Genomic DNA, 55764 nt, shown 5'->3' with positions numbered 1-55764 from the left:
GGCCCTGGTGGTCGGATTGACGGGCGCCATCCTGTCGTTCTCGCCGCTCATCCTCACCTACTGGCAGGAGACGGAACTCGTCTCCATGATCGGCCGCCATACCGAACCGATGACGGGCACCCCGGTCACGGTCGATCAGGCGGCGCAGGCCGGCCTTGCAGCCTTCCCCGGCATGCAGATCGCCTTCATCGCCTATCCCGGCAACGAGTATGCCAGCGACCGCCATTTCAGCGTGACGGTGCGCGGCCAGACCGAGCTGACGCAGAAGCTGCTCAGCGTCGCCCTGGTCGACGCCGAGACCGGACAACTGACCGAGACTGCGGAGATGCCGTGGTACATCACCGCCGTACTGCTCTCCGGCCCGTTCCATTTCGGCGACTACGGCGGTCTGCCGCTGCAAATCATCTGGGCGCTCTTCACCATCATAACGGGCGTCGTGACCGTCGCCGGCTTCGTCGTCTGGGTGAAACGGCCGCGGACGCGCACCGCGACGTCCGAGGCAGGCGTGCAGGATGCGTCGGACTCCCGGATGGGGAGCAAGGCATGAGCGGCGTCTGGCGCTTCCCCGTGATCCTTGCCGCGCTTTCCCTGCTCGGGCTCGCCTCCGCCATCGTCGGCGACGGCCTCTGGCACTGGGTCTGCTGGATCGGCCTTTCCGTGCCGCTCGTCGTCTGCACGGTCAAGCTCTGGCGGCAATGGCCCCCGCGCGTTCCATCGCCGTCGCGGGCAGGAGGGCGCTAGGGTCACTCCGCCTCGGCCGGCCCGGTCCGGACCATCACCAGGGTATCGGTCCCGGACTCCGGAGCCCATACCTCACCGGGCCGGCCCAGGATCTGACGCACATTGGCTTCCGGCCGGGGATGCCGCTGCACATCGAAGTTCTGTGTCTCTGGATCGAAGCGCACCAGCGCATTGCCGCCGAAGTCGCTGAGCCAGATCTTGTCGTGTTCATCGACATAGACGGCATAGGCCAAGGGGTTCTCACCCGGAAGCTTCCAGCTGCTCCAGCTGTTCCCGGCCGGATCGTAGACGCTGACCTGCCCGCTGTTCCACTCGCTGACCCAGATCTTGCCTCGGCTATCCGACCAGACGCGTCGGGCACCCTGTTCGTCGGTCGGCGGTTCGATGACCGTAGCCTCACCCGTCTTGGTATCGATCCGCGCGATGTGGCTCCCCGCGAGAGAGGCATAGTAGATTTCACCGTCCGGCGTCGCCGTGATGCCATAGGGTCCCCGCCCTTCGGGCGCCTGGAAGACCTCGATGTCGCCGCTCGCGGGAACGAGCCGCCCGTAGATGCCGTTCTGCCCGGTGAACCATAGCACTCCGTCGCCGTCGAATGCCGCGGTATTCAGGTTTGCATTGGCGGTGCCGGCAGGCAGCGGATACCGCGTCACCTTTTTGGTGGCGGGATCGACCCGGACGATCGCATTCAGCCCGCCGTCGGTGATCCAAGGTGCCCCGTCCGGACCGACGATGACGCCATGGGGCGCCGAACCGCTGCCCAGCGGGATCTGCTCGACCTTGCCCGTTGCCGGATCGAGCCATCCCAATGCTCCGTGCCTTTGCGCCGTATACCAGACCCCACCATCGGGCGCCGGCGCCACGTCGTGGGGCCTGGAACCCGCAGGCAGTTGATATTCCTTCATGGGAAGGTCGGCGGAAGCATGCCCGATGCCGGTGAACAGCATCGCGGCGGCAACGGCGGTCAGTATCTTTCGCATCGAAAGCTCCTGGTCCAATTGACTGCCCCATCGCAGATAGGGCGGTCCCCAAGTGCATCCAACAAGTATACTGCTACACGCCGAGCGGACGCCTTACGCCGTCCCAGATACAGGGCGCGCCGAGATGGAAGGCATGCGCGGCAACATGCCGGCGATGTGAATGGCGTCAGGGTACTTCGGCACCGAATCGCCGGCGGTAGTCCCCCGGTGAAAGCCCCGTTATCTTGCTGAACACCTTGCGGTATGCGCCGGGATCTTCGTAGCCGACGTCCCAGGCGATCCGCTCGACCGTCTGCCGGGTGAATTCCAGCATCTCGCGCGCCTTACCGATGCGCAGGTGCTGGCAGTACTCGGTCGGCTTCAACCCTGTCGCCTTGCGGAAGCGGCGCAGGAAGGTCCTTTCCTCCAGCCCGGCCATCGCCGCCATCGTTCCGAGCGTCGCGTCGCGGGCGCCGTGCGCCTGAAGCCAGTGCTGGACCTTCAGCACGGCATCGTCGCCGTGATGCAGCTTCGGCGAAAAACTGCTGTAGAAGCGCTGCTCGCGGCCCGGCGGATCTATCAGCAGGAAACGGGCCGTCTCGATCATGACGGCGGGACCGAGCAGACGGTCCACCAGCCTCAAGCCCAGGTCGGTCCAGGCCATGACGCCGCCTGCGGTGATGATATCGCCGTCGTCGACGATCAGCTTTTCCGCATCGACCCTTATGCCCGGGAAACGCCCGGCAAGCGCGTCTGCCTGCGACCAGTGCGTGGTCACCGTCCGGCCTTCCAGCAGGCCGGTTTCGGCAAGCAGGTATGCGCCGATGCAGACGGATGCCAGCGTCGACCCGCCCGCATGACGCTCGGTCAGCCAGAGCGCCAGACGGGCGGTTACCGCGGGCTCCGGCAGGCCGCTCAGACTCGGCGGCGCCACGATGAAGCGCGGTCTGTCCCCTCCCCCATCGGCCGACTGTGGGTGCGTATCGAAGACCCGCTCGATGCTCATGGCTTCAGCAGCCGGCTGCCAGTGACTGATCCTGATCGACGGCGCTCCCGCCGGCATCCGAGCCGCTGCCATACGGTTCGCGACCTGGAACAGGTCGGTCAGCCCATGGATGGCGGCGAGTTGCGCGCCGGGATAAATCAGGAGGCCGATCTCGGCAGGTCTGTCGTCGCGCTGCATCATCGACCGTTTGTCAGTTTTAACCCGAGGAATGTCGGTTCCGCCAATCGGCACCATGCCCCGATGGGCCTATGGTGTCCAGCGGAAGGCCAAGGCCTCCACCACCCTATGCAAGAGGATCAAGGGATATGACCAAGAAAGCGCTGATCGTCGTCGACATCCAGAACGACTATTTTCCCGGCGGCAAGTGGCCGCTGGCCGGAGCCGAAACTGCCGCAGACAATGCAGCCAGGATCATCGGCGCGGCGCGGACGGCGGGCGACCTCGTGATACACGTCCGCCACGAGTTCGCCAGCGCGGACGCCCCGTTCTTCATCGCTGGTTCAGAAGGTGCGCAGATACACCCGAAGGTGCTGAACCGGCCCGGCGAACCGGTCGTGCTCAAGCATTTCGTCAATTCGTTCCGCGAAACCGAGCTTAAGCAACTGCTCGACGACAAAGGCATCGAGGAACTCGTGGTCGTCGGCAGCATGAGCCACATGTGCATCGACGGCATTACCCGGGCGGCCAGCGATTTCGGCTACAAAGTCACGGTCGTCCACGACGCCTGCGCTTCCCGCGATATCGAATTCGGGGGCGTCCTCGTGCCGGCGGCCCATGTCCATGCGGCCTTCATGGCGGCACTCGGCTTCGCCTATGCGACCATAGTCTCCACCGGCGATCATCTCGCCGCCACCGAGGAAAAATCGAGCGCCGCCTGACGCGGAGGCGCAGCTCGGCGCCGGTCGAGACTTCGGCGCAGGCTGGTCCGGCGGGCCAACCAGCCTGCGTCAATTCTCCGACCCGACACCATGGCTATCGATTAGCATTTCTTAAGCCGTTGAAGCTACCGCCTAACTATTTCCTGCTATCATTAGATGTTCTCTTCGTGATTATACCAACACAGACCAGCCTTGGGACTTCACCAAAACCCAGCTCTATCATAACATGAAATTTAGTTAATCATTTTAACTGGATTTTCGGAGCGAAAAACTCGACTCGGTGAGGATTGAAGCAAGGGGCAAAACATCCTAATCGACCCGGTCGGGCCATGACCAGTCGCATCCGACGATCCCGCCAGTCGACGTTCAGGGGATAACAATGACAGCACAAGCTGCCTCCACCATTGGGATCGAACGCACTCCATCCAACCTGGGACAGCGGTTTCGGGCACGGCGCAGCACCTATATCCGTCAGATGATCGATGCCGTTCATGCAGAAAGGGGATCCTGCCGGATCATAGACCTTGGCGGCACGGAACATTATTGGCGCCTGTTCGAACCGGCTTATCTGCATTCTAAAAATGTCAGCATCGTTCTGGTCAACCCGCTGCCGACAGGCACGACATCGGGCATCTTCACCTATCTCCAAGCCGACGCCTGCAATGTCACCCAGGCAGCCGACAACAGCTACGACATAGTCCATACGAATTCCACTGTGGAACATGTTGGCGACTGGTCCCGCATGAAAGCATTCGCCGGCGAAGTAAGGCGCCTTGCTCCACGATACTACGTTCAGACACCATATTTCTGGTTCCCTTACGAACCCCACTTCCGTCTTCCGTTCTTTCACTGGCTGCCGCGTTCCACGCGTGTTCATCTCCAGCACCAGTTCACGCTCGGTCACCGTCAGCGGCGCGAGACGATAGACGAAGCCATGCAGTCGATCGAAGAAGTCAGGCTGCTCGACATGGCTCAGTTCAAGTGTCTTTTTCCCTGTGCGCAGATGATCAGGGAGCGATTGTTCCCCTTTACGAAATCGCTGATCGCCTTGAAGAACTCGCCTCCCGCCTAGACTGCGAAGGATAGCCGCTTGACGCTGAACCGCCGCAGATTGATCGGCTACCTGGGGGCGCATGCCGGTCTTGCCGCTGCGGCGGCGCTCCCGGCGCCATTCGCTATTCCGCCTGCGCGTGCCGACGACGGGCTGCGCCCGATCAGGTCGGCCGCTCTCGAAGGAGGGCGGCGCTTCGGTGCGGCGGTCGCGACGCCCCGCCTTGCCGACGACCTATCCTTCCGCAACCTGGTACTGCGGGAGTGCGACATCATCGTCCCGGAATGGGAAATGAAATGGTACTCGGTAGAGAAGCAGCCCGGGCTTTACGATTATGGGGCTTGCGATGACCTTGCCGCCTTCGCCGCCGTCAATGGCAAGGACCTTCGGGGGACCACGCTGATCTGGCACCTGGGCTTGCCCGATTGGGTCAAGTCCCGGCTGAAGGAAACCGGCGGCTGGGATCTGGCGCTCACTTACATGACTTCCGTCATGAACCGGTTCAGCGGCATCAAGTCTTGGGACGTGGTCAACGAAGCGGTCGAACCGTTCGACGGAAGGGAAGACGGGCTGCGGCAGTCGCCCTGGCTCGACGCCTTCGGACCGGACTACGTCGCCGAAGGCTTCAAGAGGGCGGCCGAGATCGCGCCCCGTGCCCAACTCGTCTACAACGATTATGGAATGGAACATGACGCCCCCTGGAATCACAATCGCAGGAAAGCCATCCTTCAGCTGATCGATCGTGTTAGGAAGGCCGGCGGCAGGATCGACGCGCTGGGCCTGCAAGCACATCTGCGCTTGGGCGATCCCTGGGACCCGAAAGGCTTCGGTTCCTTCTTGAGACAGGTCGAGGCTGTCGGCATACGTCCCATCGTCACCGAACTGGACGTCCGCGCGGACCGCATGCTGGGGGACGACAAGGCCGTGGACGGCAAGGTGGCCGACATGTACACCTCGTTCCTGGAAACGGTTTTCGGCAACTCCCGGTGCGACACGGTCATCACCTGGGGGCTGAGCGACAACTACTCGTTCCACCGGCGGCGTAACCGACAGGACAGGCCCTTGCCGTTCGACGAGAACTACCAACCGAAGAAAGCCGCCGAGGCACTCGTTCGGGCACTCCTGGGAGCGAAATGACAGTCAGCATGTTGCCTCCGATCCAGTCCTATCCCGATCCCGCCATCAAGGTGCTCCACCCCAGCTTCGCCAAATATCACCAGCGACTGGCCGCGGTCGAGCGGCTGGCGACGGGCTTCCGCTGGTGCGAGGGACCCGTCTGGTTTGGCGACGGCCGCTACCTGCTCTGGAGCGATATCCCGAACGAGCGGATCATGAAGTGGGAAGAGGAAACCGGGACCGTCAGCATCTTCCGCAAGCCGTCCAACTTCGCCAACGGCAACACGCGCGACCGCCAGGGCCGGCTGGTTTCCTGCGAGCATGGCGGCCGGCGCATCACCCGGACCGAATACGACGGCGCCATCACCGTGCTGATGGACCGCTTCGACGGCAAGCGGCTCAATTCGCCCAACGACGTGGTGGTCAAGTCGGACGGCTCGATCTGGTTCAGCGATCCACCCTTCGGCATCATGTCCGACTACGAAGGCCACAGGGCCGAACCGGAACTGCCCAGCAACCTTTATCGCCTCGATCCCGCGACCGGAAAAGCCACTGTCATGGACGGGGAAATCGCCGGACCGAACGGCCTCGCATTCTCGCCCGACGAGAAACAGCTCTACGTCGTCGAAAGCCGCGCTTCGCCGCGTAAGATCCTCTCCTACGACGTGGTGGAGGACGGCACCCGCATCGCCAACCGCCGCGTGCTGATCGACGCCGGTCCAGGCACGCCCGACGGCTTCCGCTGCGACGAAGACGGCAACCTCTGGTGCGGCTGGGGCATGGGCGATCCCGACCTCGACGGCGTCATGGTGTTTTCGCCGGAGGGCGAACCGATAGGCCGGATAGCGCTGCCGGAACGCTGCTCCAACCTGTGTTTCGGCGGCATCAAGCGGAACCGGCTGTTCATGGCGTCCAGCCAGTCGCTTTACTCGCTCTACACCAATGCCCGCGGTGCTGTCGGCTGGTAACGGAAACTCCAATCCAGCGTCGATGTCACAGATTTATCTTAGGAGGTAGATCACTGTAGCGACTTACAAAAACCACCACTATCGGTGAGTATCTGGCCACGAACCACCCATATCGAGAGTGTTATGGCCAACATCGCCGAGTACATTCCGTCTCGAAGCAGCGGAAAGCCCATCACCTTCAGCTACTCCGGCCCGTCCGCGCCGCCATGCTCTCGCGACGATACCAAGGTCCGTGGATTTCGGCTGATCTTCATCTGGCTAGCCGCGATTCTGTTCAGTTGGATACTGGCCGGATCCGTCATTTATGGCTTGTTCCTGACAGTATCATCTCTGCTATCCTGAATTGCCTCTTTTCCATAACGATAAAAGCCGGTCACACTGACGACCGGCTGCGGGTATAATGCCAAAAGATTACCTGGGGAGGTAACATGCTGACGCTGGGTTCGAAGGCGAAGTACGGCAATCATGACTGCATAGTCGTAGGCCGGACCATCGAGGCGCATTCCCGCTACGACGTGCTGTTTACCGCATCTCGCCGGGTGGAACTGAACGTGCCGGAAAAGGACCTGAAGCCCGCCGGGGAGGAAGTCGCGCAGCCGGCCGGCCTCAAGATCGTGGAACCTTTCAAGCAGCACTCCTGAACCAGCGGATCGCGTCGCGCGCCCGAGCCTTGATCCGGCGTCCTGCCCGCACGACCGCTTGCCAGGCGGGAAGCGCGCGGAGCCGGGCGAGCCAGCCCGTGACCAGGCGGTAGCACAAGGCGAACCAGCGGATGGTCAGCAGCTTGTCGCGGCTGATTCGGAACAGGCGCTCGACCACGACGATCTTCGCGACCTCGGCGCCCGCGAGGATGGCGGCGCCCTGGATCGGATGACCGATCGCCATGACGTAGAACCCCAGCGGCTTCAGCGGCTCCAGGATCACCACCGGAATTCCCAGCAGGATCAAGCTGGGATACGGTCCGAGCGATGCGATCCAGCGGCCGGTTCGGACCAGGACCGGTTGCCGCCCCAGCCAGTTCAGCAAGGGCTTGAGGACGCCCAGGAAGACGGCGTCGATTACGAAATAGATGACGGCGACGGCCGACACGACCGGCGAGAGGATACGCCGGACCAGTGTGCGGAAACCTTGGCTCAACTCGGTTCTTCCCCTATGTCCTTCTTGCCCAATCCGACCTCCACATACAGCTTCTTCACCGCGACATAGGCGACCACGGTCAGCGGCGTCGCGAAGATGACGCCCAAGATGCCGAACAGCAGGCCGAAAGCGACGACGGCGAACAGCGCCAGCGCTGGGGCAAGCGACACCATCTCGCTTTGGATGATGGGCATGATGACGTTGCCCTCGATCTGCTGGATAACGATGTAAAGCACCAATACATAGAGCACCGTCGTCATATCGACGGTCGAGGCCGCCAGGAGCGCCGGGATCGCCGTGGCGACCGCACCGACCAGCGGCACGAACTCGCCCAGTCCCGCCAGTAGTCCAAGCGCCAGCGCGGACGGCACCCCGAGCAGCCAGAGCCCCAGGCTGACCATCGTCCCGACCATCACCATCGCCAGGAACTGCCCCTTGAGCCACTTGCCCAAGGCATCGCCCATCTTGTCGAGCGTATCGCGCGTCCTGTCCTCCGCCTCCCGCGGCACCAGCATGACCACCCCATCGCGGTAGAGGTTCGGCTGGGCCGCCAGGTAGACGCCGCCGGCCACAAGCAGCAATACGTTCCCAAGTCCACCGACGACGGTCATCAGCAGAGAACTCGCTTCCCGAACCACACCACCGGAAACGCTGGAGGGATCGAACTGCTCGACGGTCTCCAGGACGCCCCTGCCCCATGACGATCCTTGAAGGAATTGCCTGACGCTTTCCCAGGCCTGCGGCACCACCTGGACCAGTTGATCGACCTGCTCCGACACTTGGGCGCCGAACATCCAGGCGCACAGCCCAAGCACGACGATGCTCCCCAGCACCACGGCCGCGAGAGCCCAGCCATCGGATAAAGGCGTCCGTTCCGCCAGCCAGTCGGCGGAACGGCGCAGCATGACCGCCAGCAGGACGGCTCCGAAGACCAGCAGCATGACGTCCACGATCTGCCAAGCCAGCAGGGCGATCGTCACGACGATAAGGGCGACCAGCAGCAAGCGGGCAAAGCGCCCCGCGGACAGATCGGATGTACTAGGCATGGTCGTCAAACTCCGGAAGCGCCGGCAGGAATGCACAGACTTCCGGCAACGCATCGCCGCAGCGAATGTTTCCGACGCCGCTCTCCCGGCCTCCCAGCCAATGCAATAATTTCAATTCCCGGCGTAACGTTTTCCGCTGACGCCTGTTGTCCTGATTGCCGTCACGATGGCAGCCTGAAAGCAAATTCGAGGATATCACCATGAGCGACGACCGGACCGAAGGCTCTTTGAAAAAGATGAAGGGCGATGTGAAGGAAGGAGCCGGCAACCTCACCGGTGACAGCAAGCTCAAGTCGGAAGGCAAGGCAGACAAGGCCGAGGGCAAGATCCAGAACGCCATTGGCGCGATCAAGGAAGCCGTCACAGGCAAAAAGGAACCCTGAGTTCCTACCTTGCTATCGACTACAAGCGAGAGCGCGGTCCATTGGGACCGCGCTTTTTCTTTGACCCCTCCGGATGCCCGGCAGTGGTCGAAACAGCGCGGATCAAGCCGTTGAAGCGCCTTTGAATTTCGTTTAAGGTAGAGGGTAAGCAGCGGGGATCAGAATTCCCCGCCGCCCACTCTGTGATTAGAACCGCAGGACGAACAGGACCTTGGTCCCGAACGCCTTAAGCCTGATCCAGAGAGTGAAACGATGTTTGCTCATCGTTCTACTCCCTCAGTAGCGGAGGCGGCCGGGACATTCCCGGTCGCTGTCCGCACTTTCTCCATAGGGAATGCGGCTGTACCGCGCCACGCGTGGAATTGACGCGCTTTACCGTCCGGTGATTGCGAACCCAGTCCGTGCCGGCCGTCCTTCCAGGTTCAGCATCGCTTCGGCCGGAGCCATCCGGCTCACCACCTTGCCCCGGCGCAGCACGAACAGGCGAGTCGCCTTCAATCGTACCGCCTCAACCACGCCACTCGCCTGAAGCACTACGAGATCGGCGTTGCACCCTGGCACCAACCCATAGCCTTCCAGTCCCATCAGCTTTGCTGCATTCGTCGTCACAGCTTCGAAGCACGCGTGCATGCCGTCGATCGACGTCATCTGCGCCACGTGGACGCCCATGCCGGCGACCTCCAGCATGTCGCCGGAGCCCAGCGAGTACCACGGGTCCATCACGCAGTCATGCCCGAACGCGACGGTCAGCCCCGCCGCCATTAGCTCCGGCACCCGCGTCATGCCGCGTCGTTTCGGATAGGTGTCGTGCCGTCCCTGGATCGTGATGTTGATCAGCGGGTTGGAGATCGCGCCCAATCCGGCCTCCGCCATCAGCGGGATCAGCTTGCTGACATAGTAGTTGTCCATCGAATGCATCGACGTCAGGTGCGAGCCGACCGCCCTGCCCTGCAATCCGACTCTCTGAGTCTCGAACGCCAGCGTCTCGATATGGCGCGACATTGGGTCATCCGTTTCGTCGCAATGCAGATCGATCCGAAGCCCCCGCTCCGCCGCGATCTCACAGAGCATCCGCACCGATGCCGCTCCGTCGGCCATGGTCCACTCGAAATGCGGGATGCCGCCGACGACGTCGACGCCCATGTCCAGCGCCCGAGTCAGAAGCTCCGGCGCGCCCGGATAGCGCAGATAGCCGTCCTGCGGAAAGGCCACCAGTTGCAGGTCGAGATATGGCGCTACCCGCCGCTTGACCTCCAGCAGAGCTTCCACAGCCAGCAGCCTGGGGTCGCAGATATCGACATGGGTGCGGATCGCCAGCAACCCGCGCCCGACCGCCCAGTCGCAGTATTCGAGCGCCCGCTCGATCAGCGCTTCCTGGGTCAGCAGGGGCTTCAACTCGCCCCAGAGTGCGATGCCCTCCAGCAGCGTCCCCGACCGGTTGACCCTGGGCAACCCATAGCTCAGCGTCGCATCCATATGGAAATGCGGATCGACGAAGGGCGGCGTCACCAGACGGCCGGTTGCATCGATCTCCTCGGGTGCGCTCGCCTGGAGCCCTTGCTCCAATGCCGCGATTCGTCCGCCCTCGATCCCGATATCGATCCCGACGCGCCCGTCGGGCAGATTGGCGTTCCGTATGATCAGGTCCATCAATGCCGCTCCCCTTTCCTGAATGGGATCATCAACGCGCGCGGATAGGCCGCGCGCCGGGACATCAGCACCAGGGCCAGGATACTCAGCACATAAGGCAACATCAGAAACACCTGATAAGGCAGGGCCGGGCCAACGATCTGCTGCAATCTCAATTGCAGGGCGTCGAATGCCGCGAACAGCACCGCACCCAGCAACGCCTTGCCCGGCCGCCACGAGGCGAACACGACAAGGGCGATGCAGATCCAGCCCCGGCCATTGATCATGTTGAAGAAGAACGCGTTAAAGGCGGACAGCGTCAGGAATGCCCCGCCCACCGCCATCAGCGCGCTGCCGCAGACGACCGCCCCCATCCGGACCGCCGTCACGCTGATCCCCTGTGCCTCAGCCGCGGCGGGGTTCTCGCCGACCATCCTGACCCCCAGACCCAGCGGCGTCCGGTACAGCACCCAGGCCACCAGCCCGACCGCCGCCAGTGCCGCATAGGTCAGCGGCGTCTGGTTGAACAGCGCCTGTCCGATCACCGGGATTTCCGACAGCACCGGAACCGCCCAAGGCTGGAACGGCTCGATCGTCGGCGGGCTGGAAACCTGAGGCAGCACCATACGGTAGACGTAATAGGACAGGCTGGTCCCCAGCAGCGTGACGCCGATCCCGGTGACGTGCTGCGACAGTCCCAGGGGCACCGTCAGCAGCGCATGCAGCAGTCCCAGCATGCCGCCCGCCAAGGCTGCGACCATCACGCCGGTCCACAGGTCGCCGCCCTGGTAGACGGTCATCCAGCCGGCCATGGCGCCCAGCGTCATGATGCCTTCGATGCCCAGGTTCAGCACCCCGGCCCGCTCGCAGACCAGTTCCCCCAGCGTGCCCAGGATATAGGGCGTCGCGATCCGCAGAGTGGCCGTCCAGAACGCCGCCGATGCCAGCAGGTCGAGAATGTCAGTCATGTTCCCTCCCGCCCCTCATCCGGCCCGGACCCCGGACAGGCGCACCCGGTACCGCACCAGGAAGCCCGCGACCAGGATGCACAGCAGGCTGACCGCCACCAGGACGTCGGCGATGTAGTTCGGTACCGGCACGCTTCTGCTCATGGCGTCGGCTCCGACGAAGATCCCGGCGACGAACACCGAAGCCGCCACCACCGCCAGCGGATGAAGCTGGGCCAGCATCGCCACGACGATACCGCTGTAGCCGAAGCCCGGAGACAGGTCCAACGTCAGGTATCCGCGCAGCCCGGCGATCTCGGCGGCTCCCGCCAGCCCGGCCAGTCCGCCCGACAGCAAGGCCACCCGCAGCATCACGCCGTTCACGGCAATCCCGGCAAACCCGGCCGCGCGCGGATTGGCGCCGACCGCCTTGATTTCGTAGCCCCACACCGTTCGGGTGTTCATCACCCAGAGCACGACGGATGCCGCCATCGCCAGCACGAGTCCCCAGTGAAGCCGCGAGCGCTCCACCAGCTTCGGCAACTCCGCCTCCGGCAGCACCGGCGCGCTCTGCGGCCAGCCCATACCCATCGGGTCCTTCAACGGTCCTTCCAGCATCATGGAAACGAACAGCAGCACGATGAAATTGAGCAGTAGCGTCGTCACGACCTCGTCGACGCCGAACCGCGTCTTCAGCACGGTCGGGCCGACCAGCAGCAAGGACCCCGCCAGCGCTCCGCCGATCAGGACGATCGGCAGCAGCGCCCAGGCGGGAAGCTCCAGCGGTCCGCTCCCCAGCAGCACGGCGACCAGGGCGCCCGCGTAGAGTTGCCCTTCGGCCCCGATGTTCCAAAGCTTCGCCCGGAACGCCACCGCCACCGCAAGACCCGTCAGCATCAGCGGGGTAGCCCGCGTCAGCGTCTCGGCCAGGGCGAATTGCGAGCCCAGCGCGCCCTGGTACAGCAGTCCGTAGGCCTGCACCACTCCCGTTCCCGTCCAGGCGATCAGCACGGCGCACAGCGCCAGCGCCGCGACCACGGCCCCGACGGGAGCCAGCACGCGGACCGCGACCGAGACATGCTCGCGCGGTTCAAGCCACATCGGGCAACTCCTCCCAATGTCCGGCCATGGCTAATCCCAATTGACATATCGTTACGGCGGCGCGCGGCATCGGCGGCGACAGGCGTCCCCGATGGATCACCGCGACCTGATCGGCCAGGGCCAGCAACTCGTCCAGATCCTCCGAAATCAGCAGCACTCCCGCTCCGGCCTTGCGAGCCGCCAGCAATTGTTCATGGACATAGGCGACGGCGCCGACATCCAGCCCGCGCGTCGGTTGGTTGGCCAGGATCAGTCCCGGCTTGTAGCTGAGCGTCCGGCCCAGGATCAGCTTCTGCATATTGCCGCCGGACAGCAGCCGCGACACCGCGTCCGGTCCCGGACAGCGCACGTCGTAGTCCTTGATGACCTCTCGCGCCCGCGCTCTGGCGGCATCCCGCCTCAGGAACCCGAGGCGCGAGAATTCCGGCAGCCGGACCCGTTCGGCGATCAGGTTCTCCCAGACCGCCATGTCGCCGACCAGCCCGGTCGCGTGACGGTCCTCCGGAATGCGCGCCACGCCGCGCTTGACCATCTCCAGCGGTCCCGCCACCACGACCGGCTTGCCGAAGACCTCCAGCCGCCCATCGTCCGGCACGCCCAGGCCGCTGACCAGATCCGCCAGCGCCGCCTGCCCATTGCCGGAAACGCCGGCGATGCCGACGATCTGATGCCGCCGAACGACAAGGTCGGCCCGGTCCAGCATGCCGCGCGCCGCCCGCACGGTAACCCCGGCCAAAGTCAGCACCGGCTCCGCCGGCTCCATCGGCTCGACGGCGGGAGCCTTCAGCGTCCGGCCGATCATCAGCTCCGCCAGCTCGCTTCGGTCCGTCTCCGCCGTGCGGCGGATCGCCACCAGCTTGCCTCCGCGCAGCACGCCGACGGTATCGCTGGCGGCCATCACCTCGTTCATCTTGTGACTGATGAAGATGACGCCCAGCCCTTCCGCCGTCAGCAGTTTCAGCGTCGAGAACAGCCGTTCACTTTCCTGCGGCGTCAGGACGGCCGTCGGCTCGTCCAGAATCAGGATGCGGGCATCGCGGTAGAGCGCCTTCAGGATCTCGACCCGCTGGCGCTCCCCCACCGACAGGCTGCCCACAGGCGCCGCGGGATCGACCGTCAGGCCGAACCGCTCCGCCAGCGCCGACAGCTTGGCGGCCGCGGCGCCGCGATCCGACCGGAAACGCCACAGCGGCTCCGTCCCCAGGATCACGTTGTCCAGCACCGACAGGTTGTCGGCCAGGGTGAAGTGCTGATGCACCATGCAGATGCCAGCGGCCAGCGCCGCCTTGGGCGATCCGCCCGGCAGCGGCTTGCCGAACGCCTCGATGCTCCCCTCATCGGCCACGTAATGGCCGAACAGGATGTTCATCAGCGTCGTCTTGCCGGCACCGTTCTCCCCCAGCAGCGCCATGACCTCGCCGCGCCGAAGCTCCAGCGAGATATCGTCGTTGGCGACCAGAGCGCCGAAGCGCTTGGTCACCCCTGCCAATCTCAGTACGACCTCGTGCATGAAGCCCCCTTAACTCCTGGGCTTCATCACATCGACGACTTCGGCTCACTGTCGTTGACGTCGACGCGGAACAGGCCGTCGCGGATTTCCTGCTCACGCTCCTTGACCTTGGCCAACACAGCCTCGGGGATCTTCTTCTCGAAGGTCCCCAGCGGCGACAGGCTCGACCCGCCGAACTTCATGGTGCTGAACTGGCCGTAGTCCTCGGCGCTGAACTTGTTCTCGCGAACCGCCGCGATGGCGCGGAAGATGGTCGGCTCCATATGCCACAGGGCGCTCGCGACCACCGTCTCGGGGTATTGCGCCTGGGTGTCGATCACGTTGCCGATCGCCAGCTTGCCGCGCTCCTTGGCGGCGTCCGACACGCCGAAGCGCTCGGCATACATGATGTCGGCACCACGGTCGATCATCGCGAAGGCCGCTTCCTTGGCCTTGGGCGGATCGAACCACGAGCCGATGAAGCTGACCATGAACTTGATCTGCGGGTTGGTCTCGCGGGCGCCCTGCATGAAGGCGTTCATCAGCCGGTTCACTTCCGGAATCGGATATCCGCCGACCATGCCGATGATGCCCGACTTCGACATGCCGCCGGCGATCAACCCGGTCAGGTAGGCCGGCTCCTGGATGAAGTTGTCGAACACCGACAGGTTCGACCCCGCCGGCCCGAAGCTCGACCCCATCAGAAAAGCCGTCTTGGGGTAATCCTTGGCGACCGCGCGCACCGGCCGCTCAACCGCGAAAGACTCGCCAACGATAAGCTGCTGGCCGGCCTCGGCATACTGGCGCATCACCCGCTCGTAGTCGGTGGCCGCCACCGATTCGGCCCAGACATACTCGATCTCGCCCCGAGACTCGGCTTCCTTCAACGCTTTGTGGATGCGTCCGACCCACTGCTGCTCGATCGGAACGGTATAGACGCTGGCGACCTTGATCTTGGTCTTGTCCTGGGCGAAGCCAGCAGTGGCTCCACCCGTCAGCGCCAAGGCACCCGCCACGATCCCGGTCGCCGCCAGCAAAACCCGCCGCCCGATCCTGCGTCCTGAAAACCCGCTCATCCCGTCAGCCCCTCTATCCGGTATTTTCTTTGTCATCTCAGCCCGGTAGCAACCCTCATGCCACGGACCAGGACGTGACGCCACGGCCCCTCTCCGTCCGAGAGGAGCATAGCTTTGCGGCGTCTGTCCAGATCCTGCCTAATACCTGGGCATGGGCGGCATTTATCGAGAAATGCGGGCCGGCCGCAATGTCGCAACCGGATGAGTCCCCGATCCTAACCTATTTTTCACTACGGCTGCCTGATGCTCAACCGGAGCGTGGATACATGGAAATCGGGTTGCGGCGATGGGTTGGCGTTGGCTTCGGGACCGGACGGACTGGGTATCGGCAGGCATTGCGCTGGTGCTTCTGCTGACCGCTCAAGCTACGATACCGTTGCCGGCCTCGGCAGCTCCGGTCAAGCCAACCATGTGGGTGGAGCCCGCTACTCCGGAGCGGACGCCGCTCGGCACCGCCCAAGCCTCCGGCGCCGTGATCTGGGCGCATGGCCTTTCGATGCATGACGAGGACTCGCGTTCTCCCACCCCGCCTTATGTCAAGGCGCTGGGCGAACAGGGCTGGGACACCTTCCGGCTGAACCGCCTGCGCGAGGCGGAGAGCCTGTCGGGCACGGCGTCCCGGCTAGCCAGAGCCGCGCGCGACCTGCGCGCCCAGGGCTACCAGCGGATCGGCGTCGCCGGCCAGAGCTTCGGCGCCTTCGCGGCGCTGGCCGCCGTTGCGGAAGATGGCGTAGCGGACGCCGTGATCGCCACGGCGCCCGCCGCCTATGGCAGCTTCTCCGAGTCGTTCGAAACATGGCGGGCCAATGCTACCGAGCTTTACCGCCTGCTCGGGCAAATCGGCGACACTCCGGTCATGCTGGTCTTCTTCCACGGCGACTCCTACGATCCCGGCGGCCGGGCCGATGCCTCCCGCGCCATCCTGGCTGCCGCCGAACGGCGGTCACGCGACCTCATCATCGACCAGCCCGCCGACCTGATCGGCCATTCGGCAGCGGCGAGCGGCCTCTTTGCCCGCCGTTTCGCCTCCTGCATCGGCCGGTTCATTGCCGGTTCCATCCGCACGGATGCTGACGAGGAGACTTGCGAATCTCCCTGGGGACGGCGTCCCGCTGCCGACCGAAAACCGGTCCGCGTCGGCGCCACCCTGGCGGCGGCAAGCCCTGCCGCCAGCTTCGACCTGAAAGGCTCCTGGTACGGCTTCTACCGGAACGGCCGGGAAGTGACGCTGCGCATCGACAGCGTCACGAGAGAGGCTGAGGGTGAGCGCGTCTCCGCGACCTACCTGCTGGGCGCCGGCCTTGTCCCGGAAGAACGCGCCGAGTCCTCCCGCCGAAACGGCCGTTTCACCAAGGGCGAGCTCGTGTTCGACGAGCCGGACTTGAACCAGCTCCGCTACCGGCTGCGTCCGGACGGCGCGCTGGCCGGTTCATGGCACTCGCGCGACGGCGCAGCCGCACTCGACACCGTGCTGCGCCGCCTGCCGTAACGCGGCCCCATCCTTTCCGCTTTTCCACCCCTTGGGATGGTGTAATCGGTTATCAATGAAGTCGGATAACGAGAAACGCACACCACTCGAGGAAGCGGAACCATGAAGGCCAGAGCCGCCGTCCTGCATGAAATCGGGCTTCTCCGCCCCTATGCCGACAGCAAGCCCCTGCATATCGAGGAAGTCGAGCTGGCGCCTCCCGGCCGCGACGAGTTGCTGGTCCGGATCAAGGCCGCCGGCCTCTGCCACTCCGACCTGTCCGTCATCAACGGCGACCGGCCCCGCCCGATGCCGATGGCGATCGGCCATGAAGCGGCGGGCATCGTCGAGCAGGTCGGCGAAGGTACCCAAGGCTTCGAGCCGGGCGACCATGTCGCCCTCGTCTTCGTGCCGAGCTGCGGCCGCTGCGGCCCCTGCTCCGAAGGCAGGCCCGCCTTGTGCGAACCGGGTGCCGCGGCCAACGCGGCCGGCACCCTGCTGGGCGGCGGCATGCGGATCACCGGACCGCATGGCAAGCCGGTCCATCACCATGTCGGCGTTTCCGCCTTCGCCGAATACGCCGTGGTGTCCGCTCGCTCCGCCGTGAAGATCGACCCCGACATCCCGTTCGACGAGGCGGCGCTGTTCGGCTGTGCCGTGCTGACGGGAGTCGGCGCCGTCGTCAATACCGCCAAGGTCTTCGCCGGAGCCAGCGTCGCCGTGATCGGCTTGGGCGGCGTCGGCCTCAACGCGATGCTCGGCTGCATCATGGCGGGTGCCGACCGAGTGGTCGCCATCGACATGATCGACCGCAAGCTCGACCTTGCCCGGCAACTGGGCGCCACCGATGTCTTCAACGCCGGCGCTCCGGATGTCGAAGCCGCCATCAAGCAGGCGACCGGCGGCGGAGTCGATTATGCCTTCGAGATGGCCGGTTCGGCCCCGGCGCTGGAAATGGCCTACCGGATCACAAAACGCGGCGGGACCACCGTTTCATCCGGGCTGGCGAACCCGTCCAAGATGATGTCGATCCCGGCCGTGACCCTGGTGGCGGAGGAGCGGACGCTGAAGGGCAGCTATCTCGGCGGCGGCATCCCCAGCCGGGACATCCCGCGCTACATCCGCCTGTTCAAGAAAGGCAAGCTGCCGGTCGATGCCCTGATGAGCGACCACATCAAGCTGGACGAGATCAACGAGGCGTTCGACAAGCTGGCGGACGGAACCGCCGTGCGCCAGCTCATCATGTTCTAGCTGATCCGGATATCGATCGGTCGTGTTTTCCTCTTTCGATTTACTGCAATTTCAACCGATAACAGGCGGCGCGTGGTCCTGTTTGCGGGGGCACCTTCCCGTAATACAGAGGACAGACCCGTGTACTATCACGACAAGCGCTTACAGTATCCGGTCCGTGTCGAAACTCCCGACCCATTGTTCGCGCGGCAGCTACAACAAGCCATCGGCGGCATCGAAGGAGAAATCCGCGTCTGTCTTCAGTACTTCTTCCAGGCATGGGGTGCACGCGGTCCGACGACCAAGTATCGTGACATGCTTCTTCATACCGCGACTAAGAAATCGGCCATATCGAGATGCTGGCGACTGCCGTCGCCCTGAACCTGGAGGAAGCGCCGCTGTCGCTCCAGGAAACCGCGGCGGCAGCCAACCCTGTCGTCAATGCAGTGATGGGCGGCGAGCGTCCGCGCCACATGGTGGAGGGCATGCTTCATAAGCACCTGCTCTCCACCGGTCTGGCGGCATTCCCCGGCAACTCCGACGGCGTTCCGTTCGACTGCTCGCACGTCTACGCCAGCGGCAACCTTGCCGGCGACATGTTCGCTAACGTCACCGCCGAGGCAACCGGCAGGACGCTGGCGGTCCGGCTCTACAACGCCGCGCACGATCCCGGCATGAAGGACATGCTGAGCTTCCTGATCGCCCGCGACACCATGCACCAGCAGCAGTGGCTGGCCGTGATCGAGGAACTGGGCGGCACCGCGGCACTGCCGATCCCCAACAGCTTCGACCAGAGCCTGGAGAAGCAGGAATTCAGCTACGCCTTCTTCGGCACCGACAAGGACGGCAATCCTCCCCCCGCCGGCCGTTACAGCGCCGGTCCGTCGATGGACGGCAAGGGACAGTTCACGGCGGTGCAGGCAACTCCGATGGGAGACGAGCCGGTACTCGGCCCGGCGCGGGACGGTTCCGGCGCGCAGAAGGAGCAGATGTAAACTCGGAACGTCACGGCCCGGCGCCTCCCCGGGTCGTGACACCTCCACCGCCATGGCCTAAACTCCTGCCACACCTCATTCGACGAGGTAGTTTTAAGGAATATGGGGAGATGGCGGTGGGAATGGTGCCCGTCTCTATGCCGGCACTGAAGCCCGGCGCCGTTATCCATGGCCCGAAGGCCATGACCGATACGCTGCTGGGCGATTTCGCGCGTGAAATCCAGAGCAGAGGCTTCAAGGTCGCCGGCCTGATCCAGCGCAACGGCGATGCGGGCGATGACTGCGCTTGCGTCATGGACCTGATCGATCTCGGAAGCGGCGAGGCGATCCGCATCTCGCAGGATCTCGGCGCCGGATCGAATTCCTGCCGGGTCGATCCGGGCGGAATCGCCGAGGCTGGTTCCCGCTTGCGCGCCTCGCTGTCCGGCAAGCCCGACCTCGTCGTCGTCAACAAGTTCGGCGGGTTGGAAAAAGGCGGCGGCGGCCTGTCGGACGAGCTTCTTTTGGCCATGTCGGAAGGCCTGCCGGTGCTCACGTCGGTTGCCGGACGGCTGATCGACGAGTGGATGGAGTTCAGCGGCGGCCACTGCGACCTGTTGCGCCCGGACGATGCGGCGCTCTGGCAGTGGTGGGGAAGCCAGCGGCTCTACCAGGACCTCCTGCTCGGCGTCAAAGATGGTTCCGTCGCCCGGATCACGCGCAGCGCCCATTGGCTGCTGATCGAAGGGCCGGAAGCATGCGGGCTGGCGCGGATACCGCGCGGCGCCGACCAGGCCGGTCGCTTGCTTGATGACATGGCGGCACAGGGGCTTCGGCACCTGGCCGGCCTCGTCAACTCCATCGACCTGTTCGAAGCGGCCGTCGGCCTTGCCGCCCTGAACGCCCATTATAATCGTCCCGGCCTGGAAGTAGCCGGCGGCAACGGTCTGGACGCCTTCGCGGAGGAGGAAGGCCGCGTCGTCGCGATCGGCTCCTTCCCCGATATCGCCCGCCGCCTGCCCAACGCCCTCGTGGTCGATGCCCAGCCCGACGCTCACGAGTATCCGGCCGCCGCCGCCGACTGGCTGTTGCCCGGCTGCGCCGCCGCCGTCATCACGGCCTCGACCATCGCCAACCGCTCGCTGCCGCGCTTGCTCGATCTGGCACGCGGGGCGCGCGTGGCGCTGGCCGGCCCGGGCACGCCCCTGACACCACGGCTGTTCAGCTACGGCGTGGAGATCCTGGCCGGCTTCATCGTCGACGATCCGGCGGGCATGGCGCAATGCATAGCCGAAGGTGCTACGCCCCGCGGCTTCCGCCAGTTCGGACGGCAGGTCACGTTGCGCCGGCCGGGATGAGCGACAGCCGGCGGGCGGCGCTGCCGCCCTGGTTTCGCCCACCTCCTCCGGCGGCCTTCCCCGGCCATGCCCTCATCATCGGCGCCGGCATCGCGGGGGCGGCGACGGCGGCGGCCCTGATCCGGCGCGGCTGGCGGGTCACCGTCGCGGAGCGGCACGGCCACGTCGCCGCCGGGGCATCCGGCAATCCGGCGGGCATCCATATGCCACGCATCGTGGCCGGCTGTTCTCCCGAGCGCGATTTCCATGCCGCAGCCTTCCGCCATGGCATTGCGGAACTGGCCCGTCTGGGACAGGCGGTCACGCGCCAAGCCTGCGGCGTGCTTCAGCTCTGCGCCGGCGAGCGGCAGGTCCGCCAGCGCGACGCGGCGTTGCGCTCCGGTTTCCTGCCCCCCGACATGATGCGTCCCGTCGGTCCGGCGGAAGCTTCGGAACTGGCCGGCATCCCCATCGCCGGCACCCCCATCGATTGCCAATCGCTCTGGTTTCCCCAGGGCGGCTGGATCGAGCCTGGGTCGCTGTGCCGTGCCTTGCTGGCGGGAGCCGAGGTCAGGACCGGCATCGCCGTCACCGCTCTCCGGCATGACGGCAAGCTGTGGCACGCCCATGACAGCCTGGAGCCGGCTGACGCCGTGATCCTTGCCAACGGCATCGACGCCAGGATGTTCGAACAGTCGGCTTGGCTGCCGCTTTCGCCACGGCGCGGCCAGATCAGCATGGTCCGAGCCAGTGAGCGAAGCTCCCGGCAGCGCTGCGTCGTCAGTCACGACGGCTACATCATCCGGGCGACCAGCGGCGAGCACGTGATCGGCGCCACCTTCGACCATGTCGAAGACGTCATCCCGGCAAACCGCCAGTACGCCGTTGCCGCCGACGACGCCCGCAACCTTGCCCAGCTGGAAACGCGGTTTCCCGGCTTGCTGGACCCGGACTGCGTCCTTGGCGGTCGAGCCTCGCTTCGCGCCATGACCACCGACCATCTGCCGCTGACCGGCCCGGTGCCCCTCGTCGGGCGGTTCGTCGAAGACTTCGCCGGTCTCAGGCACGGACGGTTGGAGCGGACATTCGGCGAGGCGGTCTGCCATCCCGGCCTCTGGGTGATCGCGGGACTCGGGGCACGCGGCCTGGTAACCGCTCCGCTGGCCGGCGAATTACTCGCGGCACAGATCTCCGGTGGTCCCTGGCCAGTCGGCGCCGAGACTGCCGCGGCACTTCATCCCGCCCGTTTTCTGGTGCGCGACTTGAAGCGCTCGAAGATTTGATTAGTTCAAAAGGTACTGAAATAATCCGTTCGGACAGTCTCGCTCAAAAGAACTGTGCATACAAGGACACAGTGTGACTACAAGGCGAACGCGTCCACGAATTGCCACAGGCTAATTATCGTTCCCGGTGGCTACGGTCCGTTTCGTAGGTTTTTGGGGAAACGGGGCCGATAATGAATTCGTGGATGAAGCAGCGAAAAGCCTGCTTGATTAGTCTTGCGCTAGCTTTTGCTCTTGCAGCATGCGACAGCGAGCCGGAACAGAAAAGTGACACGGCGGCACCACCGGATTCGATCACCGAAAGTCAGAAGGCACCAGAACAGCCGCCACAAGAGCAGGCCGCGGTGAATCCGCCGGCCGACACGACGACCGCGCCCATCACGGAACCGGAAATCGTCGAGGGCACCTCCGGGGAGGAGCCAGCCGCCGGCGGCGAGTCGATCCCGCCTGACGAGTCGCAGGCGCCGGAGCAAGCGGTCGCACAGGACACCGAGCGGAATACCGCTCAGGATACTGTCGAGGACACCGCCGCTCCGCCACCTCCCTCGCAATCCACTCCGGAGCCGCCGGCCGCCGAAGTGCCCCGCCCCGCCACCGTCGCCCCGCCTCCGGCCAAGCCCCAGACGGCTCACGTGCCCAAGGCAGCGACACCTCCGCGCAAACCCGAGAAGCCCGCAGTCGCAAAGACTGAAAAGCCGGCGCGGCCTCCGGCAAGGAAACCTGACGCGATCCCGGCCAACATCCCGGCAGGCCACATCGGCGGCTCGATCCAGCAGGCCGTGGCCATCGCACCGGCGGAGCGGCTGCCATCGGACCCATCCGTCGTGCCCGCCCAGGCGCGGATGACCGGCGTCAACCCGGATCTGAGCCAGATGCAGTTCAAGATCCAGGAGATCCACTTCAATCCGGGAAGCGCCAACCTGACGCCCGGCGGCGAGCGGAAGACGCTGACCGCCAGCCGGTTCATCTCCGATCTTCAGGTCCGCGCGGTCAAGGTGGTCGGATACGCCGACACGGTCGGGCCTACCGCCTTCAATCAGGAACTGGCGCTGGCGCGAGCCGGCTCGGTCGCCAGCCTGCTGGAACGCGCAGGGGTTCCCGCCGACCTCATCGAGACTGTCGGAATGGGCGAGGCCAAGATGCCGATGCCGACGGACGACGGTATTTCAGAACCGCTGAACCGGTGTGTCGGCATCCTGGTTTCCGTCAACGAGATGCGCTGAACCGGGAAGCGGGCGCGCGAGGCGTCAGACCGGAAGGCCGACGCCGGAGAGCGTCATGCTTCCGGCGGCGGACGACGGCGCAACGGACCGGTACGCTGACCGCGACGCCGGGGTTTCCGATCCATGTTGTTGGGGCCTCCCCCATTGGGACCGCCACCGTTCGGACCGCCACCATTCGGACCACCCGGCCCCGGTCCCTGGCCGCCGTCCATGACCATGCCGTCCTCGCCCACCAGCTCCTCGACGGGCTCGGGCGGCCGGCGGTCGGCCATGGCGGTACGGTACCAGTGTTCGGCGTATTGCAGATGCCCCTGCGCGGTAATTTCGTCGCCTGCGGCCTTGGCATCCTGGGCAAGGTCCAGATAGCGGGCATGCTTGGTCATGGCGTCCCCGCGGACTCGTTCGGGAGTGCCGCCGTCCAGACCGGGGGCGCGGGATTGGCTACGATAGGGGGAGCGATTATGTCTTGGCGGCGGCACTTTTTCGTCCTTTGTTGGGTCCGGCCCGCCATGGTAGCGCATTGTTCCGGGATGCGCGCCATTTCAGCCGGTTCGATCCTTTCGAATAGACCGGTTCATAGCTCCGGTCATTCAAAATCGTCCATACCCGGCAAGGTTTAGCAAGAAGTGCGGCAACTGGGTCGCGCATCCGAGCGCGCGACCCGTTGAGGAAAGACGCTATTAAGCGTCGACGCCGCCCATGCAGAGATACTTGATCTCCATGTATTCCTCGATTCCGTACTTTGAGCCTTCCCGTCCGATGCCGCTTTCCTTCATGCCGCCGAAAGGTGCCACTTCGGTCGAAATAATGCCTTCGTTGATGCCGACGATGCCATATTCCAGCGCCTCGGCAACCCGCCAGACCCGGCCGACATCGCGGCTGTAGAAGTAAGCCGCCAGACCGAACTCGGTGTCGTTCGCCATCCTGATCGCCTGCTCTTCCGTGTCGAAGCGGAACAGCGGGGCTACCGGGCCGAAGGTCTCGTCTCGGGTCACCTTCATCTCGGTCGTGACATCGGCGAGGATCGTCGGCTGGAAGAACGTACCGCCGAGCGAATGACGCTCGCCGCCAACGACAACACGGGCGCCTTTGGACAAGGCATCGCGGATATGGTCCTCGACCTTCTCCACGGCCGCCATGTCGATCAGCGGCCCCTGCTGGGCGCCTTCGGTCATGCCGTCCGCCACTTTCAGCGTCTTGACCGCTTCGGCGAGCTTGGCGACGAAGGCGTCGTAGATGCCGTTCTGGACCAGCAGGCGGTTGGCGCAGACGCAGGTCTGCCCGGTGTTGCGGTACTTGGAGGCGATGGCGCCCTTGACCGCCTCGTCCAGGTCGGCGTCGTCGAACACGATGAACGGCGCGTTGCCGCCCAATTCGAGCGAAACCTTCTTCACCGTGCCGGCGCTCTGCGACATCAACTGCTTGCCGATCTCGGTCGAGCCGGTGAAGGTCAGCTTACGGACCAGCGGGTTGGTCGTCATCTCGCCGCCGATCGCCTTGGCCGACCCGGTCAGCACGCTCAGCACGCCGGCCGGCACACCGGCCCGCTCCGCCAGCACTGCCATCGCGAAGGCGGAATAAGGCGTCGAGGTCGCAGGCTTGATCACGATCGGACAGCCCGCCGCCAGGGCGGGACCGGCTTTGCGGGTGATCATCGCCGCCGGGAAGTTCCACGGCGTGATCGCGCCGCAGACGCCGATCGGCTCCTTGGTCACGACAAGCCGGCGGCCGGGAAGGTGCGCGGGGATGGTGTCGCCATAGACGCGCTTTGCCTCCTCCCCGAACCACTCGATGAACGAGGCGGCATAAGCGATCTCTCCGCGCGACTCGGCGATCGGCTTGCCCTGCTCCGCCGTCATGATGCGGGCGAGGTCTTCCTGGTTCGCCATCATCAGGTCGAACCACGTGCGCAGGATCTTCGCCCGCTCCTTCGCGGTCTTGGCGCGCCATGCCGGATAGGCCCGGTTGGCGGCCTTGATCGCACGGCGGGTCTCCGCCTCCCCGGCAGCCGGCACGGTGCCGAGCTTGCTGCCATCGGCCGGATTGGTGACGTCGATGGTTTTGCCGCTGTCGGCATCGATCCACTGACCGTCGACATAGCACCGCCCGCGCAACAGGTCCGCGTCCTTCAGCCCAAGCCGTGCGGCGGTTTCAGTCATGACGCTCATAGAAGTGGTCTCCTTGGCTTTTCTTCGTTCCGGACGGCGCATGGTCCGCAGCCGTGTCCTGTTAAATAACCACCGCCGCCAGGATTTCACCGGCCCGAGGTCCGATGATTAAAGCACCGAACAAGGATTCTGTCTCCGGTCAGGCTCGATTGAGCATCAAGGTCATGGCGGAGGCGAGCGCCGGTACGTGGTGGGTTGCGGTTTGCCGGATCGTCGCGACATTCAGGTCCTGGAAGTCATGGGCCAGCACATCCCTCATGCCTGCCATTCCTCGCCAATCGATACCACGATGATCTTCCCGGAAGGCCCGCGACAGACTTTTTGTAGCTTCGCCGATGATGATCAACTGGTAAGCCACCGCCGACAGACACCAGTGGTCCTTGTGAAAGTCGGCGGCGGGCACTGGTCCCACGAAGCTGGTTATCCGGCGGCAGGCGTCGCTAATATGCCCGACCGCATTCCGGTCAGACAGCAACATAGAGCGGATGCGCCACGGACCGGAAGAGCTGCGCCCGAGGCTGATTGCCGAATTCGACCAGCCCGGTCCAACTGTAGAAATGTGCTTTGCGGCCAAAGATCTCCGACAGCTCGTCCTGCATATGGACGCGGTCGAACAGCGACCATTCGGCATCCGGCTTGATCGTCACCAGCACGTCGAGCTCCGCGTCCGGATCGGTCCGCTCCCCTTCCGGCAGGTCGAGCAGCGCCAACTCCGACACGTTCCACCGGTCGCAGAAGGCTGACAGCTCCGCTTCGATGTTCCTGTATCGGTCGAGTGCGAGATAGCCCATGACGCGTCTCCGTTGCATGTCCGAACTATAAGATATCCAGTCCGGACATGCCAAGGTGGGCAGCAGTCCGGTTTACTTCTTACCCTTCGCCGCCTTCTCCGCCGCCCTGCGGGTGCGGAAGCTGGATGCCCAGCCTTCGTAGATCGACTGCCGTCCCCGAGCCACCGCCAGCGATGCTGCGGGAACGTCACGGGTGACCACGCTTCCGGCGCCGATGATGGCGCCGTCGCCGATCGTTACAGGCGCCACCAGCGAGGAGTTGGAGCCGATGAAGGCTCCGGCGCCGATTTCCGTATGGCTCTTGAAGAAGCCGTCGTAGTTGCAGGTGATCGTGCCGGCTCCGATATTGGCCTTCGAACCGACCGTGGCGTCGCCGATATAGGTCAGGTGGTTGACCTTGGCGCCTTCATGAACGCGGGCGTTCTTGATCTCGACGAAGTTGCCGATATGGGCATCGGGGCCGATCTCCGCCCCCGGACGCAGCCGCGCGAAGGGACCGATGATGGCGCCCGGCGATACGATGACCTCTTCCAGGTGGCAGAACGGCTTGATCTCGACCCGGTCCGCGACATCGACCCCCAGCCCGAACACGACGTTCTGCCCGACCAGCACGTCGCGGCCCAGCCGCGTATCGTGGCTGAAATAGACCGTCTCCGGATCGGCCAGTGTCGCTCCGGCGGCCATCGCGGCCGCCCTCAGCCTACGTTGCATGATAAGCTCGACCTCCGCCAACTCCGCACGGGAGTTGACGCCGACGACCTCGTCAGCCGGCGCTTCGACCACGCGGCAGGCATGGCCGGCGGCGCGCGCCACGGCGACCGCATCGGTCAGGTAGTACTCGCCCTTCGCGTTGTCGCTGCCGATGCTGTCCAGCAGCCCGAACAGCCGCGCACCGTCGAAAGCCATCAGACCCGCATTGCAGAGGGTGACCGCGCGCTGCTCCTCCGTCGCGTCCAGGTATTCCACGATGGCGTCCAGCCCGCCCTCGGCCCCCAGGATAAGCCGGCCATAGGCGCCGGCCACGGCAGGCCGCATCCCGAGCACGACCACGGCCGGATCGGAAGCCTCCCGACGGGCCTGGACCATGGCGCCCAGCGTCTTCGCCGTCACGAGCGGCGTATCGCCATAAGCCACCAGCACGTCGCCGTCGAAGCCCTCGAGCAGCGCACGGGCCGCCATCACGGCATCGCCCGTACCGCGCTGGTTCTCCTGAACGACGGTAGCATGAGGTGCGACCTCCGCCGCGACGGACTCCATGCCGGGGCCGATCACCGCGATGATCTTCTCGGGCGCCAGCAGGGATGCAGCCGCCACGACATGGGCGACCATGGAGCGGCCCGCCACCTTGTGCAGCACCTTCGGCAGATCCGACTTCATGCGGGTGCCCTTGCCCGCCGCCAGAATAATGCAGGCGAGCGGACGGCGGGTTTCGGTATGATGTGTCAGTGTCATGGTGCGGTTTTCGTCTGATCTGCGTTCAGGTGAGGATTGCCCCCTTGTGCCACACCTTGGGCACTTGCCAAAGCCCTTGATCCGGACTTGTACAAAACTGCCTAATTATCGTCCAAACGGACACTCCAAGCCACCCCTCACGCGGAACAACCGGATGCCTCAGCTTCAAGCCGTAATCTTCGACCTGGACGGAACCCTGATCGACAGCGCCCCGGACATAACGGGAGCGGTCAACAAGCTGCTGACCCGGTACAGCCGTCCCACCATCGGCGTGGAGCAGGTCAGGGGCATGGTCGGCGACGGCGCGCCGATCCTTCTCCGCCGAGCCTTCGCCGCGACGGGTGCCGAGATCGACCCGCTGGCGTCGGACGAGATCTACCAGACTTTCCTCGACTACTACGAACAGCAGCCCTCCTCCCTGGACTCGATCTTTCCCGGCGTGCCCGAGACGCTCGATCTCCTGCTGGCGCGCGGCCTCAAGCTCGGCCTCTGCACCAACAAGCCGGAACGGGTCACGACCGAAGTGCTGGCCCAACTCGACCTTGCCCGCTACTTCGAATCCGTTGCGGGCGGCGATACCCTGCCGGTGCGGAAGCCGGACGGCGGCCATGTCTCCTGGGTGATGGAGCGCCTGGGCGCTTCCAAGGACGGGGCCGTAATGGTCGGCGACAACCACAACGACATCGCGGCGGCACGCGGCGCGGGTATCCCGGTAATCGCCGTCAGCTACGGCTACCCGCACTTCCCCACCGCCGAGATGGGCGCCGACGCGATCATCGACCACTTCACCGAACTGCCTGCCATGCTGGACACTCTCGCCAACCGCTGAAGGCCCGAATTATTGAAATTCGCTGATGTCAGCGCCGTAACTTATTGCCCGCAGGCCCATTGATCGCGCGAAAGAGGGATGCCAAGTCGTCGCACTGGTTAATGCGATATGCGGCTCCAAACTTCGTCGTACCGGAACCAAGGGCGTCAAAGCCCTGTTCCGGGGCACACAGATCAAGGACTGGAGCGGACAATGGACATCGATCCGTTGATGTTGTCTCGTATTCAATTTGCTTTCACGATATCTTTTCATATTCTTTTTCCTGCCTTCACTATTGGCCTCGCCAATTGGATCATGGTGCTTGAAGCGCTGTGGTTGCGGACCGGCCGGGACGTCTATCGGATGCTGTCGGAATTCTGGACGAAGATCTTCGCGATCTCGTTTGGGATGGGCGTCGTGTCCGGCATCGTCATGTCGTACCAGTTCGGCACCAACTGGAGCCGCTGGTCCGACATCACCGGCAACGTGCTGGGGCCGCTGATCCAGTACGAAGTCGTGACCGCCTTCTTCCTGGAAGCGGCATTCCTCGGCATCCTGCTGTTCGGACGCAACCGGGTGCCGCGCGGCATGCACTTCTTCGCGGCCCTGATGGTGGCGCTAGGCACGATCATCTCGTCGTTCTGGATCCTGTCGTCCAACAGTTGGCTGCACACCCCCGCCGGGTTCGAGATCCGCGATGGCCGCTTCTTCGTGACGAGCTGGTGGGAAGTGGTCTTCAACCCCTCGTTCCCCTACCGCCTCGCCCACATGGTCACCGCCGCCTTCCTGACGACGTCCTTCGTGATCGCCGGCATCAGCGGCTGGTACATCCTTCGGGGCCAGTTCGCCGAGTACACCCGCATCAGCTACCGGATGGCGCTCGGCATGATCGCCGTGCTGGCGCCGCTTCAGATCCTGCTGGGCGACCTGCACGGCCTGAAGACGATGGAGATGCAGCCGGCCAAGATCGCCGCGATGGAAGGCCATTGGGAAGGCGGCGAAGGCGCTCCGCTGATCCTGTTCGCATGGCCGGACATGGAAGCCGAGGAGAACCACTTCGAGATCGGAATCCCTTACCTCTCCAGCCTGATCCTGACCCACGAGTTGAACGGCAAGGTTCCGGGGCTGAAGCAGTTCGCGCCTCAGGACCGGCCCTATGTGCCGATCGTTTTCTGGACCTTCCGCATCATGGTCGGCATCGGCTTCTTGATGCTGTTCGTAGGCTTGGGCTTCCTGTTCCTGACATGGCGGCGGCAGTTGTTCGAAGCGCGTTGGTTCCAGTGGATCACCGTCGCCACGACGCCTATCGGGTTCATTGCAATTATCGCCGGCTGGTTCACGACCGAGATCGGACGACAGCCTTGGATGGTCCAGGGCTTGGTACGGACAGCCGATGGTGTCACGCCGTCGCTGACGACCGCCGGCGCGCTCACCTCGCTCGGCGCCTTTCTGGTGACCTACGCGCTGATCTTCACTGCCGGGACTTACTACATCCTGCGCCTGCTCCAGATCGGCCCCAGGCCATCCTACGAGGATCTCGAACCCCATGCGGTAGCCGACGTGGGCCGCCCGAAGCGGCCGATGTCCCTGCCCGATGAACGTATCGAACCGGCGGAGTAAACCGAGATGGAATGGTGGCAGGACCTCACCCTGATCTGGACCGGCATCGTCGCCTTCGCGATCATCATGTATGTGCTGATGGACGGCTTCGACCTGGGCCTCGGCATCCTCTTCCCGTTCGCCGGCAAGGACAGCGACCGCGACGTCATGATGAACACGGTCGCCCCGGTCTGGGACTTCAATGAAACTTGGCTGATCCTGGGCGGAGCCGGACTGTTCGCGGCGTTCCCCCTCGCCTACGCGGTCATTCTGCCGGCGCTGTACCTGCCGCTGCTGGTCATGCTGATCGCCCTGATCTTCCGGGGCGTCGCCTTCGAGTTCCGCTTCAAGGCGAACGCCAGCCGCTTCCTGTGGGACCGCAGTTTCCACTTCGGTTCGCTGCTCGCGACCATGGTCCAAGGCATGGCGCTGGGAGCTTTCATCCAGGGCTTCCATGTCGAGGATCGCGCCTATGTCGGCGGCATGTTCGACTGGTTCTCGATCTTCTCCGTGGTGACGGGGCTGGCGCTGGTTTCCGGCTATGCGCTGCTCGGTTGCACCTGGCTGATCTGGCGGACGGAGGGCTCGCTCCAGGAATGGGCCTTCAACCTGTCGAAGCCGCTGTTCCTGGTCGTCGTCGGGTTCGTCGCCGTGGTCAGCATCTGGACCCCGCTGCTCAACGATACGATCGCGCAGCGCTGGTTCTCCTGGCCGAACATCCTGTACCTGTCGCCCGTGCCGATCATGACGGCCGGTCTGGCGCTGCTGTTCTGGCGGGCGATCAACAACCGGCGGGAGGTCCAGCCCTTCGTGATCACGATGGGCCTGTTCCTGCTGTCCTTCCTGGGTCTGGCGGTTAGCCTGTGGCCCAATGTGATTCCGCCTGACATCAGCATCTGGGACGCGGCCTCACCGCCGGAGACGCAGGAATTCCTGCTGGTCGGCATGGTCTTCCTGATCCCGACGATCCTGTTCTACACGGTCTATTCCTACTACGTGTTCCGCGGCAAGGTGACCGAGGGCGTTGGGTATCACTGAGCTACCGCACCCGAAGATACGATCGGCTCGGCCGAGGTCAGATGCATGATGACCTCGCCGAACCGGCTCTCGCCTTCCAGCCGGACCGGCACCGGCGGCATCCCCTCGACGACCGGAGCCAGCATCAGAGCCACCGGCTTCCTCTTCTCGTCGTTGGAGACGGCACCGCCGTCCTTCTTCCAGTTGCCCGCCAGCACCTTCGACGTGACCTGACACTGGACGGCGGCGCCGCTGAAGACGGAATACTTGCTGGGCGGCAGGTTCCTGCTGCCCATCTCCTTGAACGTCAGGTCGTAGCGCCGCCGTCCGTCGAACACTGGCACCGTCTCCGAACATCCGCGCCCAACGGCGACGGCGCCAGCCACCGACAGCACGGCGGACAGCGGATCGGTGGTTCCCGGCACCATCTCCGGCGGCACCGGCTCCCGCTCAGCTGGGTCGTCAGGCGGGCGAACCTCCGCAAGGACGCTGCCGCTGCCGTCGTAGTACAGGTCGACCGCGCGGTCCTTGCCGCGCCACGTGCCCGTCTGCTTATGGGTGCGGGGTTCCGCCTCTCCGGCATTCATCCTGCCGTCGGACCGCGCCAAGGTCTGCCAAGGGAAAAACGTCCCTAGGATACCCTGGGTCTGGGCATTGACCTCCACCATGTAGCCCTCGCGCCCGACATCCAGCACGATCGAGGCGTCCAGTACGTGGAACCCTCCCGCATAGATCGCGTAGCCAAGCCTGACCGGCTCGGCGGCTCCAGCCTGCGATGCGGTCAGCAGTGCCGCACCGCCCAGCAGAGCCGCCTTCCCGATGGACCGCCATGTTGTGAACATCCGCACAGAAGACTCCCGCAAAACCGTGGACGCTGGATTATCCATGTAGCTCCCGCGAATTGCCATCCAACCCGGCGCCGAATTTCGTGATCGGCGTTTCCGACGCTTGACATCATATCGGACGCCCAATAAATAGGGCCTCCGCCGCGACGGCCCCTGGGCCGGACGGTCAGAGGAATGGGCGCATAGCTCAGCGGGAGAGCACACCCTTCACACGGGTGGGGTCGTAGGTTCAATCCCTACTGCGCCCACCATTCCTCTCGACAGACGACACTCCCCAAGATTTCAGATCGAGTCCCGTTTTTTTGTTCATCCCCGGACTTGATCCCATAAGCGCTGTTCCAGAACATAGCAGCGCGTCACTCTGGCATTTTCCTCCGCTCTATCGTCATGCCAAGACTTGATCTTGGCATCTCCCGGCGAAAACTGCCGTGAGGATTTCAACCTGAAGCCCGGATTTCAACCGCTCAGTTCCTGAAAGGTGATACCAAGATCAAGTCTTGGTATGACGGGAAGGGAGAGAGAACGGCCAAAATATGGCTTACGCGAACTGATTTTGGCAAAACCCTTATGAACATTTAATTACCTTCGATTTTACCTCACCAAAATACTTTTCGAATTTCTCGGCAACCGATATTACAAAATCCTGACCGCCACCTGTCTCGTGAACGGACAAGCCGCAAAGTATTCGTAGCGCGTGCCGTGTTCCGCGACGAATTCCTGGAAGGCCTTGTACTCGTGCTCATGCCAAGTCTGGTTGCCGATATATTCGTCGAATACCAGAATGGAGCCGGGACGCAGGCGATCCGCCAGTCCTGTCAGCACCGTTCGGGCGGACGAGTAGATATCGCAGTCGATATTGACGAACCGCACAGGTCCGGGATGCCCGGCAAGGAATGGTGCTAGCGTATCCTCGAACCAGCCGGCATGAAGCGTCACGTTGGCGGGCACCGGCGGCAGTTCCAGTTCGGTCGTGAAACTGCCCTGCGGCTGGCTTCCCCAACCCTCCGGCAAGCCTTCAAATGAGTCGAAGCCGTGAACGGGTTGCCCGGCGGCTTCGGCGATGTGGGTGGTGGACGTTCCCCGCCGAACGCCGAATTCCAGCACCAAACCCGCCTGTCCAGCCGCCGCGACCGCATGCCGGAGCAGATGCCCGCTGCACCCGAAGAGGCGGAAATCCGCCGACAGGTGCGGCAGCAAGGCCCGAACGCCATCGATCAGCGCACTATGATGAGGACGTGCCGCCAGCGGTCCGGCGGCGATCGCCGCCGCCTCTTCCTCGTCCCCTACGAAAATCGCGTACGCCGCCAGGAACGCCCAGTACTTGCCGTTAGCTCCATGGCATTCCGCCGCGCGACGGAGGCGCCGAAGCGCCTCGTCCAGCGATACGACCTGAAGTGCGGCGGCATGACTCTGGAACCAGCCGGCCGCCAGACCGCCGTCCAGGTCAAGCAGCTTGTCCCACACTACCAGTGCTCCGGCGGCCTCGCCCAAGGCATGGAGGCACATCGCCTCTTCATAGAGAAGCTGCCCCGTCCGCACCTCTGCCGCTTCGGCAGCCTTCACCAACTGGATCGCATCGGCATACCGGGCATCGCGGCGGTAGGCGCCGGCCAGCGCCTCGCAGGCTTCGGCATGGTCGGGACGAGTTGCCGTCACCCGCTCCAGCATCCGTATAGCGGTATGGGGCCGTCCTGAAGCCGTGCAGGCTCGCGCCAGATGGATCAGGGTTTCCAGGTCGTCGGGGTCCATCTCTGCCGCGACGCCCAGATGATGGAGCGCCGGCTCGTAATCCTTCATTCCCAGATAAGCCCGGCCCAGCAGCGCGTGTCCATTCCGGGTCAAGACCTCCTGCCCCATCAGCAAACGCCGCGCCGCCCGGTACCGTTTGGCCGCGATCATCCCGCCGGCCATATCCTCGCAGTCGGATGCCACCGCCGGCTCCATGCTTCGCTCCACCCTTTTCGGACATAAGAACCGCTCCATAGCACGCCCAATCGCCGGAATGAATGTCGGCCGGAACGCCCCCGCCGATCGCCTGTTGGAGAGAAGACATCCACCTTTGAACGGAGGTAACCGATGTCCAATCACCCGCCCCCCGTCCCGCCCGCAGGCCGCTCCGACAAAGGGCCCGGCGCCGCCCCCGAAGGCAACGCCACGGCGGACACGCCGTCCGTGGACAGCACCCCATCCAACCTCAAGGAGCAGGACCGGCAGGGCAATATCAAGCAGAACACGACCCACAAGGGCTTTCAGCAGGACCGGTAATCATGTCCAGAAACACGGCAGACACCAACCGCCATAAAGGCGGCCCCGGCAGCAGCCAGCAGAACGCCGACAAGCCGGAAACCCACCACACCAAGGAACACAAGCCGGCACCGGGCGAGCCGACCAATCCGGACCGCAGCCGCGTTTCGGGCGGCGGTGGCGAAGGGGACCGGCACCATACCCATGACCCGGCCACCAAGAGCTGACACGGCTGGATAAGGCTGACAGATTCCGCTTGAGCGTCGGGCTGCGAATCCCCAGTTGAGCGGCATCATGACCAACACCGATGACCGCAGGCTGGACCGCAGCCTCGACCGCCTCCAAGGACGCCTCCCCAGCTGGATAGCGAGGCCCGTGGGCGGCCTCCGCAAGCCCGACGCGCGCTGGATCAGGATACCGTCCGGTGTCCTCCTGATCGTTGGCGGCTTCCTAGGTTTCCTGCCGATCCTCGGCTTCTGGATGGTTCCCCTGGGCGTGCTGCTCCTGGCTTTGGACGTCCCCTTCCTGCGCCGGCCAACGGCGGGACTGATGATCCGGGGCGAGCGCCGCTGGACCGAATGGCGGCGGAAACGCCGCCGGGACCCTCCCGCGTGACGATGCAGAGCTATGTAATCACTGAAAATTCAACAATCCGGCAGTGCCCTTGACAGGGCTTGACCGGGTGGTCAATCCTCTCCCGAACAATCGCCGCCGCCCTGGTCGGGACGAATAGTCCCGACCCCGCGCAGGACGGGCGATTCCATCAGAAAAGTACGGACAGGAAAGAGGCTGCTCGATGAACAAGTTCACCCGGAGTCTGATCGGAGCCGCCTTCGTAGCACTGGCGGCGACACCGGCTTTCGCCGAGACGCCGAAGGACAGCCTCGTCATGGCGTGGCAGTTCGACGACATCATCAGCCTTGATCCAGCCGAGATCTTCGAAGTGTCGGGCGCCGAGTACGGCGCCCAGGTCTATGACCGCCTGATCGGTATCGACCTCAAGGATACCAGCAAGATCGTTCCGGCAGTTGCGGAAAGCTGGACCGTTTCCGAGGACGGTAAGACTTATACCTTCAAGATCCGCGACGGCGTCAAGTTCCACTCCGGCAACCCGTTGACCGCGGAGGACGCCGCGTTCTCACTCCAGCGTGCCGTCAAGCTGAACAAGTCGCCGGCGTTCATCCTGACGCAGTTCGGCTTCACCAAGGATAACGTCGATCAGAAGATCAAGGCGGCCGATGCTCGAACGCTGGTGATGGAGACGGACCAAGCCTATGCGCCGACCTTCGTGCTGAACTGCCTGACTGCCGATGTTGCCTCCGTGGTCGATGCCAAGCTGCTGAAGCAGAACGAGAAGGACGGCGACTTCGGCTATAGTTGGCTGAAGACCAACTCCGCCGGATCGGGCGCCTTCAAGCTCCGCCAGTGGAAGGCCAACGAATCCCTGACGCTAGATGCCAATCCGGCCTACTGGCAGGGCGCCCCGGAGATGAAGCGTGTCATCCTGCGCCACATCGCCGAGCCGGCGACCCAGCGCCTGCTGCTGGAGAAGGGCGACGTCGATGTCGCCCGCAACCTGAAGCCGGAGCAGCTGGATGCCCTGCGGTCGTCCAAGGATGTCCGCATCGTCGAGGCGCCCAAGGGGACGCTCTGGTACATCAGCCTGAACCAGAAGAACCCGATCCTCGCCAAGCCCGAGGTCCGTCAGGCTTTCCGCTACCTGGTCGATTACGACGCGATGGGCCGGACGATCATGAACGGCATCGCGACGATCCACCAGTCGTTCCTGCCCAAGGGTTTCTTGGGCTCGCTCGACGACAAGCCGTTCAAGTACGATCCCGCCAAGGCGCGCGAACTGCTGACGGCCGCCGGTTACCCCGACGGCTTTACGGTCACCATGGACGTCCGCAACGTGACGCCCTGGACCGATCTGGCGCAGACGATCCAGGCCAGCGCCGCCGCGGCCGGCGTCAAGATCGAGCTGCTGCCGATGGACGGCAAGCAGGCGCTGACCAAGTACCGGTCGCGCAACCAGGACATCTATATCGGCCAGTGGGGCGCCGACTATCAGGACCCGCACACCAATGCGGAGACCTTCGCCTCCAATCCCGACAATGCCGACAACGGCCCGTCCAAGACGCTGGCATGGCGCAATTCCTGGGACATCCCGGAACTGACGCAGAAGACCAAGGCCGCCGTGGTCGAGCGCGATGCAGATAAGCGGGTGGAGATCTACCACGAGCTTCAGAAGGTCGTGATGACCGATAGCCCCTTTGTCGTGATGTTCCAGCAGGTCGAAGTTCCGGTCGAGCGCGCAAGCGTCAAGGGCCTGATCTGGGGACCGAGCTTCGACAACAACCTGTACCGGCTGGCATCGAAGAAGTAACCGGCATTGACCGATATCCTGAAAAGCGGCGGGACGACACCCGCCGCCCGGCCTCGCCGTCCTGCGGGGCCTCTAAAGCGTATCGCCGGGTTCCTGCTGTCGATCGCCCTGACGTTCCTGGGCCTGCTGCTGGTGACGTTCCTGATCGGCCGCGTCGTGCCGATCGACCCCGTTCTGGCCGCCGTCGGCGACCGCGCCAACGCCGAGACGTATGAGCGGATGCGGATCGAGATGGGGCTGAACCTGCCGCTCTGGCAGCAGTTCATCCGCTACGTCGGCGATGTCCTGCAAGGCGATTTCGGCACCTCGGTCTTGACCTCCCAGCCGGTGCTGGACGACGTCCGCCGCGCTTTCCCCGCAACGCTGGAACTCGCGACCGCCGCCATCATCATCGGCGTCGCCGTAGGCGTCCCCGCCGGGGTCTTCGCCGCCGTCCATCGCGGGCGCTGGCCGGACCATCTGGTGCGCGTGCTCGGCCTGGTCGGCTACTCGGTGCCGGTCTTCTGGCTAGGGCTGGTCGGCCTGCTGCTGTTCTACGCCAAGCTGGACTGGGCGCCGGGGCCTGGAAGGCTGGACGTGTTCTACGACGGGCTGGTCGATCCGGTGACCGGCGTCATCACGGTGGACGCCCTGCTGGCCGGCGAGACCGAGATCTTCTGGAACGCCCTGTCCCACCTGATCCTGCCGGCGTCGATCCTGGGGTATTTCAGCATCGCCTATATCAGCCGCATGACGCGCAGCTTCATGCTCGACCAGTTGCGCCAGGAATACATCACGACCGCACGGGTCAAAGGCATGTCGGAAACCCGCGTGATCTGGCGCCACGCGCTCGGCAATATCGCGGTGCCGCTGATTACGGTGGTGGCATTGTCCTACGCCAATCTGCTGGAAGGATCGGTCCTGACCGAGACGGTCTTCGCATGGCCGGGGCTTGGCCTCTACATCACCAACTCGCTGCTCAACGCCGACATGAACGCCGTGCTGGGCGGAACCCTCGTCGTCGGCGCCGTCTTCATCGGCCTCAACATGCTGTCCGACCTGCTCTACCGCCTGCTTGACCCGAGGGCGAAGAAATGACCGCTCGGGAATGGCTGCTGAGCGACACCCCGCAGTCGCGCTCTCAGGCGCGGATGGGCCGCCTGTACGGCGGCTGGCTGACGTTCACCGGCAACCGGCTGGCGATGGTCGGTCTCGGCATCGTCGTGGCGCTGATGCTGATGGCGCTGCTGGCGCCGCTGATCGCCACGCATCATCCCTTCGCCCAGGACTTGGCGAACCGGCTTCAACCGCCCAGCGCCGCCAACTGGTTCGGCACCGACCAGTACGGCCGGGACATCTGGTCGCGCGTCGTCTACGGCTCGCGCCTGACGCTCTACATAGTGCTGCTGGTGGCATTGACCGCCCCGGTAGCAGGGCTGCTGATCGGCACGATCTCCGGCTATCTCGGCGGCTGGACCGACATCGTCCTGATGCGGATCACCGACGTGTTCCTGGCCTTCCCCAAGCTGATCCTGGCGCTGGCTTTCGTCTCTGCCCTGGGTCCCGGGATCGAGAACGCCGTGATCGCCATCGCGATCACCTCCTGGCCGCCCTATGCCCGCATCGCGCGGGCGGAGACGATGACCATCCGGAACAGCGATTTCATCAGCGCCGTCCGGCTCCAGGGCGCCTCCCCGACCAGGATCATCCTGGGCCACGTGATCCCGCTCTGCACCTCCTCGCTGATCGTCCGGGTGACGCTGGACATGGCCGGCATCATCCTGACCGCCGCCGGGCTCGGCTTTCTTGGCCTCGGCGCTCAGCCTCCGCTGCCGGAATGGGGCGCCATGATCTCGACCGGACGGCAATACCTGCTGGACCAATGGTGGGTCGCCACCCTGCCCGGCATCGCCATCTTCGTCGTCAGCCTCGGCTTCAACCTGCTGGGCGACGGCCTGCGCGACGTGCTGGACCCGAAGAACTGATGACCGTTTCTCCATCCGCAACGCCTCTCCTCACCGTGGAAAACCTCCGCGTCCGCTTCCCGTCCCGCACCGGCTATACGGAGGCGGTGCGGGGCGTCTCCTTCACCGTCGGGCGCGAGAAGCTGGGCATCGTCGGCGAGTCCGGTTCCGGCAAGTCGGTGACCGGCCGCTCTCTGCTGCGGCTGGTGGCGCCGCCGGGCGAGGTCACCGCCGACAGGATCGAATTCGACGGCACCGACCTGCTGCATGCCTCGGAACGGAAGATGCGGGAGATACGCGGCCAGCGGATCTCGATGGTCATGCAGGACCCCAAGTTCTCGCTGAACCCTGTGATGACCGTCGGCCGCCAGATCGCGGAAGCCTACCGCGTCCATACCAAGGCCAGCCGGTCCGAAGCGCGCCGCCGCACGCTGGATATGCTCGGGGCCGTCCGCATCCGCGATCCGGAGCGGGTCTTCGACCTTTACCCGCACGAGGTTTCCGGCGGCATGGGCCAGCGCATCATGATCGCGATGATGCTGATCCCCGATCCCGACCTGCTGATCGCGGACGAGCCGACATCCGCCCTCGACGTGACGGTCCAGATGCAGGTGCTCGCCATCATGGACGAGCTGTGCAGCAGCCGGGGCATGGGCCTGATTTTCATCAGCCACGACCTTAACCTCGTTGCGTCCTTCTGCGACCGCATCCTGATCATGTATGCCGGCCGGGTGGTCGAAAGCTGCCGCGCCGGCGAGTTGCATGCGGCGAAGCATCCCTACACCCGTGGCCTGCTCGACAGCCTGCCCCGGCTGGACGACGACCGCGCCGAACTGCCGGTCCTGACCCGAGATCCCGCTTGGGCGGCGGAGGGTGGACGATGACCCAGGCCATGATCGGCATCGAAGACCTCGATGTCACCTTCGGCTACGGCGCCGCGACCGTCCATGCGGTCCAAAACGTCACTTTCCAAGTGAAGCCGGGGGAAAGCTTCGGATTGGTCGGCGAATCCGGGTCCGGCAAGTCAACCGTCCTGCGGGCGATGTCGGGGCTGAACCCGGACTGGTCCGGCAATGTCTCTCTCGACGGCCAGACGCTTGGACGCCAGCGCGACAAAGCGTTCTACAAACGCTGCCAGATGGTCTTCCAGGACCCCTATGGCTCCCTGCACCCGCGCCACACGGTCGACCGCATCCTGGCCGAGCCGGTCGCCATCCATGGGCTCGGCGATGCCGACAAGCGGATCGACCGCACGCTGCGCGAAGTCGGTCTCGGCCCGCAGTTCCGCTTCCGCTTTCCCCACCAGCTTTCCGGCGGACAGCGCCAGCGCGTCGCCATCGCCCGCGCCCTAATCCTGGAACCGCGCGTCCTGTTGCTGGACGAGCCGACCTCCGCATTGGACGTCTCCGTCCAGGCCGAAATCCTCAACCTGCTCAAGCGCCTGCGGGCAGAGCACGGGCTGACCTACATCCTCGTCAGCCACAACCTCGCCGTGGTCGCCTATATGTGCGACCGGCTTGCGGTGATGAACCGGGGACGCGTGGTCGAGGAACTGGATGTGGAAAGCCTGCGCCGGGGGCAGGCGCAGCAGGACTATACGCGACAACTGCTGCTGGCCAGCCAGGGCTACGACCGAGCCGTCGCCGACAGCTTCAAGGATTTCGCATAGGTACAGGAAGATGCACGTTCACGCAGCCGCCGGCCATGTGCTGACCGGGCGAACCGCGAGCGACGAGTTGCCGTAGCGCTCGTCGAAGGTCACTTCGGCCCCCACCCAGTCCGGCAGTTCGAACTCCTGCTCGGCGTGTTCCAGTTCGATCTCCGCCACCACCAGGCCGCTGTTGCGGCCGTCGAACACGTCGATCTCCCAGGTCATGCCGGCGAAGCCGACTTCGTAGCGCGTCTTGCGGATGAGCGTTTCGGGCGGCAGCCGGGACAACAGGGTGGAAGCCCATGAAAAAGGCACTGCGCGTTCGAATTCCGGACGGATCAGACCACGCCGCTCGCCCTTGATCGTCAGGAACGCTTGGTCGTTCCTGATCCGCACACGAGCCTTCTGGCCGCCGCTGCCGTTATCGAATGAGATATAGCCTTGCACTATCCTGTCGCCGTGGCGACAGAAATGCCGGACATCCTGGCAGACAAGGAACCTTCGTTCGATCTCGAATGACATAACTGCCAGCCGACGCTGTTGACGGGAGGGAGAGTAGACCGATACCGCGCCGTGGTAAAGGCCCGTCCTCACTTATGTAATAGCCGACAATACCTCTTTAGTCATGAACCCATTTCGCGGCACGGATTGTTGAGATAACGAACGGGCGGCAACTTCTTTGCCCGCCGCTTCCCTATTGGTCCCTGTTTCCCCATGCCGGCAAGAGAAGAAGACACCAAGCCCACCGGCGGCATTCTGCCGCGCCCCCGCCTACCAGACTCCCTGTCGCCCTTCCGCTACCCGATGTTCCGGGCGATCTGGCTGGCGACGCTGATGTCCAACATGGGCGTCTGGATACAGTCCGTCGGTGCGGCATGGCTGATGACGTCGATTACCGACAGCGCCCCCATGGTGGCGCTGGTCCAGTCGGCGACAGCATTGCCCGTGCTGCTGTTCTCGCTGTTCGGCGGAGCGCTGGCGGATTTGTGGGACAGGCGGCTGGTCTTCATGATCGGTCAGGTCATCGTCCTGTCGGGCGCCACGCTGATCGCGGTGCTGGAAGGCGTCGGGGCCGTGACGCCGTGGCTGCTGCTGGCGCTGGTCTTCATCCTGGATACCGGCTCGGCGCTGCGCCAGCCCGCATATCAGGCGACCGTCGGCGATCTGGTGCCACGGTCGGAACTGCCCATGGCCGTTGCCCTCAACAGCATCGGCTTCAACATCGCGCGGTCGGTCGGCCCGGCCATCGGCGGGCTGGTCGTCGCCGGCTTCGGGGTGCAGGCGTCGTTCATCCTCAACGCCGTGTCCAACGTCTTCATCATCGGCGTCCTGCTGATGTGGCGGCCCAAGCGCCCGGTCGACGAACTCCCGCGCGAGCATCTGCTGCCGGCGATGGTCAGCGGCCTCCGCTATGTCGGCGGCTCGCCGACCGTCCTGACCGTGATGCTCCGCTGCTTCGTCTTCACCGGACTGGCGGGTGCCGTCTGGGCGCTGCTGCCGCTGGTCGCCCGTCAGGACCTCGGCGGGGGCCCCTCCACCTACGGCATCCTCCTGACCAGCCTGGGCATCGGCGCCATCATCGGCGCGCTCAACATCGGCACGCTCCGCCGGCGGACCAGCGGACAGGTCATGGTGGCGCTGGGAACCACCTGCTTCGCGGTCGCGACGCTGGTGGTCGGCCTGATGCAGAGCCTCTACGCCGTCGTGCCGGCTCTGGTGCTGGGCGGGGCGGCCTGGATGACGACGCTGTCCAGCTTCAACGTCATGGTGCAGCTCTCCGCCGCCAACTGGGTCAAGGCGCGCGTGCTGTCGATCTACCAGATGTCGCTGTTCGGCGGGCTGGCGCTGGGAAGCTGGGGCTGGGGCCATGCGGCGGAAGCGATCGGCACCGGCCAGGCCTTGGCGATAGCCGGAGCCGGCCTGCTGGTCAGCCTCGTCCTCGGCTTCCGGTTCCGCCTGCCGGCCAACATCGCGCCCGACCTGTCGCCGATCACGGCCCTGCCCCGGCCGACGCTGGCGCCCGGCGTCGATGCCGGGCCGGGATCGGTCGCGGTGACCGTCGAATACGACGTCGATCCAGCCAAGGCCGACGCCTTCACCGCCGCGATGCGCTCGCTCCGCCGCCTCCGCAAGCGCGACGGCGCGGTGCGCTGGACGCTCTACCAGGATGCGGCCAAGCCCAGCCGCTGGGTCGAAGCCTTCCTGCTGCCGTCCTGGCTGGACGACCTGCGCCACCAGCGGCGCGCCACGATGGCGGACCGCGGGACGCTCGACCGAGTCCGCGCGTTCCACCAAGGAAACGAGCCGCCGCGCGTGTCGCACCTGCTGGCGCGCGGCACCCCCCGCATGGGGTGGCCGCCGGGCGCCGACGCGGCGGAGTGAAATGGCGGAATGATCAGGCGGCGTAGCGCCTGATCATCTTGGCGCAGAATTCCGCGAACTCCTCCGGGACTTGCGGCGCGCTGGTATGGTGTGGGGCGATGCCGCGATGCTCCGGCGTGAAGCAGAAGGTCACCGTCACGTCGAACTCCTCCAGCGCCAGCATCTGGCGGTCGAACCACTCCATAGCGTTCGGCCGGAAGCTGTCGGCCCAGCTCAGGCCGGTCCGCAGATGACGCACGCCCAGTTCCCGCATCGTGCGTACGGCATCCTCTAGCCGGTGGTCCTCGAAATGGAACCACTGGCACAGGCCCATGTCGGGCGCGTAGTTGTGGAAGTGCCGCATCGCCAGCTTGGGCGAACCGTCTTCCCGGATCAGCCCCATGTAGAAGTGCCGATAGTATGACGATCCCTCCGCCTCGCGGTGCCGGGTAGTGGCCTCCCACGAGCGCGGCAGGTCGTACAGGCTGTACCAGTGGATACGCGGCACCCGGCCGATCAGCAGGTCCGCCGTCCGCTGAAGCCCAAACTCCTGCACTTCCTCCGCCCCGAAGGTGGAGACGCCGACTTCCGTCACCCAGACCGGCAGGTTGGTGACGGACTGGATCTCCTTCAGCCGCTCCGGCCACTCGTCGATCTGCCACAGGTTCCAGTCCAGCGGGAAGCCGTGCAGCGCCACGACGTCCAGGTTGTCCAGCACACCCCGTTCCTGAAGCTTCAGGATGAAGGCCGGATCGATCGGCGAGATGCCGCCCAGGACGCGCAGCAGTCCGGGAGCCTCGGCCGCGATAGCCTGACCCGCCAAGGTCGCCATCCGCCCGAACCCGACCCAGTCGGGGTCGATTTCCGGGTCCCAGTGGGACTTGTTGTTGGGCTCGTTCCAGATCATCGCCGCTTCGATCATTCTTGTCCCCTCACTGGATAGACTGCCCCGATACCCGGTGCCGCGCGTTCGACCCGCCGGCAGAGATAGACCTCGTCCTCGGCCCGCTCGCCGATCTCGAATCCGCTGTCGCGGAGCATGGCTTCGACGCAGGCGCGGTTTGGAATCCACCAGTTGCTGTCGTCGTGGGAATAGCGATGCTCGACGAAGTGCATCTTCGGAAAGCCCGGCCGATCGAAGACCTTCGTCTCCTCGATCGGATAGTCCGGCTCCAGCGGCTCGACATCGGCGCTGCCGCGCTGCATCGACTGGAACAGCATCAGGTCGCGCGCGACATGGTCGTGGATCAGGTCCAGCGCCAGCAGCGGGTGCCGCAGGTGGTACAGCACGCCCATGAAGATGACGAGGTCGAAGCGCTCGCCCAGCTTCGCCACGTCGTAGACCGACAGATTGCGGAACTCGATCTCGACGCCGCTCATTTCGGCAGCGAAACGAGCTTGGTTCAGGTACATCGTTTCGGTATCGACAGCGACGACGCGGTCCGCGCCCCGGCGCTTCATCTCGATCGAATAGAAGCCGCCGTTGCAACCGATATCCAGCACGGTCATGCCGCGCAGGTCCTTCGGCACGGCATGGGCGAAGTGCCGCCACTTGACGTTCGGATAATCGCCCAGGAAATGGTTTGGGGCGGTTCGCACGCCCTTCAAGTCGATATTATGGAACCACTGGCCCAGATCGTCGATCCGGCGCCTGATATCGTCCTGCTCGCTCATTATGCTTCCTCGTTGATTCGCAGGATTCGGGGTCCCCAGGGACCGATTTCGACGGTGCTGATCGAAGCGGGCGCAATCTCCAGCCGCAGGAGCAGGTCGGTCGGCATGCCGAGCCAGTGCGTCAGCAAGGCCCTGATCACATCGCAATGGCTGACCAGCACCGTTGCACTACCGTCGGCAAGGGTCTCCATGTGGCGCAGCGCACGGGCCTGGACCTCCGCCATCGTCTCGCCACCCGGCGGCCTCGTGCCGCTACGGAAGTGGTTCCAGCGCCGCCAGTCCTCACGCTCCTCCAGCTCCTCGAAGGAGCTGCCGGTCCAGCCGCCGAAACTGATCTCCACCAGGGCATCCACCTGGACCGGGACGAGTCCTAGCCGCTCCGCGATGATGATCGCGGTCTCGCAGGTCCGCTCCAGCGGACTGCACTGCACGGCGTCGACAGGCCCGGCTTTTGCCAAGCGTTCGGCCGCGCGATACGCTTGCTCGCGTCCCGCGTCCGACAGTTTTACGCCGGACAAGCGTCCGGCAAGGACGCCCGGCGGCAGCACGTGGGAGCCGTGACGGACCAGATGGACTGTTTTGGTCACCATGGCCTCAGCCGCCCGGCAACCGCAACGTCAGGACTCGCCGGCAATGAAGCGAAGCGTCCGGGTTCGGGCTTCGGCATCGGTGAACTGCTGCGGCGGCGACTTCATGAAATAGCTGCTGGGTCCGATCAGCGCACCGCCGATACCACGGTCCAGCGCCAGTTTAGCGCAGCGGACCGCGTCGATCACGACGCCGGCCGAATTGGGCGAGTCCCATACTTCCAGCTTCAGTTCGCAGTTGAGCGGGACATTGCCGAAGGTCGTGCCTTCCATGCGGATGTAGCACCACTTGCGATCGGCCAGCCACGGCACGTAATCGCTGGGACCGACATGGGCGTTCTCGTTGGACAGCGGCACGTCCATCTGGCTGGTCACGGCATTGGTCTTGGAAATCTTCTTCGATTCCAGCCGGTCACGTTCCAGCATGTTCTCGAAATCGGCGTTGCCGCCGAAATTGAGCTGGTAAGTGCGGTCCAGCCGGACGCCGCGTTCGCGGAACAGGTTGGTCAGGACGCGGTGGACGATGGTGGCGCCTACCTGCGACTTGATGTCGTCGCCGATGATGGGCAGCCGCTTCTCCTCGAACCGGCGGCGCCAGACGTCGCGCGACGCGATGAAGGAGGGAATGCAGTTGACCAGCGCGCAGCCCGCTTCCAGCGCCTGTCCCGCATACCACTCGGTCGCCTGCTCGGACCCGACGGGAAGGTAGGACACCATGACATCCGCGCCGGTGGCGCGGAGGATGGCTGCGACATCGGCGACTGGCCGTTCCGATTCCGTAACGATCTGCCCGAGATACTTTCCAAGACCGTCAAGTGTCGGCCCACGCTCAACCGTCACGCCGGTCTTCGGCACCTCGGCGAAGCGGATCGTGTTGTTGGGCGGCGCCTGGATCGCCTCCGCCACATCGCGCCCGACCTTGCCTTCCGCCACGTCGAAGGCGGCGACGATCTCGATGTCGCCGATATGGTATCCGCCCAGCGTGACATGCATCAGCCCGGGGACCTGCTCGTCTTCCGGTGCGTTCCGGTAATATTCCAGGCCCTGCACAAGCGATGACGCACAATTGCCCACGCCGACGATCGCTAGGCGAACCTTTTTTCCACTCACTTACTTGCTCCATGTCGATGTTCTGGTTGCCGGCCGGTGGGCCAGCGAGAGGGAGCTATCGCCCGTACGGAATGGCGTCAGGCGAAACACGCCATCGAACGCCTTGTTCCCCACGGCTTTTCCTCGGTCGTCGGCCGACGCAGTAGGGCCATCCGATCATGTCATGAAGATCATTAGAATCCACATGGTCGTATGAAAAAAAACCGACTTTCCTGATCGAATACATCTGCCACACTCTGTGAACTCGATTTTGTGTAGTTGCTTCCAAAACAAAACAATCCAAGTCGATTGTGACAAGTCATCGAAATGACTTCTGGACGCCTTGGATTTCCATAAGTTTCATGATGAAGGTCAGATTATGACTATCGACAGAATGGAATGCGTTGTCATCGGTGCTGGAACGGCGGGTGCCGCCGTTGCGCGCCGGCTGGCCATAGCAGGCCACCAGGTCATGCTGATCGCCCGGCGCGGACGCGATGCGGACGACGGCAACGGCCTCGTGCCCGGACCGGGCTGGCCGGAACCCATCGAAGCCGCTGTCCTGGACCAGCCGGACACTCTCCGCGCCGTCCTTCGCGCGCGAAGCTTCGAGGCGCTGAAATCCTATTGCAAACTCACCGACACGCCTTTTTCCCCGACCGGCCAGTTCGTCGTCGCGCGCAGTGCGATGGAATGGCAGGCGCTTGCCGCCCTCAAATCCGAAATCGACGGCACGGCCGCTCTCGGACAGCCGCCTGTCCGGCTTCTCGATGCCGGTGAGGTCATCGGGCTCGAACCGGGTCTCAAATGCGTCGGAGCGCTACTGGCCGAAGATGCCGGTATCGTCGATGGCGACGCCCTGCGCCTGAATCTCCGGATCGACGCGGAAAATCGCGGCGCCTACGTGACGGAGGACAGCCGGCTCGTCGCGGCCTATCCGATGGGGCGGGGTTTCGAACTCGATCTGGCCGGCCATCCCGGGGAATTGACGACGCTCCGGTGCGACATCCTGATCAATGCCGCCGAGGAAGTCGAAGCCTATCAGGTGGCGGCCCGTATCGGCGGCATGAAGCAATACTTGCCCGGCGGCATGCCGCCGGCTCCCGGCAAACGCTATCACCTCGAAGGAACGGCGCCATTCCAGCGCCTTGTGGTGCCAAGCTGCCTGGACGAGGACGCATCGGCCCTTTTCTATCCAGGCTTCCGCGGCGATAGCTGGCTGGACGTGACGCATGCCCATGACGATGGCCCGGACATCGAAATCAAGACGCCGGTGCAGCACGGCATCAGGGGGCTGGTCAACGTGTTCGGGATGGATGCCCGCAGCGAGACGAGCCTCGCACTGGCGCTCGCCGACGCCATCATCGACGGCATCGCGGACCAGCCGCAACGAGGCTTCTTTCCGGGGGTTACGGGCAAGCTTGTCATGGCCTGAAAAGCTCGGGCATCGTTAACCTAAACGCTGCATTAACCATGCAGCGGGTAGTGTGCCGTCACCGGCCTCAACGGCATCCGGTGACAGCGCGAGACGTTATGACGACACCCGGCAGCATCCCCTTTTCTTCCACGGATCAACGCACACCCCAGACCGGCATCTTCGGCCTTTACAGGACGTTCTGGCGATATGCCGCCGGCAACAGGCCGCTGGTGGCGCTGTTCATGTCGCTGCTGTTTGCGGCACAGGCCGTACGCCTGACGATCCCATGGTTCTTCGGCCAAGCCGTCAACGCGATCCAGACCGCCGGCGGCCAGGACTTGGCGCTGGCCGGCTGGAACATGGCCATGATGTTCGGCGCCTGCGTGGTGGCCTGGGCGATGCACGGACCGGGCCGGGTGCTGGAACGTTTCATGGCGGTCCGCATCCGGGAGAAGTTCGCCGATACGCTCTACGACAAGGCCGTGGCGCTGCCGCTGCGCTGGCACGAAAGTCATCACTCGGGCGAAACGATCCAGCGCATGTCGAAATCGACCCAGGCGTTGTTCGGCTTTTCCCAGAACCAGTTCATCTATCTCCAGAACGGCGTCAGCCTGATCGGCCCCTTGGCGGCGCTATGCCTCGTCTCCACCGCGACCGGGACTGCGGCGGTCATCGGTTACGCCCTGATCTTCGCCATCCTGATCCGGTTCGATCGCATCATGGTCCGCCTCCTGCTGGAAGAAAATCGCTTCGAGCGTCGTTACAATGCCGAATTGATCGACTGCCTGGGCAACATCTCCACGGTCCTGACCCTGCGGCTCCAGGCGGCCACCCGTTCGGTGGTAGCCACCCGGCTGACCGCCGTGTTCGCCCCCCTGCGGCGGGGTGTCGTCATCAACGAGGCGAAATGGTGCGCTATCGACCTGCTAAACAACGGCATCCGGTGCGGACTGGTCGTGCTCTACGCGTGGCTTGCCTGGCGAAGCGAGGGCTTCATCCTGCTTGGCACCGCGGTCATGGTACACCAGTACTCGCAGCAGATCGGCAACGTCGTCGGCTCGATGGCGACGAACTGGCAGGAACTTGTCCGCTATCAGGCCGATATCGGCAGCGCCGACGAGATTATGTCGGCGCAGTCGCGTCCGTCCTCCTCAGCCCTGCCGGTGCCGGACGACTGGCGCGAGATCCGCATCGACGGACTCGATTTCACCCACGCCGGGCGGCGGGGATGTGTGCCGACCCTCGGCGTGCCTACCCTGAGCGACGTGTCGCTGACGCTCAAGCGCGGCGGCAGGATCGCCTTCGTCGGCGAGAGCGGATCGGGCAAAAGCACGCTGCTGCGCATCCTGGCTGGACTGTACGAGGCCGACCGGGTTTCCATCACCATCGACGGCGCGCCCCGTCCCGATCTCCGGGATCTGGCGCCACTGGCGACGCTGGTTCCCCAGGACCCGGAAGTGTTCGAGGGAACCTTCTCCCAGAACATCACGATGGGTATCGCATGGCCGTCGGAAACGGTGGAGCGGGCCTGCGACCTTGCCTGCCTCGCACCCGTGGTCGCGCGCCTGCCTGCCGGCCTGGACAGCGAGATCACGGAACGCGGCCTCAACATGTCGGGCGGCCAGAAGCAGCGTCTGGCGCTGGCTCGTGGTATCCTGGCATCGCGCGGCAGCTCGCTCATCATGCTGGACGAGCCGACCAGCAGCATGGACCCCGTTACCGAAGCCCGCCTCTACGACAATCTCCTGGCGGAGTTCCCCGACGCCTGCATCGCGTCGTCGATCCACCGGCTGCACCTGCTGAACCGCTTCGATACGATAGTCTGGATGGCCGACGGCAAGGTCGTGGACTCGGGCTCGCTCGCGGAGTTGCTGAGCCGCCAACAGGCGTTCCGTACGCTCTGGCAGAACTACGCCGGCAGCCAGCCGGTTGCGCCGGCCGGGCATGGGGATCTGGTGCTGGCGGCCTGACTGCAACCGGCTGACTTGAACCCGGCATGCTTCAGACCCGGCAGCCTTGGACCGGAATGCCTGCCCCCTCAGCTTTGGGGGTCGCGTCCCGGCATCCCGCGAGGCAGGATGCCGGCCTCGCAATAACCTGCCCGTTGCCGGAAGCGCGCCCGTAATCATGCTGCCGATCGTTCGCTCCATCTCGTCCCTCCTGATGGCCGTAGCCCTGCTGATGCTGGGCAGCGGGATGCTCAGCACGATGATCGGCGTCCGACTGTCGGGTGCCGGCGTCGGCGCCATGGCTATCGGTTTCGTCATGGCCGCCTACTATGCCGGCCTCACGGCGGGATCGCTCTACGGCTACCAAATCATCGTCAAGGTCGGACATATCCGCGCCTTCGCCGCCTTCGCCTCGGTCTTCTCGGTGGCGACCCTGGGCCATGCGCTCCACATCGACCTCGTCCTCTGGGGACTGCTGCGTCTGGCGGAAGGCTTCTGCATGGCCGGCCTGTTCATGTGCATCGAAAGCTGGCTGAACGAGCGCGCGACCGCCAGGACGCGCGGGCAGATGCTGTCGCTCTACATGATCACCCTCTACGGCGCCATGGCGGCCGGGCAGCAGTTGCTGATGCTGGACGATCCCAGCGGCATGCTGCGCTTCATCGTCACGGCGATGCTCACGTCGCTGGCCCTGGTCCCGGTGGCGCTCACCCGCAAGGGACCGCCGGTCCTGCCGGACATCGCATCGTTCGGCCTCCGCCGCCTGTACGAGGCGTCGCCGCTGGGCATCTTCGGGACCTTCGCCAGCGGCCTCGTCACCGGCGCAATCTATGGTCTGGCGCCCGTCTACGGCACGGAAGCCGGCTTCGGCAACGCCGGTACCGCCCTGTTCATGACCGTCATCATCCTGGGCGGCGTGGCGCTCCAGTGGCCGCTCGGCAAGCTTTCGGACGTGTTCGACCGCCGGACCGTGATCCTTGGCCTCTCGGCGGCCCTGGTGGCGGCCAGCCTGGGCATGGTCGCGGTCAGCGGGATGGCCGGCGACATGCAGGGGCAGGCCGTCATGGTGGCGGTGGCCGTCTTGTTCGGCGGCCTGTCTTTCACGCTCTATCCCGTCTGCGTCGCCCACACCAACGACCATATCGACAGGTCCGAACTGGTGCAGGCCAGCGGCGGGCTGATCCTGTCCTATTCCGCCGGAGCCACGATCGGACCCCTGGCCGGCTCCGCCGTCATGTCGGCGCTCGGCGGGCCGGGGCTGTTCGTCTTCACCGCTGCCAGCGCCGCCTCCGCCGTCGTGTTCGGCCTTTACCGCATGATGAGGCGCCCGGCTCCGCCAGCGGAAGCCCAGGGTCCCTTCCGCAGCCTGCCGCGCACGACGCCGGTCGCCAGCCCGCTCGATCCGCGCGGCGAGGACGAACCGCAACTCTCGCTCGACCTGGAAAGCGCATTCCCCAACGGGCGCCACGCCGCCGAATAAAGTCGCGGCCACCCCATTGGTTCCAGGGCTGGGGCGGGATATGCTGACCCGCCGGCAAGCTGATAAACCATCGATCGGGGCAATCCGGTCCCGAGCCCTTTCCGTGATCCAAGTGGAGTTCAGTTCATGGCCGCTCGCGCGCTAACCTTCTTCAAAGGCCAGTGGCTCGAAGGCAATCCTGGCATCATCGGTCCCATGAGCCATTGCATGTGGCTGTCGTCCGTCGTGTTCGATGGTGCCCGCGCCTTCGAAGGCGTGACGCCCGATCTCGACCTGCACTGCGAACGCGTGGTCGCCTCGGCCCATGCCCTGAGTCTTGCCCCCATGCTGACAGCCGGGGAGATCCAGGAACTGGCGCTGGACGGCATCGGCCGGTTCCCCGCGAACAGCGCCCTCTACATCCGCCCGATGTTCTTCGCGGAGGAAGGCTGGGTGATGCCGGACGCGGCGAGCACCGCCTTCTGCCTGACCATCCACGAATCCCCCATGCCGGCCGTCCAGGGCTTCACTGCCTGCCTGTCGAGCAAGCGCCGCCCGCTGCCCGGCACCGCCCCGACCGACGCCAAGGCGTCGGCCCTTTACCCGAACGCCGGGCTGGCGATCCGGGAGGCGATGGCGCGCGGCTTCGACAACGCGATCCTGCTGGACCCGCTCGGCAACGTCGCCGAATTCGCGACCGCCAACCTGTTCATCGCCAAGGACGGCGCCGCCCACACCCCCGTCTGCAACGGCACCTTCCTGAACGGCATCACCCGCCGGCGCGTCATCGGACTGCTGCGCGACGCCGGCGTGCCCGTCTTTGAGCGCACCATCTCATGGGCCGAGGTGCTGGACGCCGACGAGGTCTTCTCGACCGGCAACTATTCCAAGGTGGTGCCGGTGACGAAGGTCGAGGACAGGACCTTCCCCAACGGTCCCGTCGGCCGGCGTGCCCGCGGCCTCTACTGGGACTTCGCGCACCGGTGACAGGCTCGGCCCCCACCAGACCTGCCCGCCCTGTCGTGCGCGACGGCCGCGACGATGACGCGGACCAGTTGATCGCGCTGATGGCCGCCGTCTTCGCCGAGTATCCTGGCTGCGTCCTGGACGTCGATGCCGAGGAACCGGACCTGCGCGCCATAGACAAGTTCTATCGTGACTACGGCGGAAGGTTCTGGGTCGCGGAACACCCCGGCGACGGACGCATCGTCGCCATGGTCGGCGGCCGTCCCCTGAACGGCGGCCCGCACTGGGAACTGAAGAAGCTTTATGTCGACAGCCGGTGCCGGGGCGCCGGCATCGGCCGGCTGATGGTCGGACTGGTCGAGCAGGAAGCGGTCCGGCAAGGCGCTCCGGTCCTGGAACTTTGGAGCGACACCCGCTTTCTCGACGGCCACCGGCTCTACGAACGGCTTGGATATGTCCGGCAGCCGGGCCTGCGGGAACTCCACGACCTCAGCAACAGCGTCGAATTCCACTACCTGAAACGTCTGGATTTGAAACGTCTGGAGACGCCGTGACCAACCCGATCTCCAAGGAAACCCGGTCGCTGGTCCGGATACTGGACCACCACGGTATCGATGTCGTACTCGACGTCGGCGCCAATGTGGGGCAATACGCGGCCCGCCTGCGCCAGGGCGGCTGGAGCGGCAGGATCGTCTCGTTCGAGCCGCTGCCCGATGCCCACGCCACCCTCGAAGCCGCCGCCGCTCCCGACGCGCTGTGGGAAGTAGCGCCGCGAATGGCGCTCGGGGCCAGTGCCGGAACGGTGTCCCTCAACGTGTCTGCTGAGTCAGACATGAGTTCCGCCCTGCCCTTCGTGCCCGAGATGGCCGATCTGCTGGACAGCGCCGCCTATACCGGTACAGTGACGGCGCCCCTGGCGCGTCTCGACGGGGTGTTCGGCGAGTATGCCGGCAATGCCAGTCGGGTCCTGCTGAAGATCGATACCCAGGGCACCGAAGCGGCGGTACTGGAAGGGGCGTCCGGAGTTCTGGACCGGATATATGGCATCCAGCTTGAACTCTCCATCGTGCCGGTCTATCTGGGCGAGCGGACTTATCTGGACATGATAGCGACCCTGGGCGAACTTGGTTTCCGTCCAGCGCTCTTCGTTCCTGGGTACTTCAACCAGCGGTCTGCGCGGCTAATATCCATGGATGGCGTCTTTATCCGCGAGCAGGAAAATTTCACTTAATGATCTGTAAATGACTTCTCCGCCATATCTGTGGTTCCAACCCTGCGGTATCCAGAAAATTCTCACAGGGATGGTCGGAAGTGATCCGTGGCCTTGAATTCTGTTTCGCGAAAGTGACGTCATGACGACGATCCTGATCATCGACGATAGCCAGCTCGCCCGCAACATGGTGTCGGGGATGGTGCGCGGCGCCCGGCCGGACTGGTTCATCGTGACGGCGAAGAACGCCGACGATGCCCTGGAAAAAGTTAACGATGTCGTCCCCGACGTGGCGATCGTGGACTTCAACATGCCCGGCATGGACGGGCTCAACCTCTCGTGCGCATTGCACGAGCGGTTCCCGGCTCTCGACATCAGCATCTTGACCGCCAATGTCCAGGACAGCATCCGGCGCAAGGTGACCGACAAGGGGTTCCGCTTCGTCGAAAAGCCGATCACGCAGGACAAGATGCGTGAACTGCTGGCCACCATCGCGTGACGACGCCCATGGAACTCTCGGATCCCGAACGCGATGCCATCATCGAGCTGTTCAATCTGGGCATGGGCCGGGCCGCCGGTGCGCTCGGGCAGATGGTCGATGCCGAAGTCTCCCTCTCGGTACCCAGCCTCGACATCATCCGCCGCACCAACGCGCCCGAGCAGCTCGGCTGCCCGATAGGCCAGCGCATCTGCGCGGTCCGGCAGACCTTCGCCGGACCGTTCGACGGTCAGGCGATGCTGATCTTCCCGGAGGGAAGCAGCCTGGAACTGGTGCGCCGCCTGCTGCCGGACAGCCCGCCCATCGGCGACATGACCGACCTGGAGGAGGAGGCGCTGACCGAAGTCGGCAACGTCATCCTCAATCATTGTCTCGCCAGCTTCGCCAACCTGCTGCACGCGGAGATACGAACCGAGATACCGGTCTATCAGATCGGCCGGCCGGAAGAGATCGTCGGAGCCACCGGCGCCTCCTCCACGAACGCCTATGTCCTGCTGATCCGGGTCGATTTCGGCCTCTTCGCGCAAAGGATCGAAGGACACGTCCTGTTCCTTCAGGATATCGCTTCCATTCAGGCCTTCCAGGCCGCCATCAGGGCGTTCCTGGCAAGCATGGACCAGTAAAGGACCGGGTCGTCAGTCGTCATGTCCTTTCCTTCCGCCCTGTATGGCCACCCCGATCTCTCCGGCCTGATCGTCCATAACAGCGATTTCGGCCTCCTCGTGCTCGATCGGGACGAGAAGGTCGTGGTATGGAACCGCTGGCTGGCGGTCCACTCCGGGATCGGGGAGGAGGAGGCGCATGGCCGGAAACTGACGTCTCTCTGGCCGACGCTTACCAACACGCGGGTCGCCCACGCGATTACCGAAGCCCTGTGCCACGGTCGCGCCGGTTTCATCTCTCATGCCTTCAACCCGATGCCGTTCCCCTTGCGGGCGCTGGCCGGGGATGGCTTCGGCGATCCGATCGACCAGCTAGTGCTGGTGCGGGCGCTCGACAGCGCCGACGGCCAGCGTCTCTGCCTCGTTCAGATCGAGAACATCTCCAGCGCCGTCCGCCGCGAGAAGCATCTTCGCGGCCAGATCCGGGAGCTTCAGGAAACCAAGGCGCGGCTCGAGCAGCAGGGCCGCGACATGGAGGAGATGACCCGCCGGCTGCGCTCCGCGCGCGACGAGGCGGAACGCGCCAACCGCGCCAAGTCCGAGTTCCTCGCCAATATGAGCCACGAGCTGCGGACGCCGCTCAACGCCATCATCGGGTTCTCCGAGATGCTGGAATCCGGCTATGGCGGCACCCTGAGCGAGCGTCAGGCCAGCTATACCAAGGACATCCACGACAGCGGCCAGCACCTGCTCCAGATCATCAACAACGTGCTCGACATGTCCAAGGTCGAGGCCGGGCAGTACCAGCTGTACGAAACCGCCGTCGATCTCCGCGACGTGGCGCGCGCCTCCATCGCCATCCTCAGCGGCCGCGCTCGGGAACAGGGCCTGACGCTCGAACTGGCGATCGACAGCACGCTGCCCTGCGTCATGGCGGATGAACGCACGTTGCGGCAAGTGCTGCTGAACCTGCTGTCCAATGCGGTCAAGTTCACGCGTGGCGGCGGCAGGGTCACGGTGACGGGTGGGGTTCAGCAGGACGGCGACTTGGCGATCCATGTCGGCGACACCGGCATCGGGATCGCCCCGGAGGCGCTCGACCTCGTCATGGAGCCGTTCCGGCAGGCCAATGGCAGTTTCAGCCGGGAATACGAGGGTACCGGCCTGGGCCTGACCATCAGCAAGAACTTCATCGAACTGCATGGCGGCAAACTGGCGATCGAGAGCGAGGTCGGCGTCGGTACGACCGTCAGCGTTATCCTGCCAGCGTTTCGGGTGCTGCATCCGGCCTGAACCCGCCGGGAAACGCGCGGAAGCGGGCGATCTTCACGTTCGTTTGGAGCGGAAATCCATTTTCGCTTGTTAGGAGTGGTATCCTCAACCCAGTGGAGGCCACCCATGATACCGACCCCACAACCGCTCCCGCCGGATGGCGCGCCGAGCCCGAATGAGGATCTTCCCGATCCCGGTCCCCCATCCGTGCCGGAGGTCCCCGATTCCGATCTGGCGCCCCGCCGAAACCCCATACCGACGGAATGACGCCATGGCCGCGCCCGAAAAACAAGTGAACCAGACCGAATCCCGTCAAGCCACCAAGGAAGGCGTCGGCCGCTACGTGCTGACCATCTCTTTCGCGCTTGCCGCCGTCGCCCTCGTGATCGCCTTCTTCGTCGTTACGTGATCTTCGTCGCCCTCTCCCCGAAACGGGAGAGGGCCGGAAGAGAGCCGGTTCTATCGGCTCAGACGCTTTGGTCGCGGGTGAAGGGCAGGCTCCTCACCCGCCGCCCGGTGGCGGCGAAGACGGCATTGGCGACCGCCGGACCGATCGGCGGTACTCCCGGTTCCCCGACACCGGTCGGTGCTTCGGTCGACGGCACGATATGCACCTCGACCTTCGGCATTTCCTCGATCCGCAGGACACGGTAATCGTGGAAGTTGGACTGCAGGACTTCGCCCTTGTCCAGCGTCACCTCACCGTACAGCACGCCTCCCAAACCGAATCCGA

Annotated in this window: 57 protein-coding genes, 1 tRNA gene and 1 pseudogene (2 of these 59 running past the window's edge); 37 read left to right on the top strand and 22 right to left on the bottom strand. The window is 64.7% G+C overall.

The window, feature by feature from the left end; translation table 11 throughout:
* Together N826_RS03805 and N826_RS03800 are read left to right on the top strand one after the other, a co-directional pair.
* A protein-coding gene (locus N826_RS03805; RefSeq protein ID WP_044426061.1) for a PepSY-associated TM helix domain-containing protein crosses the window boundary here: on the top strand, positions 1 to 547 show its 3' end. Its footprint begins 605 nt before the window's first position; 547 of the gene's 1152 nt are visible here — the last part of the coding sequence; its start codon lies off the left edge, out of view; its stop codon occupies positions 545 to 547.
* On the top strand, positions 544 to 741 hold the full coding sequence (locus N826_RS03800; RefSeq protein WP_044426060.1) for a hypothetical protein: 198 nt from the start codon (positions 544 to 546) through the stop codon (positions 739 to 741). Before N826_RS03805 ends, N826_RS03800 begins: the two co-directional genes overlap by 4 nt.
* Positions 742 to 743: 2 nt before the next feature.
* Here the strand turns inward: N826_RS03800 and N826_RS03795 are convergent, their stop codons facing one another.
* Together N826_RS03795 and N826_RS03790 are read right to left on the bottom strand one after the other, a co-directional pair.
* On the bottom strand, positions 744 to 1721 hold the full coding sequence (locus N826_RS03795) for a Vgb family protein (RefSeq protein WP_044426059.1): 978 nt from the start codon (positions 1719 to 1721) through the stop codon (positions 744 to 746).
* A gap of 166 nt (positions 1722 to 1887) precedes the next feature.
* Complete coding sequence (locus tag N826_RS03790; RefSeq protein ID WP_211099200.1) at positions 1888 to 2886, bottom strand: GlxA family transcriptional regulator; 999 nt, start codon at positions 2884 to 2886, stop codon at positions 1888 to 1890.
* 125 nt (positions 2887 to 3011) lie between these two features.
* Here N826_RS03790 and N826_RS03785 point away from each other — a divergent pair, with 125 nt between their 5' ends.
* The 5 genes from N826_RS03785 to N826_RS03760 all read left to right on the top strand — a co-directional run bounded on the left by N826_RS03785 (position 3012) and on the right by N826_RS03760 (position 7360).
* Complete coding sequence (locus N826_RS03785; RefSeq protein ID WP_044426058.1) at positions 3012 to 3584, top strand: cysteine hydrolase family protein; 573 nt, start codon at positions 3012 to 3014, stop codon at positions 3582 to 3584.
* 379 nt (positions 3585 to 3963) lie between these two features.
* On the top strand, positions 3964 to 4656 hold the full coding sequence (locus N826_RS03780; RefSeq protein WP_044426057.1) for a class I SAM-dependent methyltransferase: 693 nt from the start codon (positions 3964 to 3966) through the stop codon (positions 4654 to 4656).
* Between the two features lie 18 nt (positions 4657 to 4674).
* Positions 4675 to 5772, top strand: coding sequence for an endo-1,4-beta-xylanase (locus N826_RS03775; RefSeq protein WP_052830813.1), 1098 nt, complete (start codon positions 4675 to 4677; stop codon positions 5770 to 5772).
* Positions 5769 to 6719 (top strand): SMP-30/gluconolactonase/LRE family protein, encoded by a 951-nt coding sequence (locus tag N826_RS03770; RefSeq protein WP_044426056.1) that lies wholly within the window; start codon positions 5769 to 5771, stop codon positions 6717 to 6719. Before N826_RS03775 ends, N826_RS03770 begins: the two co-directional genes overlap by 4 nt.
* 428 nt (positions 6720 to 7147) lie before the next feature.
* Complete coding sequence (locus N826_RS03760) at positions 7148 to 7360, top strand: hypothetical protein (RefSeq protein ID WP_044426054.1); 213 nt, start codon at positions 7148 to 7150, stop codon at positions 7358 to 7360.
* Here the strand turns inward: N826_RS03760 and N826_RS03755 are convergent.
* Together N826_RS03755 and N826_RS03750 are read right to left on the bottom strand one after the other, a co-directional pair.
* On the bottom strand, positions 7344 to 7856 hold the full coding sequence (locus tag N826_RS03755) for a hypothetical protein (protein WP_084720463.1): 513 nt from the start codon (positions 7854 to 7856) through the stop codon (positions 7344 to 7346). The genes N826_RS03760 and N826_RS03755 overlap by 17 nt on opposite strands.
* A complete protein-coding gene (locus N826_RS03750) occupies positions 7853 to 8902 on the bottom strand; it encodes an AI-2E family transporter (RefSeq protein ID WP_044426053.1) in 1050 nt (349 codons plus the stop codon). Before N826_RS03750 ends, N826_RS03755 begins: the two co-directional genes overlap by 4 nt.
* Before the next feature lie 200 nt (positions 8903 to 9102).
* On the opposite strand from N826_RS03750, the gene N826_RS03745 reads away from it, so the two are divergent.
* Positions 9103 to 9285, top strand: a complete 183-nt coding sequence (locus N826_RS03745) for a CsbD family protein (RefSeq protein WP_044426052.1) — start codon at positions 9103 to 9105, stop codon at positions 9283 to 9285.
* A gap of 372 nt (positions 9286 to 9657) precedes the next feature.
* Here the strand turns inward: N826_RS03745 and N826_RS03740 are convergent, their stop codons facing one another.
* The 5 genes from N826_RS03740 to N826_RS03720 are packed head-to-tail and all read right to left on the bottom strand — an operon-like array spanning position 9658 to position 15527.
* The gene (locus N826_RS03740; protein WP_425600596.1) at positions 9658 to 10938 is read right to left on the bottom strand and encodes an amidohydrolase family protein; all 1281 of its coding nucleotides are present in this window, start codon (positions 10936 to 10938) and stop codon (positions 9658 to 9660) included.
* Positions 10935 to 11882, bottom strand: a complete 948-nt coding sequence (locus N826_RS03735; RefSeq protein ID WP_044426050.1) for an ABC transporter permease — start codon at positions 11880 to 11882, stop codon at positions 10935 to 10937. Before N826_RS03735 ends, N826_RS03740 begins: the two co-directional genes overlap by 4 nt.
* Before the next feature lie 15 nt (positions 11883 to 11897).
* The gene (locus N826_RS03730; protein WP_044426049.1) at positions 11898 to 12962 is read right to left on the bottom strand and encodes an ABC transporter permease; all 1065 of its coding nucleotides are present in this window, start codon (positions 12960 to 12962) and stop codon (positions 11898 to 11900) included.
* A complete protein-coding gene (locus N826_RS03725) occupies positions 12952 to 14472 on the bottom strand; it encodes an ABC transporter ATP-binding protein (protein ID WP_044426048.1) in 1521 nt (506 codons plus the stop codon). The genes N826_RS03730 and N826_RS03725 overlap by 11 nt, the downstream gene beginning before the upstream one ends.
* Before the next feature lie 26 nt (positions 14473 to 14498).
* Entirely contained in the window at positions 14499 to 15527 is a 1029-nt protein-coding gene (locus N826_RS03720; protein ID WP_044426047.1) for a BMP family protein, read from the bottom strand.
* A gap of 286 nt (positions 15528 to 15813) precedes the next feature.
* Here N826_RS03720 and N826_RS03715 point away from each other — a divergent pair, with 286 nt between their 5' ends.
* The 6 genes and pseudogenes from N826_RS03715 to N826_RS39650 all read left to right on the top strand — a co-directional run bounded on the left by N826_RS03715 (position 15814) and on the right by N826_RS39650 (position 23042).
* Positions 15814 to 17016: an alpha/beta fold hydrolase gene (locus N826_RS03715; RefSeq protein ID WP_052830812.1), complete on the top strand. Its 1203-nt coding sequence runs from the start codon at positions 15814 to 15816 to the stop codon at positions 17014 to 17016.
* A gap of 102 nt (positions 17017 to 17118) precedes the next feature.
* On the top strand, positions 17119 to 18246 hold the full coding sequence (locus N826_RS03710) for a zinc-dependent alcohol dehydrogenase family protein (RefSeq protein WP_044426046.1): 1128 nt from the start codon (positions 17119 to 17121) through the stop codon (positions 18244 to 18246).
* 72 nt (positions 18247 to 18318) lie between these two features.
* A pseudogene (locus N826_RS03705) lies at positions 18319 to 19220 on the top strand (manganese catalase family protein).
* Between the two features lie 110 nt (positions 19221 to 19330).
* Positions 19331 to 20557, top strand: a complete 1227-nt coding sequence (locus N826_RS03700) for a DUF2478 domain-containing protein (protein ID WP_044426045.1) — start codon at positions 19331 to 19333, stop codon at positions 20555 to 20557.
* Positions 20554 to 21819, top strand: coding sequence for an FAD-dependent 5-carboxymethylaminomethyl-2-thiouridine(34) oxidoreductase MnmC1 (mnmC1, locus tag N826_RS03695; RefSeq protein WP_052830811.1), 1266 nt, complete (start codon positions 20554 to 20556; stop codon positions 21817 to 21819). Before N826_RS03700 ends, mnmC1 begins: the two co-directional genes overlap by 4 nt.
* A gap of 344 nt (positions 21820 to 22163) precedes the next feature.
* Complete coding sequence (locus tag N826_RS39650; RefSeq protein ID WP_052830810.1) at positions 22164 to 23042, top strand: OmpA family protein; 879 nt, start codon at positions 22164 to 22166, stop codon at positions 23040 to 23042.
* 53 nt (positions 23043 to 23095) lie between these two features.
* Here N826_RS39650 and N826_RS03685 read toward each other — a convergent pair whose 3' ends face one another.
* The 5 genes from N826_RS03685 to glmU all read right to left on the bottom strand — a co-directional run bounded on the left by N826_RS03685 (position 23096) and on the right by glmU (position 27453).
* The gene (locus N826_RS03685) at positions 23096 to 23563 is read right to left on the bottom strand and encodes a DUF4167 domain-containing protein (RefSeq protein WP_084720461.1); all 468 of its coding nucleotides are present in this window, start codon (positions 23561 to 23563) and stop codon (positions 23096 to 23098) included.
* Positions 23564 to 23722: 159 nt separating this feature from the next.
* Positions 23723 to 25210: an NADP-dependent succinate-semialdehyde dehydrogenase gene (gene gabD, locus N826_RS03680; RefSeq protein ID WP_373866620.1), complete on the bottom strand. Its 1488-nt coding sequence runs from the start codon at positions 25208 to 25210 to the stop codon at positions 23723 to 23725.
* 139 nt (positions 25211 to 25349) lie between these two features.
* Entirely contained in the window at positions 25350 to 25688 is a 339-nt protein-coding gene (locus N826_RS03675; protein ID WP_052830809.1) for a HepT-like ribonuclease domain-containing protein, read from the bottom strand.
* Positions 25675 to 26001 (bottom strand): hypothetical protein, encoded by a 327-nt coding sequence (locus N826_RS42805; protein ID WP_052830808.1) that lies wholly within the window; start codon positions 25999 to 26001, stop codon positions 25675 to 25677. Before N826_RS42805 ends, N826_RS03675 begins: the two co-directional genes overlap by 14 nt.
* 72 nt (positions 26002 to 26073) lie before the next feature.
* Complete coding sequence (glmU, locus tag N826_RS03665) at positions 26074 to 27453, bottom strand: bifunctional UDP-N-acetylglucosamine diphosphorylase/glucosamine-1-phosphate N-acetyltransferase GlmU (protein ID WP_044426043.1); 1380 nt, start codon at positions 27451 to 27453, stop codon at positions 26074 to 26076.
* Positions 27454 to 27607: 154 nt separating this feature from the next.
* Between glmU and gph the strand changes: the two genes are divergently transcribed.
* From gph to cydB, 3 genes are all read left to right on the top strand, one after another.
* Positions 27608 to 28282: a phosphoglycolate phosphatase gene (gene gph, locus N826_RS03660; protein ID WP_044426042.1), complete on the top strand. Its 675-nt coding sequence runs from the start codon at positions 27608 to 27610 to the stop codon at positions 28280 to 28282.
* A gap of 192 nt (positions 28283 to 28474) precedes the next feature.
* On the top strand, positions 28475 to 29881 hold the full coding sequence (locus N826_RS03655; RefSeq protein WP_044426041.1) for a cytochrome ubiquinol oxidase subunit I: 1407 nt from the start codon (positions 28475 to 28477) through the stop codon (positions 29879 to 29881).
* Between the two features lie 6 nt (positions 29882 to 29887).
* Positions 29888 to 30898 carry a cytochrome d ubiquinol oxidase subunit II gene (gene cydB, locus N826_RS03650; protein ID WP_044426040.1) on the top strand — a complete coding sequence of 337 codons (1011 nt, stop codon included), beginning with the start codon at positions 29888 to 29890 and terminating at the stop codon, positions 30896 to 30898.
* Here cydB and N826_RS03645 read toward each other — a convergent pair.
* Positions 30892 to 31719, bottom strand: a complete 828-nt coding sequence (locus tag N826_RS03645) for a DUF3108 domain-containing protein (protein ID WP_044426039.1) — start codon at positions 31717 to 31719, stop codon at positions 30892 to 30894. The two genes, cydB and N826_RS03645, sit on opposite strands and share 7 nt — an antisense overlap.
* A 179-nt stretch (positions 31720 to 31898) precedes the next feature.
* Here N826_RS03645 and N826_RS03640 point away from each other — a divergent pair.
* Positions 31899 to 31973: transfer RNA gene (locus N826_RS03640), tRNA-Val, on the top strand.
* A gap of 382 nt (positions 31974 to 32355) precedes the next feature.
* Here N826_RS03640 and N826_RS03635 read toward each other — a convergent pair.
* Complete coding sequence (locus N826_RS03635; RefSeq protein ID WP_084720458.1) at positions 32356 to 33666, bottom strand: class I SAM-dependent methyltransferase; 1311 nt, start codon at positions 33664 to 33666, stop codon at positions 32356 to 32358.
* Positions 33667 to 33798: 132 nt separating this feature from the next.
* On the opposite strand from N826_RS03635, the gene N826_RS03630 reads away from it, so the two are divergent.
* From N826_RS03630 to N826_RS03595, 8 genes are all read left to right on the top strand, one after another.
* Positions 33799 to 33987, top strand: a complete 189-nt coding sequence (locus tag N826_RS03630; protein ID WP_044426038.1) for a hypothetical protein — start codon at positions 33799 to 33801, stop codon at positions 33985 to 33987.
* A 2-nt stretch (positions 33988 to 33989) separates the two neighbouring features.
* The gene (locus N826_RS03625; protein ID WP_044426036.1) at positions 33990 to 34193 is read left to right on the top strand and encodes a hypothetical protein; all 204 of its coding nucleotides are present in this window, start codon (positions 33990 to 33992) and stop codon (positions 34191 to 34193) included.
* A gap of 67 nt (positions 34194 to 34260) precedes the next feature.
* The gene (locus N826_RS03620) at positions 34261 to 34581 is read left to right on the top strand and encodes a hypothetical protein (protein WP_044426035.1); all 321 of its coding nucleotides are present in this window, start codon (positions 34261 to 34263) and stop codon (positions 34579 to 34581) included.
* Positions 34582 to 34762: 181 nt separating this feature from the next.
* Positions 34763 to 36352: an ABC transporter substrate-binding protein gene (locus N826_RS03615; RefSeq protein ID WP_044426034.1), complete on the top strand. Its 1590-nt coding sequence runs from the start codon at positions 34763 to 34765 to the stop codon at positions 36350 to 36352.
* Positions 36353 to 36367: 15 nt separating this feature from the next.
* A complete protein-coding gene (locus tag N826_RS03610) occupies positions 36368 to 37429 on the top strand; it encodes an ABC transporter permease (protein WP_373866621.1) in 1062 nt (353 codons plus the stop codon).
* Positions 37426 to 38316, top strand: coding sequence for a nickel transporter permease (gene nikC, locus N826_RS03605; RefSeq protein WP_044426033.1), 891 nt, complete (start codon positions 37426 to 37428; stop codon positions 38314 to 38316). The genes N826_RS03610 and nikC overlap by 4 nt, the downstream gene beginning before the upstream one ends.
* On the top strand, positions 38316 to 39179 hold the full coding sequence (locus N826_RS03600) for an ABC transporter ATP-binding protein (RefSeq protein ID WP_044426032.1): 864 nt from the start codon (positions 38316 to 38318) through the stop codon (positions 39177 to 39179). Before nikC ends, N826_RS03600 begins: the two co-directional genes overlap by 1 nt.
* Positions 39176 to 39964, top strand: a complete 789-nt coding sequence (locus N826_RS03595; protein WP_044426031.1) for an ABC transporter ATP-binding protein — start codon at positions 39176 to 39178, stop codon at positions 39962 to 39964. The genes N826_RS03600 and N826_RS03595 overlap by 4 nt, the downstream gene beginning before the upstream one ends.
* Before the next feature lie 18 nt (positions 39965 to 39982).
* Here the strand turns inward: N826_RS03595 and N826_RS03590 are convergent, their stop codons facing one another.
* Positions 39983 to 40468 carry a CYTH domain-containing protein gene (locus N826_RS03590; RefSeq protein ID WP_044426029.1) on the bottom strand — a complete coding sequence of 162 codons (486 nt, stop codon included), beginning with the start codon at positions 40466 to 40468 and terminating at the stop codon, positions 39983 to 39985.
* A gap of 192 nt (positions 40469 to 40660) precedes the next feature.
* On the opposite strand from N826_RS03590, the gene N826_RS03585 reads away from it, so the two are divergent.
* The gene (locus tag N826_RS03585) at positions 40661 to 42328 is read left to right on the top strand and encodes an MFS transporter (protein WP_084720457.1); all 1668 of its coding nucleotides are present in this window, start codon (positions 40661 to 40663) and stop codon (positions 42326 to 42328) included.
* Positions 42329 to 42341: 13 nt separating this feature from the next.
* On the opposite strand, the gene N826_RS03580 is transcribed toward N826_RS03585, so the two are convergent.
* The 4 genes from N826_RS03580 to N826_RS03565 are packed head-to-tail and all read right to left on the bottom strand — an operon-like array spanning position 42342 to position 45678.
* Entirely contained in the window at positions 42342 to 43229 is an 888-nt protein-coding gene (locus N826_RS03580) for a glycoside hydrolase 5 family protein (RefSeq protein WP_044426028.1), read from the bottom strand.
* Complete coding sequence (locus tag N826_RS03575) at positions 43226 to 43981, bottom strand: TIGR04290 family methyltransferase (RefSeq protein ID WP_044426027.1); 756 nt, start codon at positions 43979 to 43981, stop codon at positions 43226 to 43228. Before N826_RS03575 ends, N826_RS03580 begins: the two co-directional genes overlap by 4 nt.
* Positions 43981 to 44571, bottom strand: a complete 591-nt coding sequence (locus N826_RS03570) for a histidine phosphatase family protein (protein WP_044426026.1) — start codon at positions 44569 to 44571, stop codon at positions 43981 to 43983. The genes N826_RS03575 and N826_RS03570 overlap by 1 nt, the downstream gene beginning before the upstream one ends.
* 27 nt (positions 44572 to 44598) lie before the next feature.
* A complete protein-coding gene (locus N826_RS03565) occupies positions 44599 to 45678 on the bottom strand; it encodes an inositol-3-phosphate synthase (protein WP_044426025.1) in 1080 nt (359 codons plus the stop codon).
* 358 nt (positions 45679 to 46036) lie between these two features.
* Here N826_RS03565 and N826_RS03560 point away from each other — a divergent pair, with 358 nt between their 5' ends.
* From N826_RS03560 to N826_RS42800, 10 genes are all read left to right on the top strand, one after another.
* Complete coding sequence (locus tag N826_RS03560; protein ID WP_084720456.1) at positions 46037 to 47092, top strand: FAD-dependent oxidoreductase; 1056 nt, start codon at positions 46037 to 46039, stop codon at positions 47090 to 47092.
* A gap of 98 nt (positions 47093 to 47190) precedes the next feature.
* The gene (locus N826_RS03555) at positions 47191 to 49044 is read left to right on the top strand and encodes an ABC transporter ATP-binding protein (protein ID WP_052830806.1); all 1854 of its coding nucleotides are present in this window, start codon (positions 47191 to 47193) and stop codon (positions 49042 to 49044) included.
* Positions 49045 to 49201: 157 nt separating this feature from the next.
* Positions 49202 to 50503 (top strand): MFS transporter, encoded by a 1302-nt coding sequence (locus N826_RS03550; RefSeq protein ID WP_044426022.1) that lies wholly within the window; start codon positions 49202 to 49204, stop codon positions 50501 to 50503.
* A 126-nt stretch (positions 50504 to 50629) separates the two neighbouring features.
* Entirely contained in the window at positions 50630 to 51469 is an 840-nt protein-coding gene (locus N826_RS03545) for a branched-chain amino acid aminotransferase (protein ID WP_044426021.1), read from the top strand.
* Entirely contained in the window at positions 51466 to 52002 is a 537-nt protein-coding gene (locus N826_RS03540; protein ID WP_044426020.1) for a GNAT family N-acetyltransferase, read from the top strand. The genes N826_RS03545 and N826_RS03540 overlap by 4 nt, the downstream gene beginning before the upstream one ends.
* Positions 51999 to 52679: an FkbM family methyltransferase gene (locus N826_RS03535; protein WP_044426019.1), complete on the top strand. Its 681-nt coding sequence runs from the start codon at positions 51999 to 52001 to the stop codon at positions 52677 to 52679. The genes N826_RS03540 and N826_RS03535 overlap by 4 nt, the downstream gene beginning before the upstream one ends.
* A 121-nt stretch (positions 52680 to 52800) precedes the next feature.
* A complete protein-coding gene (locus N826_RS03530; RefSeq protein WP_044426018.1) occupies positions 52801 to 53157 on the top strand; it encodes a response regulator in 357 nt (118 codons plus the stop codon).
* Positions 53158 to 53165: 8 nt separating this feature from the next.
* Positions 53166 to 53780 carry a hypothetical protein gene (locus N826_RS03525; protein WP_044426017.1) on the top strand — a complete coding sequence of 205 codons (615 nt, stop codon included), beginning with the start codon at positions 53166 to 53168 and terminating at the stop codon, positions 53778 to 53780.
* Positions 53781 to 53801: 21 nt separating this feature from the next.
* Complete coding sequence (locus N826_RS39645) at positions 53802 to 55052, top strand: PAS domain-containing sensor histidine kinase (RefSeq protein WP_052830804.1); 1251 nt, start codon at positions 53802 to 53804, stop codon at positions 55050 to 55052.
* Positions 55053 to 55302: 250 nt separating this feature from the next.
* Positions 55303 to 55440 (top strand): hypothetical protein, encoded by a 138-nt coding sequence (locus N826_RS42800; RefSeq protein ID WP_157599318.1) that lies wholly within the window; start codon positions 55303 to 55305, stop codon positions 55438 to 55440.
* A 58-nt stretch (positions 55441 to 55498) separates the two neighbouring features.
* Here N826_RS42800 and N826_RS03515 read toward each other — a convergent pair whose 3' ends face one another.
* A protein-coding gene (locus tag N826_RS03515; protein WP_044426016.1) for a xanthine dehydrogenase family protein molybdopterin-binding subunit crosses the window boundary here: on the bottom strand, positions 55499 to 55764 show its final stretch. Its footprint extends 1924 nt past the window's final position; 266 of the gene's 2190 nt are visible here — the last part of the coding sequence; the start codon falls outside the window, past its right edge; its stop codon occupies positions 55499 to 55501.

Source organism: Skermanella aerolata KACC 11604 (genome assembly GCF_000936425.1).
Lineage (GTDB): Bacteria > Pseudomonadota > Alphaproteobacteria > Azospirillales > Azospirillaceae > Skermanella > Skermanella aerolata.
Note: the sequence above shows the minus strand (reverse complement) of the source record. Positions and strands in the feature narration are given on the sequence as shown.

Excerpts from the sequence above, each read along its gene's own strand:
- N826_RS03530 (WP_044426018.1), top strand. The coding sequence starts at position 52,801 with ATGACGACGATCCTGATCATCGACGATAGCCAGCTCGCCCGCAACATG.
- N826_RS03790 (WP_211099200.1), bottom strand. The coding sequence starts at position 2,886 with ATGATGCAGCGCGACGACAGACCTGCCGAGATCGGCCTCCTGATTTAT.
- N826_RS42800 (WP_157599318.1), top strand. The coding sequence starts at position 55,303 with ATGGCCGCGCCCGAAAAACAAGTGAACCAGACCGAATCCCGTCAAGCC.
- N826_RS03585 (WP_084720457.1), top strand. The coding sequence starts at position 40,661 with ATGCCGGCAAGAGAAGAAGACACCAAGCCCACCGGCGGCATTCTGCCG.
- N826_RS03655 (WP_044426041.1), top strand. The coding sequence starts at position 28,475 with ATGGACATCGATCCGTTGATGTTGTCTCGTATTCAATTTGCTTTCACG.
- N826_RS03760 (WP_044426054.1), top strand. The coding sequence starts at position 7,148 with ATGCTGACGCTGGGTTCGAAGGCGAAGTACGGCAATCATGACTGCATA.
- N826_RS03720 (WP_044426047.1), bottom strand. The coding sequence starts at position 15,527 with ATGAGCGGGTTTTCAGGACGCAGGATCGGGCGGCGGGTTTTGCTGGCG.
- N826_RS03800 (WP_044426060.1), top strand. The coding sequence starts at position 544 with ATGAGCGGCGTCTGGCGCTTCCCCGTGATCCTTGCCGCGCTTTCCCTG.
- N826_RS03595 (WP_044426031.1), top strand. The coding sequence starts at position 39,176 with ATGACCCAGGCCATGATCGGCATCGAAGACCTCGATGTCACCTTCGGC.
- N826_RS03750 (WP_044426053.1), bottom strand. The coding sequence starts at position 8,902 with ATGCCTAGTACATCCGATCTGTCCGCGGGGCGCTTTGCCCGCTTGCTG.
- N826_RS03780 (WP_044426057.1), top strand. The coding sequence starts at position 3,964 with ATGACAGCACAAGCTGCCTCCACCATTGGGATCGAACGCACTCCATCC.
- N826_RS03795 (WP_044426059.1), bottom strand. The coding sequence starts at position 1,721 with ATGCGAAAGATACTGACCGCCGTTGCCGCCGCGATGCTGTTCACCGGC.
- N826_RS03580 (WP_044426028.1), bottom strand. The coding sequence starts at position 43,229 with ATGATCGAAGCGGCGATGATCTGGAACGAGCCCAACAACAAGTCCCAC.
- N826_RS03590 (WP_044426029.1), bottom strand. The coding sequence starts at position 40,468 with ATGTCATTCGAGATCGAACGAAGGTTCCTTGTCTGCCAGGATGTCCGG.
- N826_RS03575 (WP_044426027.1), bottom strand. The coding sequence starts at position 43,981 with ATGAGCGAGCAGGACGATATCAGGCGCCGGATCGACGATCTGGGCCAG.
- N826_RS03700 (WP_044426045.1), top strand. The coding sequence starts at position 19,331 with ATGGCGGTGGGAATGGTGCCCGTCTCTATGCCGGCACTGAAGCCCGGC.
- gabD (WP_373866620.1), bottom strand. The coding sequence starts at position 25,210 with ATGAGCGTCATGACTGAAACCGCCGCACGGCTTGGGCTGAAGGACGCG.
- N826_RS03635 (WP_084720458.1), bottom strand. The coding sequence starts at position 33,666 with ATGGAGCCGGCGGTGGCATCCGACTGCGAGGATATGGCCGGCGGGATG.
- N826_RS03725 (WP_044426048.1), bottom strand. The coding sequence starts at position 14,472 with ATGCACGAGGTCGTACTGAGATTGGCAGGGGTGACCAAGCGCTTCGGC.
- N826_RS03645 (WP_044426039.1), bottom strand. The coding sequence starts at position 31,719 with ATGTTCACAACATGGCGGTCCATCGGGAAGGCGGCTCTGCTGGGCGGT.
- N826_RS03730 (WP_044426049.1), bottom strand. The coding sequence starts at position 12,962 with ATGTGGCTTGAACCGCGCGAGCATGTCTCGGTCGCGGTCCGCGTGCTG.
- N826_RS03770 (WP_044426056.1), top strand. The coding sequence starts at position 5,769 with ATGACAGTCAGCATGTTGCCTCCGATCCAGTCCTATCCCGATCCCGCC.
- N826_RS03785 (WP_044426058.1), top strand. The coding sequence starts at position 3,012 with ATGACCAAGAAAGCGCTGATCGTCGTCGACATCCAGAACGACTATTTT.
- N826_RS03550 (WP_044426022.1), top strand. The coding sequence starts at position 49,202 with ATGCTGCCGATCGTTCGCTCCATCTCGTCCCTCCTGATGGCCGTAGCC.
- N826_RS03560 (WP_084720456.1), top strand. The coding sequence starts at position 46,037 with ATGACTATCGACAGAATGGAATGCGTTGTCATCGGTGCTGGAACGGCG.
- N826_RS03545 (WP_044426021.1), top strand. The coding sequence starts at position 50,630 with ATGGCCGCTCGCGCGCTAACCTTCTTCAAAGGCCAGTGGCTCGAAGGC.
- N826_RS03745 (WP_044426052.1), top strand. The coding sequence starts at position 9,103 with ATGAGCGACGACCGGACCGAAGGCTCTTTGAAAAAGATGAAGGGCGAT.
- N826_RS03710 (WP_044426046.1), top strand. The coding sequence starts at position 17,119 with ATGAAGGCCAGAGCCGCCGTCCTGCATGAAATCGGGCTTCTCCGCCCC.
- N826_RS39645 (WP_052830804.1), top strand. The coding sequence starts at position 53,802 with ATGTCCTTTCCTTCCGCCCTGTATGGCCACCCCGATCTCTCCGGCCTG.
- N826_RS03570 (WP_044426026.1), bottom strand. The coding sequence starts at position 44,571 with ATGGTGACCAAAACAGTCCATCTGGTCCGTCACGGCTCCCACGTGCTG.
- N826_RS03675 (WP_052830809.1), bottom strand. The coding sequence starts at position 25,688 with ATGTTGCTGTCTGACCGGAATGCGGTCGGGCATATTAGCGACGCCTGC.
- gph (WP_044426042.1), top strand. The coding sequence starts at position 27,608 with ATGCCTCAGCTTCAAGCCGTAATCTTCGACCTGGACGGAACCCTGATC.
- mnmC1 (WP_052830811.1), top strand. The coding sequence starts at position 20,554 with ATGAGCGACAGCCGGCGGGCGGCGCTGCCGCCCTGGTTTCGCCCACCT.
- cydB (WP_044426040.1), top strand. The coding sequence starts at position 29,888 with ATGGAATGGTGGCAGGACCTCACCCTGATCTGGACCGGCATCGTCGCC.
- N826_RS42805 (WP_052830808.1), bottom strand. The coding sequence starts at position 26,001 with ATGGGCTATCTCGCACTCGACCGATACAGGAACATCGAAGCGGAGCTG.
- N826_RS03685 (WP_084720461.1), bottom strand. The coding sequence starts at position 23,563 with ATGCGCTACCATGGCGGGCCGGACCCAACAAAGGACGAAAAAGTGCCG.
- N826_RS03735 (WP_044426050.1), bottom strand. The coding sequence starts at position 11,882 with ATGACTGACATTCTCGACCTGCTGGCATCGGCGGCGTTCTGGACGGCC.
- N826_RS03615 (WP_044426034.1), top strand. The coding sequence starts at position 34,763 with ATGAACAAGTTCACCCGGAGTCTGATCGGAGCCGCCTTCGTAGCACTG.
- N826_RS03555 (WP_052830806.1), top strand. The coding sequence starts at position 47,191 with ATGACGACACCCGGCAGCATCCCCTTTTCTTCCACGGATCAACGCACA.
- N826_RS03630 (WP_044426038.1), top strand. The coding sequence starts at position 33,799 with ATGTCCAATCACCCGCCCCCCGTCCCGCCCGCAGGCCGCTCCGACAAA.
- glmU (WP_044426043.1), bottom strand. The coding sequence starts at position 27,453 with ATGACACTGACACATCATACCGAAACCCGCCGTCCGCTCGCCTGCATT.
- N826_RS03620 (WP_044426035.1), top strand. The coding sequence starts at position 34,261 with ATGACCAACACCGATGACCGCAGGCTGGACCGCAGCCTCGACCGCCTC.
- N826_RS03625 (WP_044426036.1), top strand. The coding sequence starts at position 33,990 with ATGTCCAGAAACACGGCAGACACCAACCGCCATAAAGGCGGCCCCGGC.
- nikC (WP_044426033.1), top strand. The coding sequence starts at position 37,426 with ATGACCGCTCGGGAATGGCTGCTGAGCGACACCCCGCAGTCGCGCTCT.
- N826_RS03715 (WP_052830812.1), top strand. The coding sequence starts at position 15,814 with ATGGGTTGGCGTTGGCTTCGGGACCGGACGGACTGGGTATCGGCAGGC.
- N826_RS03525 (WP_044426017.1), top strand. The coding sequence starts at position 53,166 with ATGGAACTCTCGGATCCCGAACGCGATGCCATCATCGAGCTGTTCAAT.
- N826_RS03600 (WP_044426032.1), top strand. The coding sequence starts at position 38,316 with ATGACCGTTTCTCCATCCGCAACGCCTCTCCTCACCGTGGAAAACCTC.